The following is a 57108-nucleotide window of genomic DNA, read 5'->3' as shown; positions in this document are numbered from 1 at the left end:
GACGCGCCCGACCGTGACCTTGAGCCCGGTGAGCCCGCAGAACGAGGCGGGCAGGCGGACGGATCCGCCCGTGTCGGTGCCGATCCCCCAGGGTGCCATGCGGGCCGCGACGGAGACGCCGGTGCCGCTGCTCGATCCACCGGGGGTGCGGGCCACCGCGAGATCCCAGGGGTTCCGGGGCGTGCCGAGATGCGGGTTGGTGCCCCACCCGCCATAGGCGAACTCCACGGTGTGCGTCTTGCCCAGCACGATCATTCCCTGCCCGATCAGCCGTTGGGCGATGGTGGCCGTGGTGCGCGCCCGGCGGGCCCGGTGCGCGGCCGATCCCCCCATGGTGATCCGGCCGGCGAGGTCGATCAGGTCCTTGAGCACCACCGGTACCCCGTGCAGGGGACCGACGGCGTGACCGGAGCGGATCGCCCGGTCGGCGCCCTCGGCGGCGAGGCGCGCATCGTCGGCATAGACCTCCGTGAAGGCCTGCAGCGTCGTCTCATGGACGGCGATCCGGGCGAGGTGCGCCGCGACGGCGTCCACCGGCGACAGGCGACGGGCGGCGATCGCCTCGGCGAGGGAGAGGGCGTCGAGATGGGTCGGGTCGGACATGGAACGCCTACTGGACGCTGACGAGGGACAGGTCGAGGAACCACGATTGGGCCGGGATGAAACCCTTCACCCGTGGCGACATCGCGCGCGGATTGCGGTCGTGCACGACGTAGAGCCAGGGCGGGTCGTCCACGAGGCGCTCGTGCGCGGTGCGGGTCGCCGCGGCGATCACCGCCGGGTCGGTCGAGTCCGACAGGCGCTGGAGCGCGGCGTCGAAGGTCTCATCCTTCCAGTTGGGGAAGTTGAAGCCGCCCGGCGGAAAGCGATCGGAGGAGAAGTAGCGGGCCATGACGCCGGCATCGGAGGTGGGCGAACTCACGTTGAGCGCCATGGCACCCGAGAGGCTCGCGGCATCCGGCAGGGCGCGGGTGGCGTTCAGGAGCACCTGCCATTCCACCACCTCGAAGCGCACCTCGACGCCGCAGGACTGCTTCAGGTTCTCCTGCAGGAATTCGTTCATCGGCAGCGGCAGCATCTGGCCCGAGCCCGAGGTCGAGATCATCACCGGGAAGGCCAAGGGCTTCCGGGGTCCGTACCCGGCCTCGGCCAGGAGGGCCCGGCCCCGCTCCGGGTCGAAGCCGTAATGGTTCTGCGGCGCGCCGAAGCTCGGATCGTCGGCCTTCAGCCACCCGACCGCCGGCTCGGCCGTCCCGTTGAGGAAGCCGACGATCGCGTCGCGGTCCACGCAGTAGTTCAGCGCCTGCCGGATCCGCACATCGCGGAACGGGCTGTCCTTGGCGCCGATGTTGTAGAACCACGGCCAGACATGCGGGTAGGAGCCCGTGGTGACGGTGAAGCCCGCCGCCTTCAGCGAGGGAATCCCGTCGGCGGCCGGGACCTCGATCCAGTCGACCTGTCCCGAGCGCAGGGCGGCGATCCGGGCATTCGCCTCCGGGATCGGCATCAGCCGGATCCGGTCGACCTTCGCCCGGCGCGTGGCGTCCCAGTAGCCGTCGAACCGCGCCAGATCGACGGCCTCGCGCGGACTGACCCGCGTGATCCGGAACGGTCCCGTCCCGGCGGCCGGCAGCATCGCGGTCCCGGCCCAGGTGCGCCCGCCCTTCTCGAACGAGGACGGCGCAGTGAACAGCAGGTAGACCATCATGTAGGGGAAGTACGAGGCCGCGACGGTCGTCGTGACCGCGACCGTGCGCTCATCGACCTTGCGGTAGCCGGCGATGATCGGCACACGCGTCTTCGTGATGCCGGCGGCGGCCACCTCGTATTGCGGGCTGTCGGCCTTGAAGTAGCGGTCGAGATTCCACAGCACGGCATCGGCGGTGAAGGGCGTGCCGTCGTGGAACGCGACGCCGTCGCGCAGATGGAAGAGCCAGGTCCGCTTGTCCTCGGGCATTTGCTCCCAGCGCTCGGCCAATCCGGGCTTGAGGGTCGCGGGCCGGTCGCTGCGCGTGAGGTCCCACTGCACCAGCGGCTCGAAGACCGGATAGCCGAGGAAACGCAGGCCTTCGAAGCCGTTGTTCGGCATCCCCGTGGTGGTGGGGATGTCGGTCGCCGTCATGGCGATACGCAACGCGCTCTCGGCCTGCGCGACGGACGTGCAGGCCCCGATCCCCGCGGCGATGAGCGCCGCCCGCTTTCGACCCATCATCGTGTCGGACCTCGTGTTTCCGTGGCGGAGCGTGGGCAGACCATCAGGTGCGCGAGGACGGTGCGTAGAAAGGCTGGCGCGGGGCGTCAGGCAGGTAGCCGTCGTAGAAGGCCTTGACGTGGGGCGTGACGGCGAGCCCGAGCTCCCGCCGGGCGACCTCTTCCGGGGTCCGCGGCCGGCCGAGGGTTTCGGCGATCTCGGCGAGCACGGCATCGCGGTCGACCCGGGTGAAGCGGCCGTCGGCGTAGACGATCTGCCCGTCGACGAAGACCGCATCGACGGCTCCCGTCTTGGCGCGCTGCATCAGCGCGTCGAGGATCGGGATGTCGGTGTCCTGGTAGGGATAGGTCGCCTTGTCGTAGTCGATCAGCACCGCGTCGAAGAAGCGGCCCGGATCGAGCCGGCCGATGCTCTGGCCGAAGGCGGTGGTCTTGGCGCCGTGCTCGGTCGCCATCCGCAGGACCTGCGGGCACGTGGGCACGTCGTCGTCCATGCCGGGGGTGCGGTGCGCGCGCAGGACGAGGCGCAGTTCCTGGAGCATATCCCGGTCCTCGTTGATGCCCGCCTCGTCGAGGCCCATCCCGACGGTCATGCCCTTGGCCTCGTAGAGGTTGAGGGGCGCCACGCCGGAGCGCAGGCGGAAGTTCGACGAGCAGTTGTGGCAGATGCAGGTGCCGGTCTCGGCGGCGATGTCGGCATCCTCCGCCGTCAGCCAGACGCCGTGCCCGAGGGTCAGGTGCGGCCCGAGCACGCCGAGGTCGTGCAGGTGCCGCACGGCGGTCTTGCCGGTCCGGCGCCGGGCATATTCCTTCTGATAGGCGGTCTCGAGAAGGTGCATGTGCATGGGCACGCCGTGCTTGCGCGCGGTGGCATCGAGGGTCTGCAGCGCCTCGTCGCTGCACCAGTGCAGGTTGGCCGGAGCCAGCTGGATCCGGGTGAGGCGCTCGCCCTCGTTCTCCGCCGTCAGGGTCTCGAACAGGGTCATGAAATCCGCGAAGGGCATCGACTGCGCCTTGAGATGCGCCATCAGCTGCCCGGCGACGGGCTGGGGCAGGCGTTCGCAGAAGGCTTCGTCGGCCTCGTAGACGAGGCGGTTCTGCTCGCGCACGGCGTAGCAGTAGGAGGCGCGCATTCCGATCTTGCGATAGGCGCCGAGCACCTGCGAGGCCGCGCCGTGGACCTGCTCGTAGCCGCCCGCCATCCAGCCGTGGATGTGCTGCACGGTGGTGACGCCGGAGGCGAGCATCTCGAAGGCGGAATAAAGGGTGTCGAGTTCGTGGTCGACCCGCTTGGCGGCGATGCGCGTGGCGAACCAGAGTTCCAGGGCGTGGTCGGGCGAGCCGAGTTGCAGGGGGGTGAGCCCGACATGGTGATGGCTGTTGACGAAGCCCGGCAGCATCACGTGGCGCGGGTAACGATGCACGGTCGCGTCCGGTGCCGTGGCGCGCAAGGCCGCCGGATCGCCGACCGCGACGAGGACGCCGTCGCGCACCAATACGGCGGCGTTGTCGTGGATGATCGGGGTATGCCGGTCCTGCACGCCCGTGATGATGGTGCGGGCCTCGACGATGATCTCGGTCATGCTGATCCTTCAGGTGGTTGAGAACGATGGCGGCGGACGAGGACGGCGCTCAGCGCGCCTCCTGCTCCGCGAAGGCCCGGTCGACCTCGTCGGCGAGGAGTTCGCCGAAGCGGTCGCGCAGGTCGTGGAAGCGCGGGTCGCGGGGATTGCGCGGGCGGGGCAGATCCACCGGTACGATGGTCTTCACCCGGCCGGGACGGGCGGTGAACACCACAACCCGATCGGCCAGCGCGACCGCCTCGTCGATGGAATGCGTGACGAGGACGATCGAGGCACCGCTGTCGCGCCAGATCTGCAGCAGGAAATCCTGCATCTTGGCGCGGGTCTGGACGTCGAGGGCCGCGAAGGGCTCGTCCATCATGAGGACCTTCGGGCGCATGGCGAGGGCCCGGGCGCAGGCGGCGCGCTGGCGCATGCCCCCGGAGAGCTCGTCCGGCTTCTTGTCCATCATGTCGGCGAGGCCGACCCGCCGCAGCATCTCGGCGGCAATCTCCCGGCGCTTCAGCTTCTGGACCGCGCCGATGGAGAGGCCGAAGGCGACGTTGTCGAGGATCGTCAGCCAGGGGAACAGCGAGGCGTCCTGGAAGATCAGGCCGCGCTCGGCCGCCGGCCCCGTGATCGGCAGGCCGTCAGCTTCCATCGTGCCGGCGCTCGCCGGCTCCAGCCCGGCGATCATGTAGAGCAACGTCGACTTCCCGCAGCCGGAGGGGCCGAGGAAGACCACGAACTCGCCGGGGGCGATGTCGAGGTCGACGTCGCGCAGAGCCTGGACGGGGCCGCGTCCGGCCGGCGTCCAGGTCTTGCCGACACCCGACAGGTGCACGGCCGGGCGGCGGAGCGAGGGGGTCGGGACCGGAGCGTTCATCGACCGCCTCCCTGGGGTGCGATCCACCACAGCATCCGGGCCTGGATCTGGCGCAGGGCCCAGTCGAAGCTGAAGCCGAGCAGGCCGATGATCGCCATGGTGAAGAAACTGAGGCGGGCGTTGAAGGTCGAGCGGGCGAGCGAGACGATCTGCCCGAGGCCGCTGCCGACGCCCACCGCCTCCGCGATCAGCACCACCATCCAGGCGGCGAACAGGTTGAGGCGCAGGGTCATGAACAGCCCCGGCAGGATCGCCGGCAGCACCACGCGGAAGAAGGTCTGGCGGGTATCCGCCCCCATGATGCGGGCGACGTTGAGGTAGGTGACCGGCACCGCTGCGATCTGGGTGCTCGTCGTCAGCGCGATGGCGAAGAACAGGGTGATGAAGACGAGGAAGATCGCCGGCACGTCGCCGATTCCGAAGACGAAGATCGCCACCGGCAGCCAGGCCACCGGCGAGATCGGCGCCAGCAGGAGCACCGTGGGCAGGACGAGGTTGCGGAACAGCCGGACATAGTGGAGCAGCGCGCCCACCAGGACGCCGCCGACGAAGCCGAGGACGAGCCCGACCGTGACCCGCATGGTCGTCCACCCGATGGTGGCGAGGAGCGGCATCACGCCCCCGCCCTCGCTGCGGCTGCCGATCCGGTTGGACCGGTCGAAATACTTCAGGGTCGCGGGCAGGTCGGCGAGGAACAGGTGCGGGGGCGGCAGGAGCAGGGGGTTCAGGAACCCCAGGGCCCAGAGGGCCTCCCACAGGCCGGCGAACAGGCCGAGCGAGGCGAGGCTCCAGCCGAGGGTCGCCAGACCTGCGCGCAGGCGCGGGTATCGCGGGGGAGCGAAGGGCCGCCCCTGTCCCGGAGCCGCCTGCGCGGATTGTGCAGAAACCGGCGCCACTGCGCCGAGGGGAACGTCCGTCGCGGCCATGAGGCTGCCTTTCGGAAGATCGGGAATCGGGTCCGGGAGACGCGGGGTCCGTCAGGCCGATTTCAGCTTCAGCCCGTCATAGAGCGGCCGGTTCTCGGCGATGACCTGCTCCAACAGGCTCCAGTCGAAGGCATCGGGTCCGGGCGCCTTCTTGACGTAGCCCATCTCCTTCATCGACTGCCCGCGGGCGATGATGAAGTCGGTCTGGTTGCGCTGATCCGTGCAGACGGGTTGCTTGGCGGAGGCGTCGACCGCGGCTTCCATGGTGGTCTTGTAGTAGTTGCCGACGGTGTCCTTCAGCGCCGCGGCGCGATCGGATTCGATCTGCGACTGCGCGGTGAACAGGGCCTTGATCACCGCCCGTACGGTGGCGGGGCTCTTCTCGATCAGCGGCGTCCGGGCCGCGAGGACGCAATCGGAATAGCCGGCGCCGTAGACATCGGTTCCGTCCGAGAGGAGCGTGGCGCCCTTGCGCGACTGCAGGCACTGCGTGGCGTAGGGCTCGATATGGCAGATCGCATCGACCGCGCCGGCGATGAAGGCCTGGGCCAGCTCCGGTGAGGTATCGAGGTAGCGTACGTCGAGGTCCTGGAAGGTCAGTCCGGCCTTCTTGAGGTAGTCGAACGGCAGGACCTCGAGGGTGTCGGCCTGGAAGGTGCCGAGGGTCTTGCCCCTCAGGTCGGCCGCGGACCGGATGCCTTCGCGCGCCACGATCATGCAGCCCTGGACACCGCCGCCGGCGACGATCTTCACCGGGGCACCGGCGTCGTACAGGGTCATGAAGTTCGAGTAGGGGATCATCGACATGTCGACGAGCCCGGCACCGAACATGGTCGTGATCTCGGCGTTCGAGGGCGTCACCACGAAATCCAGGCTGACCCCGTCGCCCTCGGTCAGTTTGCGCTCATGGGCGAGGAACATGCCGAGGTTGCAGAAGCCGGACCCGTGGGTCGCCTTGACGGTGGTCATCGCGCCCGCCGCGGCGGCCGGTGCGACCAGGGCCGCGAGATGGGCCGGCAGCGCGATGGCCGCGCCGGCCGATCCCGCTGCGCGGAGCAGGCCACGCCGGGAGAAGCGTTGAAAGAACAGACCGTCACGTTCGCACATGATGCTCTCCGATCCCGCAGAGGGCGATGACACCGCGACCGTTCGGTCTGCCGGACGCAGGGCTGCATCGAGGAGGGCATGATGCAGTCGGACCGGGCAGCACCGTCCAGGACGGGCATCGTCGGATGGGCACGCCAACCCATGAGAGCCGGTGGCTCTGCGCTGCGCGCCACCTCATGCAAGGCACGCGCCAAGCCGCCTATGCAGGCCGTTCACCGTCCTATCCGTTCGCGCCATGGAAGATCAATCACGAGAAAAACCAATCCAGAAGGCGCTCAGAGGCGCGTATCAGGCAAGCATTCGCGTTTTGAATCTGATTCATATTGGACGACATCGCCCTCTTGTACGGTCGCTTACGGGTGCCGGCGATCGATTCAGCGATCGCAGCGGGGTCCGGCGACGGAGCGAGCCGGCGACGGCGCCGTCCCATCGGCAGGCCGGGCAGGGCATCCCGGCCGGCGCATTGCCTCGCCATCGATTTTTCCGCAAGCGAACGGCATTCTCCGCGAGGGCGGACCGGAGCGCATCCACCGATGGAAGACCGTTTTGAGATTGCCGTCGTCGGCCTCGGCGCCATGGGCAGCGCGGCCCTCTACCAGTTGGGCTTGCGCGGGGCGAAGGCGGTCGGCCTCGATCGCTTCGCCCCGCCGCATAGCTCGGGGTCGAGCCACGGCGAGAGCCGCATCACCCGGCAGGCCGTCGGCGAGGGCCGCGATTACGTCCCCTTCGTCCTGGCCTCGCACCGAATCTGGCGGAGCCTGGAAGCGGAGACCGGCGAAACGCTGCTGACGGCCTGCGGCGCGCTCGTGATGGGGCCGGGCAGCGGTGTTTCCTCGCATCACGGGAAGCCGGATTTCGTCGGGCGCTCGATCGATGCCGCGCGGGCTTTCGCGATCCCGCACGAGGTTCTCGACGGGCGCGAGGTGGCGCGCCGCTTCCCCCAGTTCCGCCATCTCGGCGGCGACGAGAAGGCCTATTACGAGCCCGGCGGCGGCTACGTCCGGCCCGAGCGCTGCATCGCCGCGCAGCTCCACCGAGCCGGCGCGCTCGGGGCCCAGATCCGCACCGGGACGACGGTGCGATCGATCCGCCAGGAGCCGGGCGGGGTCCGCATCGAGACCGATCGCGGCCTCGTCCAGGCCGATCAGGTGGTGGTCGCCGCCGGAGCCTGGACCGCGCCCCTGCTCGGCGCGCCCTTCACGGACCTGCTCACCGTCAACCGCCAGCTGCTGCACTGGTACGCCCTCGACGACGCCTCGGCCTACGGGCCCGATGCGCCGGTCTTCATCTGGATGCACGGTTCCGGCGACACAGACTACCTCTACGGCTTCCCGCCCCTGCCGGGAGAGACCGAGGTGAAGGTCGCCACCGAGCAGTACGCGACATCGACGCAGGCCGAGACCCTCGACCGCGTCGTGAGCCCCGCGGAATCCGCCGCGATGCACCGACACCACGTGGCGGGCCGGCTCGCCGGCGCATCGGCGCGGGTGACCCGGGCCGCCGCCTGCCTCTACACCGTGACGCCCGACCGGGGCTTCATCATCGATCGCCACCCGCGGATGGACCGGGTCCTCGTCGTGTCGGCCTGCTCCGGGCACGGCTTCAAGCACTCGGCCGGAATCGGCGAGGCCGTGGCCGAGGAGATGCTGCAGGGCGGCGGGCGCATCGCTCTCGCACCCTATGCGCTCGCGCGGTTCGGCTGATCCCCACAGCCATGGCCTGTCGATTGCTTGACCCGATCGGACCCGTAAGGGCAGTCTCCCCGAAGAGCGCACGTCGAGCCCCGGTCTCGTCTCCGGTCGAGCCGGATGTGCTCAGCAGAAGGTATCCTTCCATGCGCAAGCCGACTTCGACGTTTCTCGGCGCTGGTCTGCTCGCGGCGGCCACCGTGCTGTCCGCGTCCCTGGCGACGGCGGCGGATGGGATCGAGGCGATCAAGCAGCGCGGAACCCTCATCGTCGGCGTGAAGGCGGATTACCGGCCCTTCGGCTTCCGCGATCCGAGCGGGGCGATCATCGGGCTCGAGCCGGACCTGGCCGCCGACGTCGCCAAGCGCCTCGGCGTGAAGCTCGAGCTCGTGCCGGTGGTCTCCTCCAACCGCATCGAGTTCCTGCAGCAGGGCAAGGTCGACCTCCTCATCGCCACGCTCTCAGACAAGCCGGAGCGCCGCCGCGTGGTGCAGGCCATCGACCCGCAATACTATTCCGACTTCGTCAACGTGATGCTGCCCAAGAAAGCCGGCATCACGGACTGGGCGCAGCTGAAAGGCAAGCCCCTCTGCGCCACCTCGGGCGCCTGGTACAACAAGGACGTGGCCCGGACCTACGGTGCGGAGATCGTCGCCTTCGACGGCTCCGAGAAGCCGCTCTTCGCGCTCAAGCAGGGCAATTGTCTCGGCTACGTCTACGACCAGAGCATGCTTCAGGGGAAACTCCTCGACGCCGACTGGAAGGCGGATTACGGGCTGCCGCTGAAGGGCATCCTCGACGCCCCCTGGATGATGGCGGTGGCGCTCGGCAACGGCGCGCTGCAGGGCCTCCTGGAGACGACGACCAAGGAGTGGATGAAGTCCGGCTTCATCGTCGAGGAGGAGAAGAAGTGGGGCATCGAGCCGACGGAATACTCGAAGGCGATGCACGAAAAGTACAAGAACGCGACCAACTGAACCGCGCCGGGCCGAACGACCGGCCATCTCGAGGAGCACGATGGACGCCGTTCCGAACTGGTTCCGGGGCCTCTACGAGACCACGGGCTACAACTTCACGGTCTTCTACGACCCCTATGACTGGGACCGCTACGTCAACGGCTTGAAGACCACCCTGCTGCTCGCGGTGACGACGATCCTGGCGAGCCTCGTCATCGGCGCCGTGGGAGCGCTTCTGCAGGGCGGTCCCTCCCGGTTCCTGCGCGGCCTCGTCAACGGCTTCGTCGTCGTGTTCCGCAATACGCCGCCGCTGGTGCAGATCTTCTTCTTCTACTTCGGGCTCGGCACCCTGCTGCCGGCCACCCAGACCGCCGACGGCCTGCGGGTGCCGCTCCTCGACAACGTGCAATGGGCCATCGTCGCGCTGGCCCTGTTCGCCGGGGCCTTCAACGTCGAGATCTTCCGTTCGGGCATCGAGGCGGTACCGCGCACCACCGTCGAGGCGGCCGAGTCCCTCGGCTACACCCGGCTCAAGGCCTACCTCTACGTCGTGCTGCCGCTCGCCCTCCGGGTCTGCCTGCCGGCCCTCAACAACAACCTGATCAATCTCCTGAAGACCACCACCCTGGCCTACGCCATCGCGGTGCCGGAGACGCTCTACGCGGTGAAGCAGATCTGGTCGGAATCGCAGAACGTGCTGGAAATGATGATCGTCCTGCTGGCGACCTACGCCGTCCTCGTCGGCGTCCTGGTCTGGCTGATGCACCGCTGGGAGCGGGCCCTGCGAATCCCGGGTTACAGCCGGTGAGGCCACGGCCGTCGACCGCGGGCGACCTGCCGGTCCTGCTGCCGTTCCGGGTCTCGCGCACCCGGGCCCGGTTCACCCTCGGCCCGGTGCGGGCCTGGCTCCTCGGAGCGTGGCTCGCCGGCCTCGTCCTCGTGATGCCGGCCCTCGCCCAGGGGCCCGACGCAGTGCTGTCGCCGCTCCAGGTGATCCTGCGCTGGGCACCGCTGCTGCTCACGGGCTTTGCCTTCAACGTCGCGATCTCGCTGGTGGCGATGCTCCTCGGGACGGGGGCGGGCGTCGGGCTGGGCCTCGCCCTGGTCAGCGAGGGGCCGATCCTGCGCCGCGTCGCCTGGGGCCTGACGCAGTTCTTCCGCAACGTGCCCTGGCTGGTGCTGCTGTTCTTCGTGATGTTTCTCGTACCGTTCCAGGTCACGGTGTTCGGGTTGCGCGTGCCGCTGCCCGACTGGATCAAGGCGACGGTCGGATTCGCGCTGCCGGTGATGGCCAACGTCGCCGAGATCGTGCGCGGCGCCGTGCGCTCCGTTCCGGCCACCCAGTGGGAGGCGGCCGAATCCCTGGCCTTCACCCGGCGCCAGACGCTGTTCCGCATCATCCTGCCGCAATGCCTCAAGCGGATGTTGCCCCCCTGGATGAACGTCTACGCCTTGATCGCCATGGCCACCGTCCAGGCCTCCATCGTGGGCGTCACCGAGATGCTGACGCTGACGGCGCAGGTCCACGCGGCGGAAGGGGGCAGGCCCGAACTGTTCGCACCGCTCTACGGCTTCGCCCTGCTGTGCTTCTTCCTCTACTGCTACCCGATCGACCGGCTGACCGCGCGCCTGGAGCGGCGGTTCGAGACGGCGTGAGGCCTCCCTTGTCCGATGGTGCGTCCCCGATGTCGCGTGTCCCGCCCGCCGACCGCCCGATCGTGCAGGTGCTCGACGTGCACAAGGCCTTCGGCGAGGCCGAGGTCCTCAAGGGCATCAGCTTCGACGTGCGCCGGGGCGAGGTCGTCTGCATCATCGGGCCGTCGGGCTCGGGCAAGTCGACGCTGATCCGCTGCATCAACGCCCTCGTCCCGGTCACCTCCGGCACCATCCGGGTCGACGGCATCGAGGTGGTCGATCCGAAGCTCGACAAGCTGGCCCTGCGGCGCAAGGTCGGCATGGTGTTCCAGCAGTACAACCTGTTTCCGCACAAGACGGCGCTGGAGAACGTGATGATGGCGCCCATCCACGTGCTCGGCCAGGACAAGCGGGAGGTCGAGGTCCGGGCGCGCGCGCTCCTCGCCAAGGTGCGGCTCGCGGGCAAGGAGGCGGCCTATCCCGGCGAGATGTCGGGCGGGCAGCAGCAGCGGGTCGCCATCGCCCGATCGCTGGCGATGCGGCCGGAGGTGATGCTGTTCGACGAGGTCACCGCCGCGCTCGATCCCGAGACGGTCAAGGAGGTGCTGGTCACCATCCGCGAACTGGCCGAGGAGGGCATGACCTGCCTCCTCGTCACCCACGAGATGAACTTCGCCCGCGAGGTCGCCGACCACGTCTACTTCACCGATCGCGGCGTCATCGTCGAGCACGGTCCCCCCGAGACCCTGTTCTCGTCCGCCGTCGATGCGCGCACCCGACGTTTTCTGTCCCAGGTTCTTTGAGGCGCTCGCCCGGCGCCGTCGGACAAGCTCGGGGCATCGCCTCCGTGCCTGCCGGGAACGCGACCGACGGCTCGCGGCCCCACTCCGTCGGGGCACGCGACCCGCGCCGTGTCCGGAACCGGTGGCTCGACCCGCGACGGTTCCGGCAGCCGATCAAGGGAGGCGAAATCCGCGCTCGGCCTCGAACTGACGCTTCCAGTCCCGCCGCAGATCGCCGGGTCGTCGCTCGAAGCGCTCGTCCAGGAAGGCCGAAGCCTCGATGCGGTCGGTGCGGAAGTGGCGGAAGGCCTGCCGCCATTCACACCATGCCGCGAGCAGCCGGACGGTTTCGGCGTAGCCGACCATCACCGGCCAGACGACGCGCTCGCTCGCACGGCCAGCTTCGTCACGATAGCTGATGCGCAGCTTGCACCCGGTGCGGATCGCGGCGCGCAGCCGCGCCATGTCGAGGCCATCGGCGGATGCGGGCCGCGTGGGGCCGGCACTGACGCCCGGGTCAGCGATGAACGGGCGCAGGTGATCGGGGACGACCGCGGAAATCTTGGCGAGCAGGTTGCGTGCAGCGCTCGCCAGCCCTGGATCGCCCCGCTTGGCGACCCACTGCGCACCGATCACCGCCGCTTCCAGCTCGTCGGCGCTGAGCATCAGCGGCGGCATGTCGTACGCGCGGTCGAGGACGTAGCCGACCCCAGCCTCGCCACGGATCGGCACGCGCTGCGCGATCAGGTCCGCGACGTCGCGGTAGACCGTGCGGACGGTCACTTCGAGTTCGCCCGCCAGCACCGCGGCCGTGATCGGACGCGCCGAGCGGCGCAGGATCTGGATGATCTGGAACAGGCGGTCGGCGCGGCGCATCGGCTCATCTCTCCTGACAGGATGCTGTCAGCAGGGTTCGGCTACGTCCATCCTCGGCGGGGACAAAACCGCACTTGCTCCGGAGAACGACGTGCATCTTGCCTCGACCCGTATCATCACCGCCGACGTCGACCGTCTCGTCAGCTTCTACGAGGCCGTGACGGGGCTTACCGCCACGCACTACACGCCCGACTTCATCGAGATCCGCACGCCGGGCGCAACATTGGCCATCGGGAGCACGCGTACGCTGGGCTTCTTCGGCGGGGATGCTGTCGCCGAGCCTGCAGCCAATCGAAGCGTCATCATCGAGTTCCGGGTCGGCGACGTGGACGCGGAACACGCACGGATCACGTCCAGCATCGCCGTGGCGGTGGTGCAGCCGCCCACAACGATGCCGTGGGGTAACCGCTCGCTGCTCCTGCGTGACCCGGACGGCACGCTCGTCAATCTGTTCGCCCCCATGACGGCGGAGGCCAGGCAGCGCTTCGATCAAGGCTGATACGGAGACGGCGCGGGCCGTCGCATGCTGGGACCGCTCTCGGCCCTGATGGGCGACCCCTGCGTGACCGTGCCGGTCGCGAGGACCACGTCCGGCCGGCCATCGGGCAAGCCTGCGAGTGACCGCCTCGGCGACGACGCGCGAGCCCTCCTGGGGCGCGTCTCATCGCGACTCTGAGCGGCGCGTCGACATCGCCATGACGCGTCATCGTGCTAACGTCGCGCTGCGGGATGGGGTACGCCCGTCTTCACCGCCTCGCCCGTGGCGTGCCCTCCCGCGCGATGCGCTGGTCTTCAGTCCTGCATGTTCGACGAACGAGGAGCGCCACATGGGCGGCTGGCCTACGGATACCGGCTCTTACCACCTCGGTGATTTGCGGTTGCAATCGGGCGACATCCTCCCCGATGCACGTCTGACCTGGAAGACGCACGGTACGCTTTCCGCTGCGCGGGACAACGTCGTGCTCTACCCGACCAGCTATTCCGCCCAACACCCCGACCTGGAATGGTTGATCGGTCCTGACGGCGTGCTCGATCCCACGCGCTGGTTCGTCGTCATTCCCGACATGTTCGGCAACGGCCTCTCGACCAGCCCGTCGGGGACACCGGCCTGGCCCGGTCTCGTGACTACTTGGGACAACGTTCATGCGCAGCGACGCCTCCTGGCAGACCTCTGGGGGATCGAACGGCTGCATGCCGTCTACGGCTGGTCGATGGGTGCGCAGCAGGCCTATCACTGGGCCGCCCTGTTTCCCGAGGCCGTCGAACGCGCGGTCGTCGTCTGTGGAAGCGCCCGGACGGCCACGCACAACCGGGTCTTCCTGAAGGGGTTGCTGGCGGTTCTGGAAGCCGCGCCGGAATACCGCGGGCCCGGGCGTTTCCTCTCTGAACCGAAGGCTGCGTTGCGGGCGTTCGGGCGCATCTATGCCGGTTGGGCGCTGAGCCAGGACTTCTATCGCGCCAACCTGCACGAGGTCGCCCTCGGCGCCCCGGATCTGGAGACGTTCCTGCGATCCGATTGGGAGGAGCGCTTCGCGCGCCGTCGCGCAGCGGACCTCTACGCGCAGCTCCAGACCTGGGAAGCGAGCGACATCAGTGCCAACGATCGCTACGGCGGGGACCTGGACCGGGCGCTCGGAGCGATCACCGCCCGGGTCCTGCTCATGCCGGGGGAGACCGACCTGTACTTTCGCGTCGCCGACAACGCGGCCGAACGATCCCGGCTGCGCACCGCCGCGCTGACGCCGATCCCCAGCATCTGGGGACACCGGGCCGGCAATCCCGCCGGCATTCCGGCGGACGCCGCGTTCCTCAAGAACGCTGTCCGCGCCTGGCTCGAGACCTAGCGCGCGCGATCAGGCCCCGGCGCCCTCCGACGCCGGGGGCATGATCGACACGTGGGCGGCGATCACCTTCCACCCCTGCTCCGGGAAACGGAACCACGTCTGGCTCTGGCGGCCGATCCCGGGCTTTCCCCGTGGCTTGAACTCGAGGTTCACCGTGGCGAGATCCGTGCCCACGGTCAGGATCTCGAGGCGAATGCGGGCCTCCTTGATGCCCCCGGGCACCGGGACGGCGGCGACGCGGGCGGCATGGATTGCCGCGAAGCCATAACCGTTCTCGTGGACCGCATAGCGGATCGTGTGGGGGCTATCCCAGAACGTGTCGTCCAGGACACCCACATCCTTGTCGATCAGCGCCTGCTCGTAGCGTTCGAACAGGGCGGACACTTCGGCGACCACGTGCGGCTGGTTCAGGCTGGCATCCATCGCTTATCTCTCCATAGCAACCGCGACCCGGATCAGGTCGAAATCCGTTCCGACACCCCCGATGATCGACAGGCCGATCGGGGCGTCCTGGTCCGTAGCGCCCGGAAGGTTCACCTGCGGCACACCCGTCAGGCCGCCATGGCTGGTGAGGCAGCTGATGCGCTCACGCAGCGGGTTGAGCAGGTGGAGGGGCAGTCCTTTGAGCGGCGCCGCGAACGGTGTCGTCGGCAGACACAGGATCGTGCCCGGCGGTAGGAGGAGGGCCATCCGCGCCCGCGCCTCGATCCGCATGAGGGACGCGGCATTCCGCTCGGCCTCCGACATCATCGAGCCCTGAATGAGGGCCCGGGCGACACCGAAGGCCAGGCGGGGATTGCAGGTATCGATCCAAGGCGCGAACGTCGCCCAGGCCTCGCTTCCCTGCAGCACCCGCTGCGCCCGTTGCCAGACCGACAAGCCCTGCGGCGCCAGGGTCGCGTCCTGCCGATGTCCGATCAGGCTCGCGAGCCGGTCGACCATAGGTGCCAGTGCGGCCTGCACCGAAGCGTCCGCGAAGCCGAAGGCATCGGTGGCGACGAGCAGGCGAGTGGGCAGGCGAGAGGGCAGGGTGGTCGGAAGCGGGTCGCCGAGCAGGATCTCGGCGACCCGGGACAACGTGCCAGCGTCGCGGGCGAACCATCCGCACGTATCGGAGGTCGGTGCCTGCGGGGCAATGCCGGTGAAGTCGACGCGACCATGGGTCGGGCGAATCCCGTAGAGTCCGCAGAAACTCGCCGGGACGCGCACCGAGCCGCCCGTGTCTGTTCCCAGGGCGAAATCGCACGCCCCGGCAGCCACGGCGGAGGCCGACCCGCTGGATGAGCCTCCGGGGACACGATCGGGCGCGACCGGGTTCAGGGGGGTGCCGTCATGCGCGTTCTCGCCCAGGATGCCGAGCGAGACCTCGTCCGTGACGGTCTTCCCGACGACGGAGGCTCCGGCGTCCAGCAGGGACTGCACGACGGCCGCATGCCGGGTCGGCGTCGGATGGACACGCGGCCAGTCCGGATTGCCGCCGCCGGTCGGAATGTCGGCGACGTCGATCAGATCCTTGACCGCGAAAGTGAGACCGACAAGCGGACCGGACGGGGCCCCCGCGACCTTGGCCCGGGGTCCGGGCAGGAAGGCATCGGTGGCGTTTCCAGGGGGTGGGGTCATGCGTGTGTCCGCTCGTGAATGGGCCGGCTCGCCCGTTCCTGCCAGTCGGCGCCGGGTACGGCGGCGAACAGGGCGGCCGTGTAGGGATGCTTCGGCGACGCGTAGATCTCTGCCGTGGGGCCGACTTCGACCACGGCCCCCTGCCGCATCACGGCGATCCGGTCGCAGACCTGGAGGGCGACGCGCAGATCGTGGGTGACGAACAGCATGCTGAGCTGAAGCCGAGCCTTGATGTCGGCAAGAAGCGCGAGGATCTGGGCCTGCACCGAAACGTCGAGCGCGGAGACCGGTTCGTCGGCGACCAGGATATCCGGCCGGAGAGCGAGCGCGCGGGCGATACCGATCCGTTGGCGCTGGCCTCCGCTGAACTCGTGGGGAAAGCGTCGCGCGGCCGACGGATCGAGGCCGACCAGTCCGAGCAGCACGCGCGCTTCCTCCTGTGCCACCGCGGGCGTGGTGCCGTGGATGATCGGTCCCTCCGCGATGATGTCGATCACGCGCTGGCGCGGATCGAGGGAGGCGTAGGGATCCTGGAACACCATCTGCACGCGCTTGCGATGCGGGCGCATCTGGGCGCGGCTCAGGTCGGCGACGTTGTGGCCCGAGAGCAGGATTTCGCCGCCATCCACCGGCATGAGCCGGGTCACGGCGCGCGCCAGGGTGCTCTTGCCGGAGCCGCTCTCCCCGACCACTCCGAGGGTCTCCCCGCGCCGGAGTTCGACATCGACCTGGGCCAGCGCCCGGATCGCCCGGCCGCCGAACAGCCCGCGCGCGCCGTAGGCCTTCTCGATCTTACGTCCCTCCACGACCAGGGGGGCCGTACTCGCTGGCCGGACCGGAGGCGGCGCCAGCTTCGGCACGGCGGCGATGAGCGAGCGGGTGTACGGATGCTGGGGGCGGCCGAGGACGTCCGCGACCCCGCCTTGCTCCACCAGCCGTCCCTTTTGCAGGACCGCCACGCTGTCGGCGATATCGGCGACGACGCCGAAATCATGCGTGATGAACAGGACCGAGGTGCCGTGCTCGCGTTGAAGGTCACGGATCAGGTGAAGGATCTGCGCCTGGGTGGTGACGTCGAGAGCCGTGGTCGGCTCGTCCGCGATCAGCAGGCGCGGTTTGAGCGCGAGCGCCATGGCGATCATCGCGCGCTGTCGCTGCCCGCCCGACAATTGGTGCGGGAACGCCCGGGCGAGGCGTGCCGGGTCCGGCAGGTGGACGCTGTCGAGAAGCGCGAGGATCCTGTCGCGACGCGCGGCGCGGCCGGTCGTCGTGTGAATGCGCAGGATCTCGTCGAGCTGGCGCCCGATCGTATGGAGGGGGTTCAGGGCCGTCATCGGCTCCTGGAAAATCATCGCGATCCTGGCGCCCCGGATCGCCCGCATCCCGCGCTCATCGATCGCCGCGAGGTCCTGCCCCTCGAACAGGAGGCGGCCGCCGGCAATGCGGACATGCGGCTTCGGCAGCAATCCCAGGATCGCGCGCGCCACCATCGACTTCCCCGATCCACTCTCGCCGATCAGGCAGGTCACCGCCCCGGCCCGGAGGGCGAGGTCGACATCCGTCACGGCCTGGGCGCGGTCCGCTCCGGGCGGCAGGCCGATCGAGAGCTTCTCGATGTCGAGAACGGTGGTGGTCATCGCTCGCGCAGCCTCGGATTCAGGGCTTCGTTCAATCCATCGCCCACGAGATTGATGGCCAGCACCGTGAGCAGGATGGCGATGCCCGGGAAGGTGCAGATCCACCACGCCGAACGCAGAACCGCGCGGCCGGCGCTGATGATCAGGCCCCAACTCATCACGTTGGGGTCGCCGAGGCCGAGGAAGGCGAGCCCGGCCTCGATCAGGATCGCCGTGCCGATCAGCAGAGAGCCGACCGCGATGATCGGCGCGGTGCAGTTCGGCAGCATGTGCCGGAAGATGATCCGCGCGTCGCTGGCCCCGAGCCCCGTGCAGGCGAGGATGAACTCCCGGCCACCGAGGGCCGCGAACTCGCCCCGGACCAGGCGCGCGATGCCCGGCCAGGACACGGCCGCGATGGCGATGATCTCGCTCGTCACGGAGGGCGAGAGGATCGCCACGATCAGGATCGCGAGGACGAAGGCCGGAATGGTCTGGAAGAACTCGGTGACCCGCATGAGGACGATCTCGACGGCGCCGCGGTAGTACCCGGCCAATCCGCCGACGATCACGCCGAAGAGGATGGCGCCGAGCGTTGCGCCCACGCCGATCAGCAGGGAGGTGCGGGCGCCGTAGGCGATCTGCGCGGCGACGTCCCGCCCGAGGGTATCGGTGCCGAGCAGGAAGCGCCCGCCCGGTGGCTGGAGGGCAGGCCCGGCGAGGCGGAATGGATCGCCTGGAAAGAGGGCTGGCGTCGCCAGGACCAGAAGCAGAAGCCCGAGCAGGATGGCCGCGCCGAACAGGGCCATGCGGTTGCGGGCGAAGCGCGCGAGACCGGCGCCCATGCTCAGAGCTCCATTCGCGGATCGAGGGCGGTGTAGAGGAGATCGACCGCGAGGTTCACCAGAACGACGAGGCAGGCCGACACGAAGAAGATCCCCAGCAGCAGGTTCAGGTCACGGGATTGCAGGGCGTTGAACGCCAGCGTGCCGATCCCCGGCCAGCCGAAGACCGTCTCGACGACGATGGACCCGCCGATCAGGTTGCCGGCCTGAACGCCCGCCATGGTCACGACGGGGAGAAGCGCGTTGCGCAGAACGTGCCCCGTCATGATCCGGATTTCGGTCTGGCCCTTGGCGCGCGCCGTGGTGACGTAGTCCATGCCGACCTGCTCCAGCACGGAGGCCCGCATCACCCGGGCGTAGACGGCGAGATAGAACAGCGACAGCGCGATGGCCGGCATCACGAGGTGGCGGGCGACGTCCCAAACCTGATCCCAGCCCTCGGTGTCGGCGCCGACCGTGTCGAAGCCGCTGGTCGGGAGCCAGCCGAGATGGATCGCGAAGACCACGATCATCATCAGGCCGAGCCAGAAGCCCGGCGTCGCGTAGGCGACGAGGCTCACGAGCGAGATGACGCTATCGCGCCACGAGTTCCGCCGTGTGGCGGCGATCAACCCCAGCAGGGTCCCGGCCACGAGGGCGGCCCCGAAGGCCGTCAGCATCAGCAGGCCCGTCGGCCAGAGCCGGTCGAGGATGAGGTCGGTGACCGGACTGTCGTTGCGGAACGAGTATCCGAGGTTCAGGTGCAGCATGTTCGTCAGGTAGACGAGGAACTGCGTGCCGAGCGGCTGGTCCAGCCCGAACTTCTGCCGCAACTGCTCCAGGTATTCGGGGCTCGCCGCACCGCTCTCGCCCGCCAGGACCGAGGCCGCGTCGCCGGGCGCGAGGTGAATGAGGAAGAAGTTGAGCACGACGATGCCGAGCACCACCGGAATCGCCAGCAGGATCCGGTGGCCGAGATAGCGCGCGAGCCGCACGACGCTACTTGTCCATCCAGGCCCGCTCGAACGCCTGCTGCGTCCCCAGCGGACCTGTGGTGTGGTCGTGCAGCTTCGTATTGAACACGCTGACGTATTGCACGTCGATCAGCCAGACCATCGGGCAGTCCTCGGCAAGGATCTGCTGGACCTTCTTGTAGATGTCGCCGCGCTTGATCGGATCTGGCTCGCGCATGCCCGCGTCGAGCATCCGGTCGACCTCCGGGTTGCTGTAGAACATGTCGTTGACGAAGGTGACGCCCTTGCGGATCTGCGACGTCAGGAACTGCTTGTTCAGGCCATAGACCGGATCGACGCCCTGGCTCAGGAACGGCTCGTTCAGGTCGTAGTCGTAGTTCGTGTAGACCCGCCGGAGCCACGTCGCCGTGTCCTCGGACCGCAGCGTCACGTCGATGCCGACCGGTGCCAGGGCCTGCTTCAGGTATTCGGCCTGCCGCAGCCATTGTTCGCCGAATGAATTGACCTCCAGATGCAGGCCGAAGCGCATGGAGTCGGCGCCGCGCGGCGCGCCGGCCTCGTCGAGCAGACGGTTGGCGATCTCGAGGCGATCCGGAACGTCGAACCGTCGCAGGTCGTCCGTGTAGAGCCCGGCCGTCTTGAATTTGCGGCTGAGCGGACCGGTCGCGGGCTGGCCGTAGCCGTACATGACGTCCCGCAGGATGACGTTGCGATCGATCGCATAGGCGATCGCCTGGCGCACGCCCTTCTTCTGGAGTTGCGGGTGCCGGCCGTTGAGTTCGAGCACGCTCTGGGCCGGCGTCATCTCGTAGCCCTTGGTCGTCAGCCCCAGGATGGGATTGGATGTCATGCGTGCTAGGTCGGCGTAGTTCACCGCGCTGTAGGCGGCGAAATGGGCCTCGCCGGCCTCCATCGCCGCCGACCGGGTTCCCGCATCCGGGATGAAACGGGCGATGATGCGGTTGAGGTAGGGCAGGCCGGGCTTCCAGTAATGCTCGTTCCGATCGAGCCGCACGGACTGCCCACGCTCCCAGCTCACGAACTTGAACGGCCCGGTGCCGATGGGTTTGTTGGCGCTGGGGTTCTGGAGGACATCGGTCCCCTCGAAGACGGACTTGCACAGGATCGGAAGGTCACGCCCGGACAGGGCCTTCATCAGGTACGGCGCCGGGTTGGCGAGGTGCAGAACCGCCGTCAGGGGATCAGGGGTGTCGACCGACGTCAGTTCCGTCAGCATCACCGGAGCGATCGGGTTGTACTTCTTCAAGACTTCCATGAACGAGTACTGCACGTCGGCGCTGGTGAACGGCTTGCCGTTGTGGAAGGTCACGCCCTCCTGCAGCTTGAAGGTGATGGTTTTGCCGTCGGGCGCGATCTCCCACGATCGGGCCAGGTTCGGTTGGGGGTTCAGGTCCCAGTCATAGGTGCACAGCCCCTCGTAGACCTGCGTCGCGATGGGCGGGATGTTGCCGGCGGTGACGGCGTAGTGCGCCAGCGTCGAAGGTTCGGGATGCACGATCATCACCATCGTGCCGCCCCGCCGGGGTTCGGCGGCGGCCCCGTGTCCCGAGGCCGCCGCAAGGCCGACCGGGAGAGCGAGCACCGCGCGGCGGGAGAGCTTCGTCAGGTGTGGTGACTGAGACAAACCAGAGTACTCCAGGCGACAGGCGAAGGCTCAGCAAAACGGATGCCAGAACGTCCGAGGATGTCTCCCCGAAACACGGCGGTCGTGCTCGCCGTCAGTATTTGAGAAACGACAGCAAAATTCGCCGCCCAATCGAAACAATACGATGAGCGGTGTCGTCTGCCGGTGCCCAACAAGGAGATTGTTGCTCCCGCGACGGATCCGACGGCTGCCCGCATCCCGCCAGCGTCGCGGGCGGCGGGTCGAACGGCTCCTGCCTCATCCCGGCTCCTCACGGTGTTCGATCCACCGCGCGAGAGCAGGCGCCAGACCTGCGGTCGCCTTGGCCCCGGGCCGCGCGAAGCGACCGGCGCGCGCCGGCGCGGGTGCCAGGCGGACCAGGGCCTGCGCCTGGCCCAGGGCCGCGGCGAGCGGGTCCACGAGGGGAACGGAGATCTCTGCGCGAAGGCGCTTCGCGAGACCCGTCAGGGGAGCGCCGGCGAGCACCACCACGTCGGCGCCGTCCTCCCGGATCGTTCGCTGGATCAGCTCGGCGATCTCGGCTTCCAGCTCATGCTGGACCTCGGTGACCGAGCGGAACCCCACCCGGACGGCCCGCAGCGCCGAACAGCGCGCGCCGAGGCCGGCGAGCGCGACGGCATCCTCGTACCAGGGCAGCAGGGTGGGTGAGAACGTGACGATGGCGAACCGCTGGCCGAGCATGCAGGCGGTGTGCATTGCGGCTTCCGCCATGCCGATCACGGGCAGGTCGAAGAGTTCCCGCGCCGCGATCAGGCCGGGATCGCCGAAGGCCGCGATGATGGCCGCGTCGTACCCCCGGCGATGCTCGGCCAGCATTTCGAGGACAGTGCTGCCGGCCAGTTGCGCCTCGGCCCGGCTCGCGATGTAGGGCAGGCCCCGGATCGCCGTGATGGCGGTCAGGTCGGTGTCGGGCGCCAGGGCTCCGGCGGCCTCCGTCGAAATCCGCTCCGTCATCGCCGTGGAAGTGTTCGGATTGAGAAGCAGGATCTTCATGCCCGGGCGCGCTCCCACAAGGCCGTGATGGCGCGCTCGGCGTCGCGCCGGATCGTGTCGGCATCGGCGCGGGTGGGGCGGCCGTCCTCCACCACGACGGCGCCGTCGACCAGAACCATCGCGACGTCCCGTCCCTGCGCGGTGTGGACGAGGTTTCCGAGGGGATTGCGGTTCGGCGTCAGGTGCGGGCGGCGGAAATCGAAGACGACGAGGTCCGCCCGCTTGCCGGGCTCCAGGCTCCCGATCTCGTCCGCGAGTCCCATGGCGCGGGCGCCCGCCATCGTCGCCATGTCGAGCACGGCCTCGGGTTGCCACTCCGCGGTGACCGCGCCGGACTGGATGCGGCCCATGGCGAGCGCCCAGCGCATCACCTCCACCATATCCGCGTGCATGTTGTCGGTGCCGAGGGTCAGCCGTGCCCCCGCCGCGCGGAGGCGTGCGGTGGGGGCGATCGTTCCCCCCGTGGCATTGCCCTTCGCGATATGCGCGATGCCGATACCCGCACGCCCGATGCGGGCGATGTCGGCCTCGCTGACGTGGATGCAGTGGGCGGCGAGCAACCGATCGTCGAGAAGCCCGACCGCGTCGAGAAGTTCGGGCGGGCTCATCCCGTCCCGCTCGCGGATGCGGGCGACTTCGACCTTGCTCTGAGACAGGTGCGTCGTGACCCGCAGGCCGGTAGAGCGGGCCGCCTCCGCGATCCGCCGAAGGAACGGCGTCGAGCAGGTATCGGGCGCGTGCGCCGCGAGCTGGACGCCGATCCGAAGGTCACTGCGGCCCTCGTAGCGCGCGGCGAGGTCGAGCGCCGCCCTGAGGGTTTGGTCGCCGATCGCGTCCCGATGCACCCAGCGCCCCGTCGAAACGCCGCTGAAATCGACGTCGTGGATGCGGCCGCAGGACCAGACCCGGAGACCGAGCTCCGCCATCGCGGGGGTGATCACATCGGCATGCACGAAGGTATCGTTGATCAGCGTCGAGCCGAACAGCAGCGCCTCGAGGGCCCCGAGCCGAGCGATGGCGCAGGCCTCGTCCGGGGTCACCATGTGCCCCTGCGGGATGCCCGGCGTGTAGGCCGGGGCGAAGCCCAGATCCTCGGCGACGCCGCGCACCATGGCGAGGGTCGTATGCGTGTGGATGTTGACGAAGCCGGGCGTGATGATGCGTCCCGGCAGATGCAGAACACGGCGCGCAACGGGCAGGGGCTCGCCGGCCGGCGCACGACCGATCCGCGTGATGCGGTTGGCCGTGATCCCGATGACGGCATCGGAGATCACCGGGTCGCGGGGGTTCGCCGTCAGCGCCGTGGCGCCCGTCAGCAGGAGGTCGAGCGGACGCATCGGGCTCATCGATTCCGCACGTGGGCGAGGAAGCGGCGCGTCGTCTCGTGCTGCGGCGCGGTGAAGAGGGCGTCGGGCGCGCCCTGCTCGACGATCGCCCCGTCCGCCATGAAGACCACGCGGTGGGCGACCTGCCGCGCGAAGCTCATCTCGTGCGTGACGACGATCATCGTCATGCCGTCGCGGGCCAGAGCGCGCATGACGTCGAGGACTTCGTGGACGAGTTCGGGATCGAGCGCGGAGGTCGGCTCGTCGAAGAGGATCAACTCCGGCTCCATGGCGAGCGCACGCGCGATGGCCACACGCTGTTGCTGGCCGCCGGAGAGTTGCCCGGGCCGCTTGTCCCGGTGGTCTGCGAGCCGAACCCGCTCCAGGTGCGCCGCCGCGCGCGCCTCGGCCGTGGCCTTCGGTAGTCCCAGGGTCAGGCGCGGTCCCAGAGCGACGTTCTGCAAGGCGCTGAGGTGGGGGAAAAGGTTGAAGCGTTGAAACACGAAGCCGAAGCGTCGGCGCTGGCCGGCGATGTCTGCCTCACCGAAAGGCTTCCACCGTGTCCCATCCGGAGCCAGGCTGCCGCCGATGACGTCGCCCGCCAGGGTGATCGTGCCCGATGTCGGGGTCTCGAGCTGGTTCAGGCAGCGCAGCACCGTGGTCTTGCCCGAGCCCGATGGCCCGATCAGCACCACGGCCTCGCCCGCACCGATCTCGAAGGAGACATCCTTGAGGACCATGCGGTCCCCGAACCGCTTGCACAGGTTCCGGATGGACAGCAGCGGCGCCGGCGCGGGGAGGGATGATCGTTCGGGCCCTACCATGCGGGAAGCTTCCGTTCGATCAATCTGGAGATGTAAGCCAGCACTGAAATGATGAGGTAGTAGTACAGCGCCAGCAGCGCGAAGATCTCCAGCGGAGCAAAGTGTGACGCGATGATCGCCTGGCCGGAGCGGGTCAGCTCGTAGACGGAGATCACCGACAGCAGGGAGGTGTTCTTCACGAGGGTGATCAGGTCGTTGGTCAGCGCGGGCGTCATCGGGCGGATGGCCTGCGGCAGCAGGACGTGGAGCAGGATCTTGCCGCGGGTGAGCCCGATGGACTGCGCCGCCTCTGTCTGGCCCCGTTCGATCGAACCGACCGCGCCACGCACGATCTCGGCGATATAGCCGGCACTGTTCAGCGAGAGCGCGATGACCCCCGACAGGTATTCGCCGGGCCGCCATCCGAGCATCGGAAGGCCGAAGAAGACGATGAAGATCTGGATGAGGAGCGGCGTTCCACGGATGAAGTCCACGTAGGCCCGAACGGCGAGGCGCGCCGGCGTAAAGCCGCCGAGGGCGATCAGGCCGAGCGCGACGCCCCCTGCCAACCCGAGGAGACCTGCGAGGGCGGCGATCCTCAGGCTCGTGAGGGCGCCCTGCGCCAGGAGTGGTATGGCCATCGCGACGACGGCCCAATCGATGCTCACGGCATCGCCTCAGGACAAGGTCGGGATGTGGTCGGCGAGATCCATGCGGATGCCGAACCATTTCTCCTGCAGGGCGTAGATATCGCCGCTCGCCTTCAGGGCGGTGATCCGTGCGTCGAGGAACGCGATCAGCGCCGCATCCTCCTTCCGCACCCCGATACCGGCCCAGTTGCGGGGCCCGATATCGCGGACAACGGCATACCGTCCGGGCGCATCCTTGGTGACCTGCGTCAGGGTCGCAAGCGTGTTGATCACCCCGTCGACGGAACCCTGAGCCAGTGCGAGATAGGCCGCGGGGTGATCGTCGTAGGTCTTGACCTCCGAGAAACCGGTGCCGGCGGCGGCCTTCAGCTTCGCGTCGAGCCCGGCCTTCATGGTGTCGCCGGCCGAGCCCAGCTTCACGCCGAGGATCTTGCCGGCCATCCCATCCAGGGAGCGGATTGCCTGGGCATCGGATGCGCGGACGAGGAGTTCCTGGGTCGCCTCCGCGTAGGGGATCGTATAGCCGACGCGCTGAACGCGCTCCTTGGTGTAGGTGAGCGAGGTCATGATCAGGTCGAAGTTGCCGGCGTAGAGGGCCGGGATCACGCCGGCCCAAGCCGTGTCCACCATCTCAACCCTGACGCCGAGGGGTGCGAAGAGCAGCGCGGCGAGATCGACATCGTAGCCGACCACATTGCCGCCCTCGCGAAAGGTGAAGGGCCGGTACGCGGCCTCGCAGCCGACGCGCACGAGCCCGGCCCGGCGGATCGCTTCGAGCGTCGTCTCTGCTGCCGCCCAGGCCGATCGGCGCAAGGACACCGAGGCCAAGCCCGCGAGCCCCCCGACGCGCAGGAGCCCGCGGCGGTTCGGGTGCCTGAGGTGGATCTTCGCGACCATGGCAGTCTCGCAATCGGTTCGCCGGACAGGTGAGCACCCCATCCAAATTGCATGCCATCGGTAAAAAGCGAATAGAATCAGTGCCGACGCGAGACTGGCAGGCACGCACGCCAGGTGGAAGGCCGCAGACCGAAGGGTGCGATGCCGACGGACATCCGGGGGACTGCGTCTTCGCGACCGGGCGCGTGAGTTCGGGTCGGACGGTCAGTCCGAACTGGGTCGGTGGGTCTCGGAGCCGGTAAGGCACGTCTCGGCGGAATGCTGTTCGCTCGCCCCGTCCGCGGAAACCGCTGGCTGGCCCAGCGCGGTACGGACGGTTTCACCCGTCCTCCGAAGATGCTGCCGCCACACGGCACCGGCCGCGGGCGCATCGCAGGACCGGAATGCCGCCATCAGCGCCGCGTGCTCAGCAACGGATTCGCGCCAGCGCAGAGGGTCGACGATCGCCATGTAGCGTCCCCGCCGGGCCCGCAACAGGATCGACGCATGGGTCGCGATCAGGAGCGGGTTCCCGGACAGGCGAACCACGGCGTCGTGGATGGCATTGTTGAGTGCAAAGTAAGCATCTTTCTCCTGGTCAGCGTAATGCCTAAGCATTTGTGCATGCTGAAGATCCAGAGCGATGATGTCGTCAGGGCATGCGCGAGCAACGGCCAACTCCGCTGCAAAACCTTCCAGGCCTGCGATCAGCTCGAACAGGTGCCCGGCCTCCGCGATCGTCATGGACATGACCCGCGCACCGCGATTTTGGCTGAGTTCGATCAGACCATCGGCCTCCAAAAGCTTCAAAGCCTCGCGCAGGGGTGTGCGCGAGACGCTCAAGCGTTCGCACAGCGTGCGCTCGACGATCCGGCTCCCCGCAGCCAGATCGCCACGAACGATCAGATCCCGCAGGGTGTCGGCGATCTGCCGGGCGAAAGGAACGCGGCGGGACAGCGGGATTGCGTCGGCAGGCGGGGCGGGCCGGGCCGGCTCGGCAGGGCGATCCATCTCAACGCATTCCCGGTCAGGCCTCAATCGGCGTTCGCGCAGGGAATACCCAGGGACGTCCTCATGGCAATCCGCATCGACCGGTGCGGTCGATGCCCCGTGGGTCAACCGCCACCGCCATTGCCTGCTGTTCAGGCTGACGTCCGGTCGAGCCTATCGGGCGACGAGCCCTTCGACGACTTCCTGGACCTCCAGGGCCTCGACGAAGGTGGCGAGCGCGTGCGGCTCGCCACGGGTCATCCGGACGACACCGTCGAGCTGACGCCGGAGGGCGACCAACCGTGCCTGGTCGTTGGGCAACGCATCCGGTGCCGTCTCGAAGTGTCCGTTCGGCCGTAGCCGCTCGGCGATCGACCAATCCCGCAGGCGAACCGCCCCGCTCTCGCCCAGGAGGGTCCAGGTGTTGTGGTCGTCCTGCCGGGTTCCACCGACTTGGCCGGTGACGAAGACCGGTACGTCGCCCGCTCGGAGCGTCGCCTGGATCGCCCGTTCGGAGCGGTGGGGTTCGGGAAAGTTGGCATTGCCCCGCAGCTCGCGCAGCGGGCCCACGAGACGTCGGGTCAGGAACAGGAAATGCGAGACGACTTCGCGCGTGAAGCCGCCCTCCCTGCGCGCGTCGAGCCAGGCCGCGGCGTCGGTCTGCCAGGGCCGCGGCCAATGCGCGAAGGCCACATCGATCACCAGACGACGCGGGGCGCCGATTGCGCCCTCGGCGATCCAGCGTGCGATGGTGGCCACCGCAGGAGAGGACGCGAACGGGAAGTTCACTGCGCCCACAGCGTCGCCCTCCGCCACGAACCGGCGTGCCTCTTCCAGGTCGACAGCGAGGGGCTTCTCCAGGAAAACGCTGCGCCCCGCGGCCGAGGCCCTCCGGGCGTAGCCGATATGCGAGCCGGGCGGCGAAGCCACGTAGACACACGTACTTGCCGCGATCAGCGCGTCGGCGTCCGCCATCCTTGTCACCGCCGGAAACGTGCCGGCGATCCGGTCCAGCGAGGCGGGGGAGGGATCCCAGATCCCGGCAACGCGGATGGGAATGTCCGTCTGAGCGGACACGACGCCGAGCATGCGTTCCCCCATGATGCCGGCGCCGATGATGCCGAGGGACAGAGCGTCTCGTGTCATGTGCAAACGGCCTTCTCGCGGGAATGTCCAGGCTGTATCTGCGTGAACGGTCTTGGTTCAGGAATCTACGTCCAGCCGGCGGCTCCAGCCGGGCGTGACGATGGTTGCCGGCGTTCATTTCAGAGGCCTGGAGCAACTCAGCTGCCTAAAGCAAGTCAGCGGCTTGGAGAAAGACGCATGGCGGTCGGACTGCCCTGACGAGTTGCCCGGGATTTCTGATCATCCGGCCTTTGGGTTCGGTCCATCGATCATCCTCGTGACGGGCAGAGCTCGGGGGCTGACCTCATCCGAACTCCGATCGGTCCAGGTGGCAGGCGACGTGGCGTTCACCCGCAAGGCTGCGTAGCACCGGTCGCTCGACCCGGCAGCGCGCGATGGCATGGGCACAGCGCGGATGGAAGGCGCAGCCGGGCGGCGGAGCCAGGGGCGAGGGAGGCTCGCCGACGAGCCCCTGGAAGCGGCGCTTGCCCGGCACGAGCCGCGGCGTCTGCGCGAGGAGGCTGATCGTGTAGGGATGGGCCGGGGCGGCGAACAGTGCCTCCGCCGGCGCCTCCTCGACGATGCGGCCGAGATACATGACCAGGACCCGTGTCGCCACGTGCTCGATCACCCCGAGATCGTGGCTGACGAACAGGTAGGTCAGCCCGAGATCGCGGCGCAGGTCGAGAAAGAGGTTGAGCACCTGGGCCTGGATCGAGACGTCGAGGGCCGCAACGGACTCGTCGAGGACGAGCATCTTCGGCCGCACCGCCAGCGCCCGGGCGATGCCGATCCGGGCTCGCTGCCCCCCGGAGAACTGGTGGGGGAAGCGGGCCATCGCATCCGCCCCGAGGCTCACGCGCGCGAGGAGGTCGGCGACGTAGTCCCGCTTGGCCCCGGCGCTCACGAGGCCATGGGCAACGGGCGCCTCGCCGACGATGTCGAGAACGCGCATGCGTGGATTGAGTGAGGCCGTGGCGTCTTGAAACACCATCTGGACGCTGAGCTGAGCGGCCCGGCGCTCGGTGGGGGTCATCTCGGTGAGATCCACGCCCGCGCGTCGGACGCGCCCGTCGCTCGGCATGTGGAGGCCGGCCACGAGGCGGGCGAGCGTGGACTTGCCGCAACCGGACTCACCGACGAGCCCGACGACTTCGCCGGCCTCCACGCGCATGTCGATGTCCGAAACCGCCTGGACGCTGGTGGGTCGGCGGCGCTCGCCGAGCAGGCGGGCGATGCGGGCGGCGAGGGAGGGTGTTGTGCCGAAACGCTTCGACACGGATTCCAGGGTCACGAGGGGCTTCACGCGACGACGGTCTCGCTGAGAGGATACCGGCAGAGGGCCTCCCGGCCCGACCGGCGGACCAGGGGCGGAGGCTCGGAACAGTCGGGCCGGACGTTGAAGCAGCGGGGCGCGAAGGCGCAGCCCGGTGGACGTCGGCCCAGCGGCGGGGCGAGGCCAGGGATCTGCGCCAAGCGGGCGCCGCGCTTGTTGCGGCTCGGGGCCGAGCCGATCAGTCCGGCGCTGTAGGGGTGGAGCGGCGCCTCCACAACCTCGGCCACCGGACCAGCCTCGACGACCCGACCCGCATACATCACGAGGAGCCGGTCGGCGAGACCGGAGACCACCGCGAGGTCGTGGGTGATCCAGATCAACGCGGTGCCCATCTCGGCACACAGATCCTGCGCCTCCGCCAGTATCTGGGCCTGGATCGTCACGTCGAGCGCGGTGGTGGGTTCGTCAGCGATGAGGAGGGCGGGGCGATGCAGCAGCGCGATGGCGATGGCGATCCGCTGGCGCATGCCGCCCGAGAGCTGGTGCGGGTAGGCCCCGAGGCGCTCGTCGGGCGCGGGGATGCCAACGCGCACCAGCGCCTCGCGGGCGCGGGCGCGGGCCGCCTTCGCCGTAACCCGCTCGTGGGCGGTGATCGCCTCGACGATCTGGGTTTCCACCCGGAGTACCGGGTTCAGGGTGGTCATCGGGTCCTGGAAGATCATCGCCATGCGGGCGCCGCGCAGGCGCCGAAGCTCGGCCTCGGACAGGCCCATGAGATCGCGGCCCTCGAAGACGATCCTTCCTCCGGCGACACGGCCCGGAGCGTCGATCAGGCCCATGAGGGCAAGCCCGGTGACGGATTTGCCGGAGCCGGATTCGCCGACGAGCCCCACCACCTCGCCGCGGGATACGGACAGGTCCAGCCCCTGGACCGCCAGGTGTTCCCGGCCGCCGGCCCGAAAGGCGACCTGAAGGTTCTCGACGGCGAGGACGGGCGCATTGGCCGGAGGTGTCCGGTCCGGCGCGCTCACGCGGAGAGCCTGGGGTTGAGCACGTCGCGCAAACGGTCTCCCACGAGGTTGATGGCCACGATGACGGCGACGAGGGCAAGGCCCGGAAAGGTCGAGATCCAGTACTTGCCCGAGAGCAGGTAGTCGTAGCCGTTCTTGATCAGAAGCCCGAGGGAGGGTTCGGTCACCGGCACGCCGACGCCCAGGAAGGACAGCGTGGCTTCGAGGGCGATGGCGTGGGCCACCTGCATGGTCGCGACCACGATTACCGGAGCCAGACAGTTCGGCAGGAGGTGCCGGAAGATCAGGCTGGTGCGCGGGAGCGCGAGCGCCCGGGCCGCCTCCATGTACTCCCGGCGCCGTTCCACCAAGGCCTGGGCCCGGATCGCCCGAGCGTAGTAGGCCCACTGAACGGCCACCAGGGCGATCACCACCTTGTCGATGCCCCGCCCGAAAGCGGCGAGCAACACCAGGGCGATCAGGATCGCGGGGAACGAGAGCTGCAGGTCGACGAGGCGCATCAGCACGGCGTCCAGCCGCCCGCCCGCATTGGCTGCGAGCACGCCGATGCAGGAGCCGACGGACGCGGCGATGAGTGTCGCCGAGAGGCTGACGACGAGCGAGACGCGCAGCCCGTAGACGATGGCCGACAGCATGTCGCGCCCCTGGGCATCGGTTCCGAGCCAGTAGGTGAGCCCGGCGAAGCTCCGGCTTCCAGGCGGCTGCGTGCCATCCATGACATCGAGGCTCGCGAGGTCGTAGGGATCCTGCGGCGTGATCCAGGGCGCCAGCGCTGCCACCAGGGCCACGGCCACCAGGATGACGAGGCCGAGGCCGGCCGCGGGGGAGCGGAAGAACGCGCGAGCGTGGGCGCGCCAGACCGGATCCGCCCGGTACGGGACCGGCTCTTCCGGGAGAGTGGCCGCGGGCGTCATGCGTCCGTTTCCGCAAGGCGCACCCGGGGGTCGAGGGCGGCATAGATCAGATCGATGACGAAGTTGATCAGCACGAACAGACACACCGTCAGCATGAGGTAGGCGACGATCACCGGCCGGTCGAGGCGGTTGATCGAATCAATCAGCAGCTTGCCGATGCCGGGCCAGGCGAACACCGTCTCGGTGACCACCGCGAACGCGATCATCGAGCCGAATTCCAGGCCGATCACCGTGACCACGGGCAGCAGGATGTTCTTGAGGACATGAACGCCGACGATGCGGGCCGGCCGCAATCCCTTGGCGCGGGCAAACCGGACGTAGTCCTGCAGCATGGCCTCACGGGTTCCGGCCCGGGCGAGGCGGATCACCACCGCGAGCTTGAACAGGGCGAGGTTCACGGCCGGCAGGATGAGGTGGCGAAGGCCGTCGAGGGTGAGGAAGCCGAGATCGAGCCCGAGGACGCGCACGGTCTCGCCACGCCCCCCGGCCGGCAGCCAGCCCAGCGTCACCGAAAAGATCAGGACCATCATCAGTCCCTGCCAGAAGTTCGGCAGGGAGAAGGCCAGGATGGACCCGCCCATGATCGCCTTGTCGGTGGCTTTTTCCGCGCGCAGGCCCGCCCAGAGGCCAAGGGGCAGGCCGAGGGCGATCGCGATGAAGAGCGCTGTGAAGGCGAGTTCCAGGGTCGCGGGGAGCCGCTGCAGGATCACCGTGAAGGCCGGCTCGTTGTAGACGAACGAGCGGCCGAGGTCGCCGTGCAGCGCGCGCCAGACGAAGGTGGCGAACTGCATCCAGAGGGGCTGATCGAGGCCGAGGCGTCGGCTGATCTGCGCGCGTTCGTCCGGCGTCGCGTCCGGTGCGGCGAGCACGTCGATCGGGTCGGCGATGGCATAGACGCCGAGAAAGACCAAGGTCGCCATGGCAGCGACCGTGAGCACCGCCTGGCCGAAACGCTGGATGAGGTAGGTCAGCACGGGCAGGGCTGCTCCCGAGGATCGACCGTCACGGGGTCAGTTCCACGTTCATCACCAGCGTGTACTGATCGATGCGCGGCACGTAGCGCAGGCCCTTGGCCGTGGCCCAGGGCGTCACCTCGAAGTGAAGCGGGATCAGCGGGTAGTCCTTCATGGCAAGCGCCGAGGCCTGCCGAAGCAGATCCTCGCGCTTCGCCTCCTCGAAGGTCGCCATTGCCTCGACCGTCAGTCGGTCGACCTCGCGGTTGCAGTAGCGCCCGCGATTTGTGAAGCCGAGTCCCTTCACCGGGTCGAAGCACAGCAGCAGCGAGTTCAGGGAGTTCGACATGTCGCCCGAGTCCGCTCCCCAGCCGGAGAGATAGGCCGAGAACTCGAACTTGTTGCGCCGGGTGAAGAACGTCGAAGCCGTGGAGGCGTCGATGCCGGTCTTCACGCCGATGCGGGTCCACATCTGCGCGATGACCTGCGCCACCTTCTCGTCGTTGATGTAGCGGTCGTTCGGCGTGCCGAGCGTGATCTCGAACCCGTTCGGATAACCGGCTTGCGTGAGCAGATCCTTGGCCCCCTTGGGGTCGTAGGGCACGATCGGGAAGTCCTTGGTCGTGCCGGAGAGCGGGTAAGGCAGGATCTCGCCCGCCGCCTGCGCCACTCCGCCCATCACCCGCTCGACGATGGCCTTCCGGTCGACCGCCTTGGAGAGGGCTTCCCGCACGCGAACGTCACGCAGGGGGTTCCGGTCGGTGCCCTTGATGGTCGGGGTCTTCCAGTCCGGCCCATCGAACTGGTCGAGATGGACGTAGATGATGCGGTTCGACAGCCCCTTGGTCACGGTGAACCCAGCCCCCTCGATCCGGGGCAGGTCCTGGATCGCCGGGCTCTCGATGAGATCGACGTCGCCGGCGAGCAGCGCCGCGACCCGGGGTCCCGTCGAGGGGATCGGCTTCATCGTCACCTTGTCGAAGGCGGACTTGGGTCCCCAGTAGGACGGGTTCGGCGCCAGCACGATCTGCGTGCCGCGGACGTATTCCCGCAGGACGTAGGGGCCGGTGCCGATCGAGACCTTCGGATCGGCGAAGTCGGTAGTCCGCAGCGGCGTTCCCATGCCGGTGCAGCCGCCCTTGGCGAAGGTCACCGCGCCCGCGGCCCCCGACGCCTTGGCGCTCAGCATTCCGAGCGCCGTCAGGTTCGTCGGCAGAAGCGGCAGCGGGCCGTCGGTGGTCACCACCACGGTGAGCGGATCAGGCGCCTCGACCCGCGTGAAGGGTTTGACGAAGGTGGCGAAGGACGAGGGCGAATTCTCGACCAGCGGGATCCGGCAGAAGGTGTAGATCACGTCCTGCGCCGTGAACGGCGTGCCGTCCGAGAAGGTCACGCCGGGCCGCAGCTTGAACTCCCAGGTGGTCGTATCGCGCGGCGTCCACGACAGGGCGAGCGAAGGCTTGAGCCTCATCTGGGCATCCGTATCGACGAGCGACTCGAAGATGTGCCGGCGCAAGGCGTTGTTGGGCCCGAGGTTGTGGAAGTGCGGATCCATCGAGGTCGGCTCGGCGCTCAGGCCGACCCGAAGGTCCCGCGCCTGCGCCGCATCGCCCGCGAGGGCAACGACACCCGAGATGGCGAGGCCGGCCACGGCCCGAATCCAGCATAAGCCGGGGGTCCGCCCGGCAGTCTCAGGCGTCTGCGTCATCAAGGATGTCCGTCGTGGATCGTGAAACGGCGTGAGGCACGGGCAGGGCCGAGCCCAGCGGCAGCAAGGTCTGCCTCTCTGGGCCGGAAGCGTCAATCATGCCAAACCGTGACGCGACGGTCCAAACGTCTTTGCAGACGAACGTCGACTGATCCGTTACCAAGGCGGTTGCTTACCGCTCCGGTGACCGCTGCCCGGACTCGGGTTTCGGATCGGGCCCGGGGTTTCCGCCGGGCTTCGCAGCCGTGGGACCGGCGATCCGCGTTTCGGCTCCGGCCCGGATCCGACAGGTCGCCACACACTGCTCCGGCACACGATCGAAAGCCATGACGCCAAAGCCATGACGCGACAGACCCGGATAACGTCAGATGCCCCCTCGCGAGCGGAGGTGTCCGATAGCGTCGCGATTCTCGCCACCCTCGTCGCTTTCGACACAGTCAGCACGCGCTCGAACCTACCGCTGATCGACTGGGTGGAAGCCTTCGCCCGTGGTCATGGGGCCGCGGTGGAGCGGGTCCCGGACGCCACCGGCAACAAGGCGGCTCTCTGGATCAGCGTCGGGCCCGGGGACAAACCGGGTTACGTGCTCTCGGGCCACAGCGACGTGGTCCCGGTCGAGGGGCAGCCTTGGTCGTCCGATCCCTTCGTCCTGCGCGAGGAGGCAGGGCGCCTCTACGGTCGCGGCACCTCCGACATGAAGGGCTTCCTCGCCGTCTGCCTCGCTGCATTGCCTGCGATGATGACGGCGGGGCTCTCGACACCGATCCATCTCGCGATTTCCTACGACGAGGAAATCGGCTGCCTCGGCGTCCGCCCCCTCATCGCGCGGATGCTGGAACGGGGCCTGCACCCGCGCGGCTGTTTCGTCGGCGAACCGACAGGAATGGAGGTGGTCGTCGGCCACAAGGGGAAGTCTGCTGCGCGCGTCACCTTCCGGGGCCTCGCCTGCCATTCGGCATTGGCCCCGCAGGGCGTCAATGCGGTGGAGTACGCGGCCCGCTTCATCGAGCATGTGCGGCTCTCGGCCGAGGCGCTCGTTCGGGACGGGCGGCGGGACGCGCTCTACGACGTGCCCCACACCACGGGCCTGTCCAGCGTCGTCCGTGGCGGATCGGCGCTCAATATCGTGCCGGAAACCTGCTCGGTGGAGTTCGAGTACCGCGCGATCGGTGGCGACGATGCGGCGGCCCTCGCGGCGGCGGCGATCGCCTATGCCACGGACATCTTGGCGCCGATGATGCAGGCCGTCGATCCTGCCTGCGGCGTCGCGATAGAGCCGCTGATCGACTATCCGGGCCTTGAGACCCGCCCGGAGGCCGAGATCGTCACCCTGGCCAAGACGCTCGCTGGCCGAAATGGCCACGCCAAAGTTTCCTACGGAACCGAGGCCGGCCTGTTCGAGGCGCTGGGCAACACGCCGAGCGTGGTGATCGGCCCGCGCTCCATCGCGCGCGCGCACAAGGCGGACGAGTATGTGACCCGCGACGAACTCGAAGCCTGTGCAGCCTTTATCCATCAGCTCATCGCGCATAGCTGCCTCTGAGAGGGAACAAGCCCGTTTTCGTCGATGCCGGCAGGCTTCATGACGGCATTAACTTTAGCTCAAACCTGTTAAAACCACGATCAAACCACGCTTGGCATCAGTCCTGGCGAACATGGGCCCTGGCGAAGCAGGAACTTTCCATTTCGCGAAGATCGCCTAGCGTCTCAACATCAGCCATGACAGGCGGGCGACGGGCCGTGGCCTCGTGGGTTCGCGAGCGGGGGACGAGACGGCGCTGTGGTCAGGCGATCTCTCCGCGCTCGGCTGGGAGCCCGAGGGTGGATGGGCGGCGCGAAGCGGCCGAATTCACCTCTGCACGAGGCTTGCAGGGTTCGGGCGCTCAGAGGCCGGACCCTGCCATGACCAAGATCGATACGGACGCTTTCCTCGCCGACCTGTACGCCTTGCGCCAGATCGGGCCGTTCCGGACCGGTGTTCACCGGCCCACCTTTTCACCTCAAGATATGGAATCGCGCCGCTGGCTGATGGCGCGACTCGAGGGATGCGGACTTGAGGCATCGATCGATGGAATCGGCAACGTCCTCGGGCGTCATCGCGGCCCAGGCCCCCACCTCCTCGTAGGCAGCCACATCGAGACCCAGAACGAGGCTGGCTGGCTCGACGGGGCGCTCGGCGTCGTCGCCGGCTTGGCGCTGGCCCGGGCCGGCCTTCCCGTCGACGTCGTCGCCTTCGCGGACGAAGAGGGGCACTTCTCCGGCGGCTTCCTCGGGAGCCGCTCAGCGATCGGTGACCTGACCGAGGCCGAGATCGACGCCGCCCGCAACCGGACCGACGGCACGCCCCTGCGCGCGGCCCTCGAATCGGCTGGTCTCGCGGGGCAACCGCGGACGCGATTGGATCCCGCCCGCTACCGCGGCTTTCTGGAACTGCACATCGAACAGGGCACGCAGCTGGAGTCCGCCGGCCTGCATCTCGGCGTGGTCAGCGGCATCGTGGCGATCTGGCAGTTCCGGATCGTTTTCGAAGGCCATCAGGACCATGCCGGCGGCACCACCATGGCCGAGCGCCGGGATGCCGGGCTCTCGGCGGTACGCCTGCTCGCGGCCATCGACCGGGAATTTCCGAAGGTCTGCGGCCCGCGCAGCACCTGGACGACGGGCCGGATCACCCTGGATCCCGGCGGCTACAGCATCATCCCAGGGCGCGCCGAGGTGGCCTTCCAGTTTCGCGACGTATCGATTCCGGTGCTGGAGCGGATGGAGGCTTGCCTCGACGCGCTGGTGCGCGAGTCGAACCGGCGGGAGCGCTGCACCGCCACGCTCCTCGCGCTGTCGAAGGCGATCCCCGCCCCTTGCGACCCCGACCTGATGCGAGCCCTCTCGGAGGCTGCCGAGGAGGTCTGCCCCGGCCTCTGGCAGGTGATGCCCTCGGGGGCCGGCCACGACGCCCAGAACGTCGCCCGCATCCTCCCGGCCGCGATGCTGTTCGTCCCATCGATCGGCGGCATCAGCCACCATTGGGCGGAGAATACCACCGACGCGGATTTGGCCTTCGGCGTGCGCGCGCTCGGAGCGGCGGCGGAGCGGGTGCTCAGCGGTTGATTTCGCCCGGCGTTTCCGGAGTTCCCGTCGACCTTCCAGCCGCTTGGCCTGCTCCCGTCCGCGACGGGCGCGGACCGCGGCTGGGCCAACCGCACCGTGGGTTTCCTCTCGACACAGCGCGTGCAAGGCGCGGATGTCCGGAGCAACCGGGAACATGGCGCTGGTCCGGATCAGGGCCCGGACCCGGCTCGGCGAACCGATCTATGCCTCACCGCGCCTCGAGGCACCATCCATGAGGGAGACGGCGATATGGCTCTGATTCGAGCGGTGCGCACGCGTACCGTGCGGGTGCGCTGCGGGCACGATGCGACACGGTCGTCGGTGACCCACGCGCCTTCGGGTCGTTGCCCGTGCCTGTGGTTGAGGACGCCAACCCGAGGCAGCAGCATGGGGCCGTCGCGCCAATGCCAGGGCTTGGTGTGGTCGGCACCCGCGTCGACGATGGGGCAGTGCTCGTCGCCGTCCGCACGGAGCGACGCAGCCGAAATCGTCTGCCCAAGGCGGTCGCTGGACCGGCGCACGGCACGACCCTGGCGACGAAGGACCACTTCAACCGGTGTGTCGATCCGTCAGTGAATGGCCCTGACGGCTCGGCCTGCTCGGGCCGCCCTACGAGACGGGACGCTGTCATCCTGCGTCCCACCGGTCCTGGTCAAAGATCGAAGACGACGGGCTTGCCCGCCGACGAAGAGCGGATCGGCGCACGTGACCGACAAAGGTCGGAGAAGACGCGTCCATCCGCTCTACGTCCGGGGCGGGTGGATCTGCGACATCGCGCTTCCCATCGGGAACGGCGCCGACGCGGCCGGTCACGCGCCGCGTCCGTCGTCTCAGGACGGGGGGCGGGAATAGTCCATCCGCTCAAGGTCGGCCAGCAATCCCGGCCCGGTCGGATGCCAGCCGAGCCGCGCCTGCGTCCGGGCCTTGGACGCCGACATGTCGAGGCCGGCGAACATGCCGAGCCACCCGAAATGTCCGGCCGCCTCTTCCGGCGACAGGGCCGTCGCGGGCACCTTCAGGCCGCGGCCGATGACCTCCGCGATGTCGCGGGCACGGACACCCTCCTCGGCGACGGCGTGGTAGCGAGCCCCCGCATCCGCCTTTTCCACGGCGAGGCGATAGAGGCGCGCCACGTCGAGGACGGGACCTGCCGCCCAGCGGTTCGCCCCGTCCCCGACATAGGCCGATACGCCTTTGGCGCGCGCGAGATCGATCAGGTAGGTGACGAGCCCCTGCTTGACCGTGTCGTGGACCTGCGGGAGGCGCACCACCGAGACGTTCACACCCTCGTCCAGGAGCTCCGCCCCCGCGAGTTCCGAGGCCACGCGGGGGTTCGCATACGCGGCGTTGAAAACGTCCTCGGTCGCCGGCTGCCCTGGCGCTGGGCAACCGATGCCGACCCCGGAGGTGATCAGGAGGGGGCGGTCGGACCCCTTGAGCGCCGAGCCCAGGGCCGCGATGGCGCGCCGGTCCTTCTGACAGTTGGCGACGAAGTCGGAGAAGTCGTGGTCGAAGGCGGTGTGGATGACCCCGTCCGCCCTGGCAGCGCCGCGACGGAGGCTGTCGACGTCCTCCAGGGTGCCGAGGAACGGTTCGGCCCCCGCTTCGGCAAGGGCCCGTGCTCCGGCCTCCGACCGCGTCATCCCGAGGACCCGATGGCCCGCGGAGAGGAGTTCGGGGACGATGGCCGAGCCGATGAAGCCGGTGGCGCCGGTGAGGAAGATGAGCATGGGATGCGGTCCGTTGGGTTCGGACGCCAACTATCCGCTCGGCGCCGATCCCGTTAAAGTAGTGACCGTATCCCGGTATACCGGCTAACAGGATCGCCATGCTTGCCAGCTCGGAAACCTCGCTCGGAGCATACCTGCGGGATCGGCGGACCAGGCTCGATCCTGCCGCGCTGGGGTTCTCGGGCCGCCGGCGCACGCCCGGCCTGCGCCGGGAGGAGGTCGCCCAACGCTCGAACATCAGCGCCACCTGGTACACGTGGCTGGAGCAGGGACGTGGCGGAGCGCCCTCGGCTGACGTCCTGAACCGCATCGCGGTCGGGTTGATGCTGACCGAACCGGAGCGCGAGCACGTGTTCATGCTCGCCCTCGGGCGTCCTCCCGAGGTCCGCTACACGCCGAAGGAGGGGATCACCCCGCGCCTCCAGCGGTTGCTCGACACGCTTGAGGTCAGCCCGGCGCTGATCAAGACCGCGACCTGGGACGTGGTCGCCTGGAACCGGGCCGCCGCCGTGGTGCTGACCGACTGGGACACGGTCCCTCCCGGCGAGCGCAACATCCTGCGCCGCATGTTCGGCGACCCGCGCGTGCGAGCCACGCAGCATGATTGGCAGAGCGTGGCGCGCTACGTCGTCGGGGCGTTCCGGGCGGATGCGGTGCGGGCGGGCGCCGCATCCGAGGTGAACGCATTAGCGGAGGAACTCAGTCGCACCAGCCCGGAGTTCGCAGCCCTGTGGCGGGAGAACGACGTCCGGGCGCACACGGACGGGGTCAAGCGGCTCCGGCACCCGATCCTGGGCTCCATCGAGCTGGAGTTCTCGGCCTTCTCCGTGGACGGCCGTCCGGATCTCGGCATGATCGTCTACAACCCTGTCACGCCACGCGTTCGAGAGGGAATCGGCGCGCTCCTTCGGGGGTCCCGCGATCGGGCCGAGGCCGAGAGGCCCCGCACGGACCCGGCTTGAAGGCGCAGGGACGTCCCGGAAGGCGTGACGTCGATCCTCCGCATCTCGACGGAATCGACCGGACCGCTTTAGCTCCGCATGCGGCAAACGTCTTGGCAGGCGAGATCATCGGACCGGACCCCATCGGTCTCACCGCCGCCGGGGATCGGCAGATTTTCAGGGGTCGATTTTTGGACGGCCGAGGCATGAGGCGGCCGTCGTTTTCGGACCCGCGCACGATCCGAGGAACCTGGGAACGTCCGCTCCGCGACTCCGAGAAAGCAGCGATGGACGACCGGGTCGGGTGGTTTTCTCCCGTCCGCTTCCGCGCGAGAGGATGAGAGAAGCAGCCGTTCAACCTGGCTGCGGAGGTCTGCGGCCCTGCGCCAGCTCGGATTGGGATTCGATACCCGCACGCGTCTGCCCGTTACCCCTCCGCAATCTGGGTGACGGGTGCAACGGTTCGGACGGTACCGACGTTTTCGCTCCCGACCCGAAGCACTTAGGGGTCGTGGGAGCAGGACATGCTGATACGTTTCGGGTTGACCTTCATTCTGGCCGCTACGGCGGCCGGCGCCGCCCTGGCCGCACCGATGTCCGACGAGGACAAGGCCGCCCTGCAGCAGCAGTGCGCCGGCGATTTCACGATCTTCTGTGCGGGACTGCCGCCCGAGGACGGCCCCGAGACTCAGGCATGCTTCCAGAAGAACATGTCGAAGCTTTCCCCCGGCTGCCAGAACGCCATCCAAGCCTATAAGAAAAAGGGCTGAGGGACACCGCAGGCGTCGGACTGACGTCCGTGGCAGTCGCCGTGAACGTCAGTCCGATGGCTTTGACAGGAAGACGCCCGGCGACATCTGCGCCGAACACACCTCACCGCGGACCCGTGGCCATGCTCGGCCGATAGCCGTGACGCGAGAAGACGTGACCGCCGTGCCGCGGGAGACGGGCGCCGCCCGAGCGGAGATCCGTGATGTCGCCCAGGCCGATGTGAGGGACGGGCAACAGCAGACGACCCGTGGCACCGTATCGTCGCCGGCATGGCAGTGAGCGACTGGCGACCAAGCATCGCCCCGGGGCAAGACGCATCGGTATCCGACCCGCACGTCCTATGAGCCGGTCTCGACCGAAGGTCGGCTTTCGGGCCTCGAACGCGTGTCCGCCTGCCACCGCGAGCCGACGTTGATGGACCGCTCGCGACCGGCCGCCCCCGAAGAAACCGATGGCTTTGCGCGCAACGTGCAAGGAGGCACGCGCCGTCCTCGTGAAGCGTGCAAGACAGTCCGGTCGGTCTCTTCGGGGCGCGTTGCGATGCTGAACACATTCACCCGCTCGCTCGTCGCCGTGAGCCTGCTCGGCACGCCGGCCATCGCTCAGACCGGATCGGCGAGGCAAACCCTTGTCGCGGGAGAGCGGGTGGTGGATCTGCCGCTCGGCGACGGTCGAAACCAGCGCGTCCTCTACGAGGCACCGCCTCACCCCCGGGCAACGCTGGTGATGTTGCCGGGGGGCTCCGGCGACATCGGCGTCGGGCGCGAGGGCGACCTGCGACACCAGGAGAATTTCCTTGTCCGCACGAGGGCCGACTGGGTGGCGAGGGGCTACGCCGTCCTGATCCCGGACACGATCGATCGGGCGAACCTGCGAGGCAGGCGAAGCGCTCCAGCCTACGGCCGTCTGGTGGCCGGTCTGGCCGCCTTCGCCCGGGAGCAAGCGCCTTCGCCCGTCTTCCTCGTCGGCACCAGCCAGGGGACGATCGCGGCGGTGAGCGGCGCCGCCCAAGCCGGGCCGGGTCTCCTTGCGGGCTTGGTGTTGACCGAGGCCGTGTCGTTACCGGGACGACGGAGCACCGAAACGGTCTTCGACGCGGATCCGCAGAGCGTGCGCGTTCCGGTGCTCGTCGTGGCCAACCGCAAGGACGCCTGCGATGTGACCCCACCTGAGATGGCTCCACGCATCGCCGCCGCCCTGCCGCACGCGCCGAGTATCCGCATCCTTACGGTCAGCGGCGAGATGCGGAGCTCGGCCCGGGACTGCGATTCGCTCTCGCCTCATGGTTACGACGGCATCGAGCCGGCGGTGGTGGGCGGGATCGTCGGGTGGCTCCAAATGCACGGCGGTTGACCGCAGCGAACCAACGCGCGGTCGCCGAGCGGGTGCGTGCGTCCGGACCGTTGCCGCGTGGACGGGTCCCGCGGACGGTGAGAGCGGCCCGAACGCGCCGGGAGAGACCCGAGCGCGTGGCCAGCACGTCGCGCCTCGCCTCCGGGCCAGCCGCAACGACCACGTCAGGGCCGAGCATGGGCGGTACGCGCACCGCCTGCGCGCGGCGCCGCGGCGGGAGGCGGATCAGGCGTTGCGGCGCAGGGCCGCCAAGATGACCGAGCGCACCCACGCCGTCCGGCGCCAGCGGCGGCATGGGCGGGGTGAAGCAGGCTTGCCCGCCCGCTTGCCCGCCCGTGTCGGGGCTCCGGGAGGACGCGCTACTGCGCGACCACGCGATTTTCAGCGACCGTGCGCTGGGGCGGCGCGCTCCGCGCTTCCGACCCCAGGTGTCGCCGCAGCGTGAGTGCGAGCGCGCTCGAACGCCAGGGTCGGTGCGCGACATCGACGATCGGAATCGCCGAGAGAACCTCCGGTCGTACCGTGTCCGAGGCCGACAGGGAGAGGACGATCGGACGATCGACGATACGGGCGGCGCGGCGGGCGAAGGCGAGACCGAGCGAACGCGACGGCTGGTTCTCGACGATCAAGATGTCGAAGCGCTTCGGCTCCATCCGCAGAGCGGTCAGCGCCGCGTCCGGGTCTGTGTAGCCGATCGGCTCGTAACCCAGGGCCGCGAGGGTCTCCTCATCCTCCTGCACCGTGGCGCGCGCGGCTCCGACGATCATCACAGTGCCGCCGGCGGCCGGGACGCCGCGCTCCGACGCCGGGCGTGCGGCCAGCCACACCTCGAACGCGCTGCCGACGCCCGGGGCGCTCCGGACGTCGAAGGCGCCCGCCTGTTCCTGGACAAATTCGAACGCCGTGGCGAGACCGAGCCCCGTTCCGGCCGGACGCGTGGTGAAGAACGGCTCGAAGATCCGTGCGCACGTGGCCTCGTCCATCCCGCAGCCCGCGTCGGACACGCGGATGCGGGCGTAGGTGCCGGATGGCAGCTCTCCGTGCGAGAAGGCCCGCGGCCCTGGTAATCGGACCCGTTCGAGCTGCACGTCGACCGCGGCACCCGGCTCGGACGCCTGGATGGCGTTGCGGATCAAATTGTGGATCACCTGCTGCAGCTGCGCCGGCTCGCCGTCGACGATCGCGCCGTCGGTGGTCCCGGTCAGGAGGATCGCGGTCGGGTCGGCGGTCGATGTCCGGATCACGTCCACCGTCTCGGCCACGATCGCGTCGACCGCACTCGTGTTCTGCGAAGAGCAGCCCCGCCGCCCGTAATCCAGGATCTGTCCCGCGATCTCATGGGCCCGACCACCCGCTTGGACCAGCAGCCCGATATGCTCGGTTGCCCGTCCCGGATCGACCGGCAGGGCATCCGCGGCGATCTCGGCATGACCGAGCATGACGTTGAGGACATTGTTGATGTTGTGCGCCACACCGCTGGCGAAGATCCCGATCGCTTCGAGTCGCTGCGCGCGCCGCAGGGCCGCCTCGATCTCGCGACGTTCGGCCCAGACGTGCTGGCGCTCCAGCGCCGCGCCGAAGCTTTCGGCCACGACGCGCAGGAGCCCGCGCGAGTGCCGCATCCAGGGAGGCAGGACGCTGACGGTGCGCTCGAAGCACAGCACACCGACGATGTGTCCGCCCCGTCGCAGGCGTGCGCAGGTGAACGTTGCGACCCCGCGCTGCGCCAGGGGGCGAACCAGCGCCGGGGGCCCGATTGCGTCGGCGGTCTCGACGAAAATGTAGTCTTCGGACGCAGCGATGATGTCAGGCACGAGAGCGCGTTGCGCGAGCGGCCAGCCGCGGGGCGCCTGCAGCCCCGCTCGGTTCCACAAGTGGACCGTGTCGGAACCATCGAGCATCAGGATGTAGCAATGGTCCGTGCAGGCTCCCGTGCTGACCATCGCCATGACATCGACGATGCGCGATGCAATCTCGTCGGGCTGGCTCGCCGAGAAATGGTTGGCGGCCTGCGCGACGACCGATTGAAAGGCGATCGTTCGGCGCAGGACGAGGGTCCCCGCTCGCATCAGCAGGCCTACGCGCACCACCAAGGCCACCAAGCACAAGGCGGCCGCATAGAGGGCGAGACGGAATCCGTCCGCGCGGGCCTGCCGCTGGTCCCGAAGGGTACGGCGAGCCTCCAGGAGCGCTTGGCGCGCCGCCTCGCTCGAGGAGTTCGGCAGGGAACGGGCGACGGTGTCAACCTGCGGCAGCAGATCCAAGAGCTGGCGCCCGTGCAGGACGATGGCGGAGATGTCCGCATCGCGGTCCGAAGGTGCGCTCGCCGCCAGGACATCGAGCCGCGTGCGGATGTCGTCGAGGCGCTTGGGGCTCGCTTCGCGGGCAAGTTCCGAGACCCGGATCTGCAGGGCGGCGACCGCGCGGGCGAGTTTGGGATCGATGTCCGGCTCCGAAAGCCGATCGCTGAGGGAGTCGAAGTAGGCGATCGAGTTCTGCACCAGGGCATTGCCGGTCTTGAAGCGCTCGACCATCTGCGCCTCCCGGGCGATCGCCTCGGCGAGCGAGCGCATCTCGCCATCGTCCGGTCCGCTCGCCGCCTGCAACCCGGACAGCGCCGCTTGCATTTCGTGAAGGTGGGCCACGATCGGATCGTAGTTGCGCAGGAGCCCGGTCCGCGCCCGGAGCACGTCGTGCTGCATCCGGGATTCGGCGAGAGCGATGGCATCGACCGTGCGCCGGGTCTGCGCAAAGGCGGCGTCCATCTCGCCCTTGCCGTTGATCATCAGCCACGTAAGCAGGGCGGCCAGCAGCACCCCGAGGACGGCGGCCTGCAGGGTCAGCCTCATGGCTGCGGCCGGGCATCTGGCTGCGGCCGGGCATCTGGCTGCGGCCGGGCATCTGGCTGCGGCAGCGTGTCGGGCGCCCGCGAAGCCGTGAGGGGACGCCCCTCATAGAAACCCGTGAGCGTGCCGAGGAACGCCACGATCGCGCTGGTTTGCGCTTCGGTCAGCTCACGGCCGAGTTGCACCCGGGCCATCAGCCGCACCGCTTCGGGGAGCGTGGCGACGCCGCCGTCGTCGAAGTAGGGCGCCGTGACCGCGACGTTGCGCAGGCTCGGCACGCGGAGCACCTCGGCGGCCTTGTCGGGGATCGTGACGAAGATCCCGACTTTCTCGAACAGGTTGCCGCCGACGTTGACGCCCTGGTGGCAGGCCGCGCAGCCGATGCCCTTGAACAGGGCGTAGCCTGCCCGCTCCGACTCGGTGATCGCATGGACGTCGCCGTGCAGCCACCGGTCGAAGCGGCTGTCGGGGGTGAGCAGGCTGCGCTCGAAGCTGTTGATCGCGTCGATCACCGCCGCTCGATCGACGTCCCGGCCATAGGTCGCCCGGAACGGACCATCGAGGGCCGGGTCGGCTTGGATCACCGCGAGGATGTGGGGCCACGATCCGCCCAGGAACTCCGGCCGGGTCAGGGCGATCTCGGCCTGGTCCCGCAGCGTCGGGATGTCGCCCGCCCACCCTAAGCGGAAGCTCAGCGCCGCGTTGAAGGCCGTCGGCGTATTGCGCGGCATCGGCGTGCCGTCAGTGGTCACATTCCTGGCGGCCGCGCTCGCGCCGTTGCTGCGGAGATCGTGACAGGTGATGCAGGCCCGGTCGCCCCCACGCGACAGCCGGGTGTCGGCGAACAGCATCCGGCCGAGGGCGACCCGCTCCGGATCCGCCCCGAGACTGCTCGGGACGGGGGTGATGACGTCCCGGGCCTCCACGGCCTCAGCCGGCTGCGGGGCTCCGGGCGGCCCTTCCCCGGCGGCCAGCGGCAGGATGGCCAGGGCGCCGCCGATGAGGACGGCGCCGAACGCCGCCACGGGGGAACGGGCCCGGCGCGACGGCGCCACGATCACAGCCTCTCGACCGGTACGGCGAAGACGTAGCCGATGCCGCGCTCGGTCACGATCAGACGCGGCGCGCTCGGATCCGCCTCCAGCTTGCGGCGCAACCGCAGGATCTGCACGTCGATGCTGCGGTCGAACACATCCTCGTGGACGCGCGTGGCTTGCAGGAGCTGCTCGCGGCTCAGGGGACGCTGGGGGGCATCGAGGAAGGCCGCCAGCAGCGCGTACTCGCCCTTGCTCAGGGCGACGTCCGCACCGTCGGGGTTGGTCAGGCGCCGGCGCCGGCGGTCGAGCACCCAGCCGTCGAAGCGGCTGCGATGGGAGTCCTGAACCCGCGTCGGGGCGGGCGCGACCTCGGCCCGGCGCAGGATGACCCGCACCCGCGCCAGCAGCTCGCGCAGGCCGTAGGGTTTGACGATGTAGTCGTCCGCGCCGAGTTCGAGGCCGATCACCCGGTCGATTTCGTCCCGGCGGTGGCCGGTGGTGATGATCACCGGCAGGTCGCTCCGGGCGCGCAGGTCGCGCAGCAGGTCGAGGCCGTTCTCCGAACCCAGGCGCAGGTCGAGCACCACGAGGTCGAACGCGCCCTCCGCGAGCCGCCGCTCCGCCTGCTTCCGGTCCGTCGCCGGGGTGACGTCGACATCGTGGTCGGCGAAGTGATCGGAGACGATGCGCTGAATGCCCGCATCGTCCTCGATGAGCAGGATGCGTGTCGTACCGGCCCGCGCACCTCGAGCCGGACCCCGGCTCAGACTAGGTTCGATCATTACCAACTCCTTCTCGCGGCAGCCTGCCGCGCCGGCACGATCTCGACAGGCCGGTTCGGAAGCCGGGAGACCCGTCGCGCTAGAGCCGTATCCGGCTCGATTGCATCGGGCCGGCGTCTCCAGGTCGTTGTGTTTGCGCGCATCCTCCGACGAACCCGCGGCCGCTTCGTCTGACTGCGCTCCAGGCGATCAATCCCGGCAGCCCCCTGTCCGTCGCCAGCCCGCCCCGACTACCCATCAAGTCGTGTCCGGGCGTCGGGCCTCGAACCGCCGATTTGGTATCACGCCCCCTAAAGGATTGCGCCCTTCATAATACGCGGTCGTTTCCGAGCAAGCATTCGCGTCAGGCATGGCTTCCGTACGGAATTCAGAGAGATGTATTACCGTTGTAATACAAAATTTCTCAGGCCGAAACCGCGCCGTAACTGAGGACATCGACAGTCATTATACCAAGTGCGGCAGGTTAATATGGCTGTCTCCACGATTGCCGGGCGACGAACGCTCCGCCTCAGACGCTTTCACCTTTCCAGCTCTGGGCGTCGCGGGTCGTTCGCCGACCCTGTCGGATTGCCCGCCGCGAGGCGGCCGGTGCCTGCCGGTTCGGTCCCCTTGCCAGGTCCGGGACGCCGACCGGGACGCAACGGTCTCGTATACGCAAGGCGCGAGAGGTCGGTGACCAGCGTCGCCTTCGGCGGCTGCATCCCCATCATCCGCCCGGGTTAGATCGACCGTCTGCCCGTCGGCAAATCCCCCAAGCACGACCTGAAGACCGCACTCCCGTGCGCCCAGACTGGGAAACCCACCATGTCGCTCGACGTCCTGTGCATCTCGTGGGGAACCACGGGCAATCTCAGCCCCGTGCTCACGGCAGCCCGGCAACTGCACCGGGCAGGTCACCGTCCGCGCATCATGGCCGATCCAGCCATGCAGGCCGAGATCGCGGCGGCCGGCTTCCCGTTCGTCGGGTGGCGCCGGGCTCCGACCGGACAGGAGGCCGATCCGGTCGATTTCTCAGATCTGGCCGATTGGCTGCGCCAAGCCATGTTCGCCCCGGCAGGCGCCTACGCCGCGGACACGCTCGACGAGATCCGTCGCCTCCCGACCGACGCGGTCCTCAGCATCGACCTGCTGGTCGGCTGCGCCCTGGCCGCCGAGGTGGCCGGCATCCCGCACGCCGTCCTGTCGCCGCATATCAGCATTCGCCCACTGCCCGGCATGCCCCCCGCCGCCAGCGGCCTGGCGCCACCGCGGACGGAAGCGGAGCGGGCCGCGGTCGACGCAGCAACCGACACGATCGTTTTGGCAATGGAGCGCAGCCGACCGGCGCTCAACGACGCACGCCGCGCATTCGGGCTGGCGCCGGTGACGACCGCCTTCGCCCACTACGAACGGGCCGAGCGGGTCCTCCTGGCGGTCAGCCAAGCCTTCGACTTTGACGGGGCGGTGCTCCCCGCCAATTACCGCTACATCGGCCCGCTGCTCGACGAACCGATCTGGTCGCGGGGCGCCGGGACCCTGTGGTCCGGGGCGGACCGGCCGCGCATCCTCGTGGCCGGAAGCACCGGTGCCCAGAACCAGACCGACCTCCTCCGGCGGATCGTGCGCGCCGTCGGGACGGTCGAGGCCGAGACCATCGTGACCACCGGCCCGAACGTCGAAGCCGCGGACCTGGACGCCCCCGACACCATGCGCGTCGTGGCGACCGCCTCCCATGACACCCTCATGACCGAGGCCGACCTGGTGGTCTGCCAGGGCGGTCACGGGACCGTCAGCCGCGCATTGCTGCACGGCGTGCCGCTGCTGGTGATCCCGCTCGCCCGCGACCAAACCGACAACGCCGCCCGGATCGCGTTGCGCGGCGCCGGCCTGCGCCTGCCCGCGACGGCGAGCGCGAACGAGATCGCGGCGGCGGTCCACCGGCTCCTGGCGGAACCGGGCTTCCGCACGGCCGCCGGGGGCCTCGGAGCCGCCGTCCGGGCCGATCTCGCCGCGGGCGGGCTCGTCCGGGAGATCACCGCGATGGTCGCCGCGCAGCGGGGCGGCGCAGCCCGGGACGGAGGCCGGCTCTGGGGTTGAGGGGAACCGCCACCGTGCCGGTACGCCCCCGAATTCGCCCCGATTCGCGAGCCTTCTCGGCGCTGCTCGGGCTCCTCGCGGCACTCCCGACCTTCGGGATCGACATGATCTTGCCGAGCCTGTCCGAGACGGCGGCCGCGCTGCACGTCCCGGCCGCCGCGATGGGGGCCGCCATGGCCGTCTACCTGCTCGGGCTTGGGGCCGCGCTCCCGGTTTACGGGCCGGTCTCGGACCGTGTCGGCCGCCGGCCAGCGATTGTCTGCGGCTGCCTTCTCCTGATCGGAGGCAGCATCGGCTGCGCCACAGCGCGGACGTTGCCGCACTTCCTGCTGTTCCGGGCCATCCAGGGGATCGGCGCGGCCGGCCCCGGTATGGCGGTCTTCGCGATGGTGCGAGACCTGTTCGCCGACGAGGTCGCGCGCGCCCGGATGTCCTTCGTCGTCCTGACCGTCAACGTGGTGCCCATGGTGGCCCCGACGCTGGGGGCCGGCCTGATGGACCTCGGCGGCTGGCGCCTGATCCACGCCGCACCGCTCGTGGCGGCCCTGACGGTCCTGGCGGCGATCCCACATTTCGCCGAAACCCTGCCTCGCGCCGCCGGCCCGGTGCCGGTCGGAATTCTGCGTCCCTATCGCACGATCCTGGGGTGCCGCGCCTTCCTCGGCCACGCCCTCTGCAACGCCGCGGCGGCGGGCGCAGTCTTCGCCTACATCACGGGCTCCCCGCTGGTTTTCCTCGACGCCCTCGGGTTCAGCCCGTCGGCCTACGGGCTCATCTTCGGGGCGAGCTCCCTCTCGGTGATGGCCGGCGCCGCCGTGAACGGCCGCCTCGCCGCCCGGGGCATCTGTCCCCACAGGGTGATCGGCGTCGGTCTTGCCGGAGCGACCCTCCTAGCGGCGATGCTCCTCCTCCATGCGCTGGCCTGCCCGCCCGCGGCGTCGCCGGTGATCGCTGCCATGGCGGGCACGAGCTTCGCATTCGGCCTCGTCTCGCCCAACGCCCTGCACGGTGCGACGGAGGCGAGCCCCGGGGCCGCCGGCACCGCCGGCGCCGTGGCGGTCTGCCTGCAGATGGTCGGAGCGGCCATCGCCAGCGATCTCGTCGCCCGGTTCTTCGACGGGCGCTCCGCCCTGTCGATGGCCACCGTGATGCTCGGCGGCTGCCTGGCGGCGACCGCCGCCTTGGCCGGCCTTGCGCGTCCGGCCGTCCTCGTCCCGCTCCCCCCTCGCAGCCACACCGAGAACCCGCATGATCTGTGACCCGCCCCCGTGGCAGCCCGTTCACCTCACCCGCGACGGCACCCGGCTCGCCCATATCGAGGCCGGACCCCTCACGCCGCAGGCTCCCCCCTTGCTCCTGATCAACGGCTGGACCGGCGATCACGGCGTCTTCACGCAACAGATCGCGCATTTCTCGGGCACACGCCGCGTCGTGGCGGTCAACCTGCGCGGCCACGGTGCCAGCGATGCACCCGAGGGAGACTACGCGATGGAGGGCTTTGCCGACGACATTGCGTGGCAGTGCCGAACCCTGGGCTTGTCGAAGCCTGTCGTCATCGGTCACAGCCTCGGCGGCGCGGTGGCCCTGGAGCTGTGCGGCCGCCATCCCGAACTCGCCGCCGGTCTCGTGATGATCGACACGATCGTCTTGCCATCGCCCGACACGGCGGGCAGCTCCGAGATCGAGGGCCTGCTGGCGGGCGTGGGCGGCTCGAACTACCGGACCGTCGTGCGCGACATGGCCTGGGCGATCGGATGCGACTACGATCATCCGGCGCGGCGGCAGGCGCTCTTCGACACGTTCATTCGCGGCCCGGCTGAGCGGACGCCGCAGCACGTGGCTTACGCCGCGCTGCGCAGCATGGTGCTGCACCACGACCCCGTCCCGGCCGCACGCGCCTGCCGGATCCCCATGGTCTACATCTCGGCAGACGTCCCCCTGGTGGAACAGGCGCGGGACCTCGACAGGCTGCGTGAACTCTGCCCGCAACTGGTGACGGCGAAGACGCTGCTCGCGGGGCATTTCAATACCATCGAGGTCGCCGATCAGGTCAATGCGATGATCGAGCGGTTCCTGACTGTGGGCCTCCAAGCCCGCAGCTGAGAGGGTCCGTACGCCATTCCGACCGCATCACGCCAGACAATGCCTGTGTCCAGGGCGGCATCCGGGACGGATGCCGCCCTGGACCGCGAGTCCGTCTCAGGTCTCGCGGCGCCTTGCCGCCTGGTTGCCCAGGAGGCGCTGCGCCGACGCCATGACCTGGAGGGTCTGGGGGCTCAGCTGCTCTTTGCGCGCCTGCCACGCGTCGTGCTCCAGGAGCGCGGCGAGGACCGTCACCCCGGGGATTGCGTGATCCAGGCCCTCGATCACGGATTGGGTGATCGTACGCCTCAGCAACGCTTCGAAGATGTCTTGGTCCGCTTGCTCTGCCCGCATGAGAAGTCCTCCCGTGATGCGGAGTCGTTCTCAGAGCACTCGATGACGGCACGATTTCAGAAATCGCGGCCCCTGCAAAGCCGTACACTGGACGTGTTCTTTCGCACGAATGGCACGCACGGCCTTCCGCTCCGCCGCATGTTATGACCGTAACCGTCGGCTCTACATCGGACATGATCGTGTAACTTCGGCGTTCGAGACTCCTCTCGCAAAGCAACAGCGAGGATGTGTCGATGGATGGAAACGAAGATCGGGTTCGACAGGCCGGCCCGCTGGCGCCATCCCAGGGCATCCCAATCCTGACGGTTGCCGAACTGGAGGCCGATCCGCACGGGACGTTCCGCACCTGGCGGCCCCGGCTGCCCGTCGTCGGCCACGAGGTCGCGGGCTTCGTCGTCCTCCGGGCCAGGGACGTCGATCGGCTCATGCGCGATCCGCGGGCCCAAGCAACGGAGACGCTCTACCCCGAGACGCGCAGGATCCCGGAGGGCCGGCTTTTCGACATCTTCGCGCACGGGATGCTCACCGCCAATGGGGCGGTCCATCGCCGGCGCCGTTCGCCCTTCACCCGGACATTCGCGGCCCGAATGATCGAAGGCCTGCGCCCCCGGATCCGCGCGGCCGCGGAGAGCCTCGTCCGAGACTGGCTGCCGGACGGCGAGGTCGACCTCGTCGAGCGCTACACCGCGCTCATCCCGGCGCAGACCCTGGCCGACATCCTGGGTCTGCCGCACGAGGACATCCCCCGCTTCACGCACCTCGCCTACGAGGTTTCCCGGGTGCTGAGCTTCACCTTCGGACCGGAGGACATCGCGGACCTCGAAGGGGCGGCGGCCGCGCTGCAGACTTACGTGCGGACGATCCTCGAGGCCCGTCGGTCGGCGCCCCAGGAGGATTTCCTATCGTGCTTCCTCGCGGAGGCCGAGGCGGCGGGCGATCTCACGCCCGAGGAAGTGGTCGTCCAGCTCGTACAGATGATCATCGGCGGGACCGATACGACCCGGGTCGCCGGCGCCATGCAGGCGGCGCTGCTGCTGCAGCATCAGGAGCAGTGGGCGGCGGTGCGCCACGATCCAGGCCTGATCCCGGCCGCTGTGGCGGAATCCCTCCGCTACGAGCCGAGCGTCGGCTCCGCGGGGCGGGTCGCCCGCGAGGCGATCGACCTCGACGGGGCCGTCGTGCCGGCCGGAAGCATGATCATGCTCTCGACCCTGTCGGCCCTGCGGGACGAGGCGGTCTATACGCAGCCCGACACGTTCGACATCCGTCGCGTCGACCTTCCGCGCCTGCATCCGATCTTCGGCGGCGGCGCACACCGGTGCATCGGCGAGGCCCTCGCCCGGATCGAGCTGGAGGAGGGTCTGGGCGCGCTGATGCGCCTCGCTCCGGGCCTGCGCCTGACAGGCGCGATGCCGGTCCTCCAGGGCCATAGCGGCATCCGTCGGATCGGGCCGCTGCAGGTCGCCGCCTGATCGCGCATCGGATCTCGGGAGCGGCCGTCAATCCCTGGCACGCCCAACGGCACCCGACCGAACGGAACGGGTGCCGACCGAGCTTCTGCGGATCATTCTCGAGAATTGCCAGCATCTCGACCAATACGGCAAGTACAAGTTCATTAATTTACATTGCAGATGTCACGGATCGCCAGTTTCTGCGACATCACAGTGAAATTTCACAAGCATAATCCTGGAGCTCCACACATCGGAGCATACGATCATGGTTCTCATGCGAACAAGACCGATCGCAGGCACGGCGGCGCGAGCCCTTCTCCTGTTCCTCGCGCTTCCGAGCGCCGCGCTGTCGCAGCCGGCCCCGCGCTTCGCGCAAGTCGATCTGCCGAGCCCCGCCGCGCGGTTGCGCCCCCTCCTGCACGCGACGAGCCGGGAAGTCCGCTCGCCCACGCTCGAGCGCGAGCATCTCCGGGCGCAACGCATCATCAATCGCATCTGCTCGGGCTGCTGATGTCGGCGATGGTCCTTCCGGAGACCACCGGCGCGGCGACGGATCCGGCTCCCTGGTTCGGCTCGCCGCGGCGCGGGATCGGGGCGGCTCCGGCACTCTGCCGGTACCGCACGGCCGCGGCCTGGGGTGGCGCGCTTCTGACCGCGGTTCCGGCACCCCTGCTTGTCGGGCTCACATCCGCGACCGGGTCCGCCCCTGTTACGCTCGGCCTCGCCGGGCTTGCCCTGACAACGCTGGCGCTGCAGGTGCAGCGCCTGCGCTCCGCCGCGCGGGTCGCGACACGACACAGGGACAACCTCGCGCGGTTGGCGTCGCCAGCGGTGGCTCGGTTGGTGGCTGAGACGGATCCCGTCACCCTGCGCGCTGGCTGGGAGCAGGAGGCGACGGTGCTGTTCGCCGACATCCGCGACTTCACCCACCTTTGCGAAACGGTGTCACCGGGCGATGTCGCGGCCTTCCTCACCGAATTTCGGCGCCGCGCCGCGGCGGCGATCGAGGCGGCGGGTGGCCTCGTCGACAAGTTCGTCGGTGACGAGGTCATGGCCGTATTCGGCGTACCGCAGGCCGCGTACGACGACACGGACCGCGCCCTCGCGGCGGCCCGCTCCCTCGCCGCCGCGATGCTGGTCTGGACTCGCGAGCGGGGGCGGACCGGTCTGCCGCCGGTCCGCATCGGGATCGGCCTCCATCGCGGTCCGGTGTTCGTCGGGGCCATCGGGGCGGACCGCGTTGAGTTCACCGCGGTGGGCGATACCGTCAACGTCGCCCGCCGCCTGGAGCAGATGACCCGCACAACCGACTGCGACTGCATCGTCTCCGAAGCCGTGGTGCGGGATGCGACGTCCTGCGAGGCGCGGATCGTCGCCGTTCAGCCCGTACGAGGCGCGCGTGCCGTCCTGCGCCTGTTTGCGATCGCGCTGGCCACGTAGCGGGCCGGCCACCATCTCCAACGCACCGGGATACGATCTACATGGTGGCTGAACAGGTTCGACGAGGCCGGGTCAGGAAGCGCCGTCTGGCGCCCTTCCTCGGACTGACCGCACTCCTGGCAGGATGCGCCGGCGCGGCCAGTGTCGGGGCGCATCTTCTCCGACCGAACGCCTATGCATCCGTCAGGTCGATCGAGAAGCGGTCGGACTTCCATGATCCTGCGCTGCTGGCGCAGGCCTGGGCGCTGCCGGTCGCCGCCGCGTACCGCAGGCGGCCCTACGAATACCAGAGCAACCCGAGTTTCTGCGGTCCCGCCACCGTGGCGAACCTGCTCCGCTCTCTCGGCGTCGACTTCTCGCAAGCCGACGTCCTTCGCGGAACGACGTTCCAGCCCTGGTTCGGCGTGCTCGTGAACGGTCTGACGCTGGAGGAGCTGGCCGACCTACTACGACGACGGCTCGACCGTCAGGTCCATGTCGTGCGCGATCTCTCGTTGGCCGCGTTCCGCGAGGCGATGAAGAGCAGCAACAATCCTGAGAAACGGCTGATCGTCAACTTCCATCGAGGCCCCTTATTCGGCCGGGGAGCCGGGCATTTTTCGCCGATCCTTGGATATCTAGCGGACGCGGATCTGGTCTTTGTCGGGGATGTCAACGGAGACTACCGACCCTTTCTGGTCAGCAGCGAGCGCCTGTGGCGTGCCGTCGCGACGATCGACGGGACGTCGGGCAAGCCCCGCGGTTTGCTGATCATCGATACCGCTTTGTCTGACAGGCCAGGAGAGGCGGATTGAGTCTCGGCCATGACGGTTCGAGCGACAGGACGTGCCTGTCGCTGCCGAAACGCCGGTCAAGCTGTTCGGGCTTTCAGGACGAGGCGATCAAGCACCCCGAATATTGCAGCCGGCGTGTCGATCGCAGCCATGTCCGCCGCTATCGTCCTTGCACGGTCGCGATAGGACGGATCGGTCAGAACGCGATCGACCGCTTCACGCAGTTCCCGAGGTTCCGCCCGCTGCGAGGGGATCTCGAGACCCACACCCGACCATGCGACCCGAGCACCGACCTCGGCTTTGTACTCGGTCCGCCCCGCTGATACGATCGGCACGCCGGCCTGAAGGGCCAGTTGCACCGTTCCGTAACCGCCATTGGTCACCAGCACGTCGATCTTCGGCAGGAGCGCCGCGAAATCGAGGAACTCCGCGAGCCGCGCATTGCCCGGGATCGGTCCGCGGACGTTTCCGATCGGCCGACGTCCGGTGGTGACGAGCACCAACAGATCTTCGCGGTCGCCGAGGGCGGCGAGGGTCGGCTCGACAAGCTCACCGAAATCCGCGTTCGCGACCGTGCCCTGCGTGACGAGCACGACCTTTCTGGATCCGTCGAGTTGATCCCACCAATCCGGCAGGGCGACATCCCGCGACGGCGGGGGGGGGGGGCAAGGCGCCAACGAACTGGACGTGAGCGGGCATGCGTCCGAAATCGTACTCGAAGGCCAGGACGGTCGTCTGCAGGAAAGCGTCGGCCATGAGGTGCCGCGAGTGCAGCACTCCACATGGCAGCGGCGGCAGGCCCAACTCGGCGAGCTTGGCATCCGCGTAGGCTCGGACCGGCGCCCCGAAGACGGTCTCAGCCTGAACCGCCATGGCTGCGTAGGACGCCCGCGTGGCCTCGTCGAGGGCAGGCGGCAGCCCGATCATGGTCGGGGCACCGTCCGGTCTATTCGCCACCATGATCGTGATGCTGCAGGCGACGATCGGCGGGCGGGGCGTCTCGCGATCCAGAAACAAGGCCGTCGCGCCGAAGAACAGATCGTCGACGACGACGAGATCGGGGCGATCCGTCGCGATGATCCGGCGCAGCGTTTCTGCCTGTGGCAGCATCGGATCGAGGAAGATCCGCTCGAAATTGTAGCGGAGCTGCTCCGGGCCGGGAGGTAGGCTGGCGCGCTCGGGCAGAACCTCCTCGACCCGGGTCAAATCGATGTCGGCACCGGGGGCGAGCGGTCGGAATCGAGCACCCGAGGCTTCGACCGCCGTCCGGAGGTAAGTGGCTGTGGCCACAAGGGCTTCGTCGCCGCGGGCGAGGGCCATGCGGGCGATGGCGAGCAACGGATTGAGATGGCCGGCGGAAGGCGTGGCGGCAAAAAGGATCTTCATGCGGTCCCCGGTGCGACGAAGGAGAAGGGATGGACGGCCGCATGCGCCGCGCTTGCGCTCGGGGGTGAACGACCGATGCCATCCCGGTGCGATCGTCTGCGCCCTGCAGATGACTGCAGCGTTTCAGCGGCCCGCGGGAGCGTTACGTCCGTAACGTCGGACCGCCGGCCATCCCTCCCAGCCAGGCCCCCGCACGGACGACCGCCCCCGGTTGCCCGCGGGATGCCTGCGTCGGGACCTCGGTGCCGATCTTAAACCGCTTGCCTCGACTGGCTGGAGTCGCGAGTGCCCGAGCGCGGGCTCGTCCGCGCTCGGGGAAACCGGAGCTAGTTCGGGATCAGCTCACGGGCGGGTCCGCCGGTCTCCTGACCGCGGGCCTGGGCATAGCCGGGGAGGGCGGGGTTGCGGGCATTGCCGCTGTCAGTGTCCGGGCCGCCGAGCCAGGATGCGGACCGCGCCTGCGGCAGGATCGAGCCGGTGACCGCCGGGCTCTCCATCGGACGAGTGACGCTCCGGGCCTCGGAGGCGCCGGTCAGGGCAGCGAAGGTGCAGGCGGACGCGAGAGCGACGGCCGAGATAGTCTTGCGCATCGTCATGTCAGATCTCCAGTGTTTCCTGCTCGATCCAACAGTGTCGAGCAGGGATACCGGACAGACGACGTCTTCAGCTGCTTATTCCAAGCATTGTCAGAAAAATCGACTCGCTGTCTTCAGAGCCCAACGGCGCGCGACACGAGGCGATACTGGATCGATAAATGTCGATGCGTGCGTGGAATAATCTCGAAATGGCGGCGTCTATGCCTCCGTAGCCCGCCTCGGAGCGCGTTCGAAACGCCCGGTGTGCCAACAGAGGAGTCCCGCCCATGCCAGGAGACCGGACATGACGGACATGATGCGCCTCATCGAGCCGCTGATCCCGGCCCTGCGCCGCTATGCGCGTGCACTCCTGCGCAATCCCACCGATGCCGACGACCTCGTGCAGGACTGCCTCGAGCGCGCAGTCGGCCGCTGGCATCAGCGCCAGGCGGATGGCGATGCACGGACTTGGCTCTTCGCGATCCTCCACAACCTTGCCGTGACGCAGATGCGCCAGCGGGTCCGCCGCGGTGCCCACATGCCGATCGAGGACACGGCGGAAGCCAACCTCGCGGTGGCGCCGACCCAG

General features: G+C 68.9%; 53 protein-coding genes (2 of these 53 cut by a window edge). 20 read left to right on the top strand and 33 right to left on the bottom strand.

Annotation, left to right across the window (positions count from 1 at the left end; all coding sequences use genetic code 11):
- The 6 genes in view from ASF58_RS23890 to ASF58_RS23865 are tightly spaced (at most 51 nt apart) and all read right to left on the bottom strand, a layout consistent with a single transcriptional unit that may run on beyond the window.
- Positions 1-603, bottom strand: the 5' portion of a protein-coding gene (locus tag ASF58_RS23890) for an amidase (RefSeq protein WP_055958702.1). The gene continues 825 nt to the left of window position 1, outside the view; the window shows 603 of its 1428 coding nt (coding positions 1-603); it begins with the start codon at positions 601-603; its stop codon lies off the left edge, out of view.
- A 7-nt stretch (positions 604-610) separates the two neighbouring features.
- The gene (locus ASF58_RS23885) at positions 611-2212 is read right to left on the bottom strand and encodes an ABC transporter substrate-binding protein (protein ID WP_055958699.1); all 1602 of its coding nucleotides are present in this window, start codon (positions 2210-2212) and stop codon (positions 611-613) included.
- A gap of 43 nt (positions 2213-2255) precedes the next feature.
- Positions 2256-3794 (bottom strand): amidohydrolase family protein, encoded by a 1539-nt coding sequence (locus ASF58_RS23880; protein WP_055958697.1) that lies wholly within the window; start codon positions 3792-3794, stop codon positions 2256-2258.
- Positions 3795-3843: 49 nt separating this feature from the next.
- Positions 3844-4659, bottom strand: a complete 816-nt coding sequence (locus ASF58_RS23875) for an ABC transporter ATP-binding protein (RefSeq protein ID WP_055958694.1) — start codon at positions 4657-4659, stop codon at positions 3844-3846.
- On the bottom strand, positions 4656-5585 hold the full coding sequence (locus ASF58_RS23870) for an ABC transporter permease subunit (protein WP_055958690.1): 930 nt from the start codon (positions 5583-5585) through the stop codon (positions 4656-4658). The genes ASF58_RS23875 and ASF58_RS23870 overlap by 4 nt, the downstream gene beginning before the upstream one ends.
- A 51-nt stretch (positions 5586-5636) precedes the next feature.
- A complete protein-coding gene (locus ASF58_RS23865) occupies positions 5637-6692 on the bottom strand; it encodes an ABC transporter substrate-binding protein (RefSeq protein WP_055958688.1) in 1056 nt (351 codons plus the stop codon).
- Between the two features lie 533 nt (positions 6693-7225).
- Between ASF58_RS23865 and solA the strand changes: the two genes are divergently transcribed.
- The 5 genes from solA to ASF58_RS23840 all read left to right on the top strand — a co-directional run bounded on the left by solA (position 7226) and on the right by ASF58_RS23840 (position 11774).
- Positions 7226-8395, top strand: coding sequence for an N-methyl-L-tryptophan oxidase (solA, locus tag ASF58_RS23860; protein ID WP_055958684.1), 1170 nt, complete (start codon positions 7226-7228; stop codon positions 8393-8395).
- Positions 8396-8526: 131 nt separating this feature from the next.
- Positions 8527-9357 (top strand): transporter substrate-binding domain-containing protein, encoded by an 831-nt coding sequence (locus ASF58_RS23855; RefSeq protein WP_055958681.1) that lies wholly within the window; start codon positions 8527-8529, stop codon positions 9355-9357.
- A gap of 40 nt (positions 9358-9397) precedes the next feature.
- Positions 9398-10144 carry an amino acid ABC transporter permease gene (locus ASF58_RS23850; RefSeq protein ID WP_055958678.1) on the top strand — a complete coding sequence of 249 codons (747 nt, stop codon included), beginning with the start codon at positions 9398-9400 and terminating at the stop codon, positions 10142-10144.
- Positions 10141-10992 (top strand): amino acid ABC transporter permease, encoded by an 852-nt coding sequence (locus tag ASF58_RS23845; RefSeq protein WP_055958675.1) that lies wholly within the window; start codon positions 10141-10143, stop codon positions 10990-10992. The genes ASF58_RS23850 and ASF58_RS23845 overlap by 4 nt, the downstream gene beginning before the upstream one ends.
- 29 nt (positions 10993-11021) lie before the next feature.
- Positions 11022-11774 carry an amino acid ABC transporter ATP-binding protein gene (locus ASF58_RS23840; protein WP_055958671.1) on the top strand — a complete coding sequence of 251 codons (753 nt, stop codon included), beginning with the start codon at positions 11022-11024 and terminating at the stop codon, positions 11772-11774.
- Positions 11775-11927: 153 nt separating this feature from the next.
- Here ASF58_RS23840 and ASF58_RS23835 read toward each other — a convergent pair whose 3' ends face one another.
- Complete coding sequence (locus ASF58_RS23835) at positions 11928-12629, bottom strand: YafY family protein (RefSeq protein WP_055958667.1); 702 nt, start codon at positions 12627-12629, stop codon at positions 11928-11930.
- A 91-nt stretch (positions 12630-12720) separates the two neighbouring features.
- Here ASF58_RS23835 and ASF58_RS23830 point away from each other — a divergent pair, with 91 nt between their 5' ends.
- Both ASF58_RS23830 and ASF58_RS23825 read left to right on the top strand, forming a co-directional pair.
- Positions 12721-13128, top strand: a complete 408-nt coding sequence (locus ASF58_RS23830; RefSeq protein WP_055958664.1) for a VOC family protein — start codon at positions 12721-12723, stop codon at positions 13126-13128.
- A gap of 328 nt (positions 13129-13456) precedes the next feature.
- On the top strand, positions 13457-14473 hold the full coding sequence (locus ASF58_RS23825; protein ID WP_055958662.1) for an alpha/beta fold hydrolase: 1017 nt from the start codon (positions 13457-13459) through the stop codon (positions 14471-14473).
- A 9-nt stretch (positions 14474-14482) separates the two neighbouring features.
- On the opposite strand, the gene ASF58_RS23820 is transcribed toward ASF58_RS23825, so the two are convergent.
- The 18 genes from ASF58_RS23820 to ASF58_RS23735 form a co-directional block, all read right to left on the bottom strand.
- The gene (locus tag ASF58_RS23820) at positions 14483-14896 is read right to left on the bottom strand and encodes an AtzH-like domain-containing protein (RefSeq protein WP_055958659.1); all 414 of its coding nucleotides are present in this window, start codon (positions 14894-14896) and stop codon (positions 14483-14485) included.
- A gap of 3 nt (positions 14897-14899) precedes the next feature.
- On the bottom strand, positions 14900-16093 hold the full coding sequence (locus ASF58_RS23815; RefSeq protein ID WP_055958656.1) for an amidase: 1194 nt from the start codon (positions 16091-16093) through the stop codon (positions 14900-14902).
- Positions 16090-17730: a dipeptide ABC transporter ATP-binding protein gene (locus tag ASF58_RS23810; RefSeq protein ID WP_055958654.1), complete on the bottom strand. Its 1641-nt coding sequence runs from the start codon at positions 17728-17730 to the stop codon at positions 16090-16092. The genes ASF58_RS23815 and ASF58_RS23810 overlap by 4 nt, the downstream gene beginning before the upstream one ends.
- Complete coding sequence (locus ASF58_RS23805; protein ID WP_055958651.1) at positions 17727-18554, bottom strand: ABC transporter permease; 828 nt, start codon at positions 18552-18554, stop codon at positions 17727-17729. The genes ASF58_RS23810 and ASF58_RS23805 overlap by 4 nt, the downstream gene beginning before the upstream one ends.
- A 2-nt stretch (positions 18555-18556) precedes the next feature.
- Positions 18557-19528 carry an ABC transporter permease gene (locus ASF58_RS23800; protein WP_055958648.1) on the bottom strand — a complete coding sequence of 324 codons (972 nt, stop codon included), beginning with the start codon at positions 19526-19528 and terminating at the stop codon, positions 18557-18559.
- 4 nt (positions 19529-19532) lie between these two features.
- Positions 19533-21152 (bottom strand): ABC transporter substrate-binding protein, encoded by a 1620-nt coding sequence (locus ASF58_RS23795; protein WP_156375867.1) that lies wholly within the window; start codon positions 21150-21152, stop codon positions 19533-19535.
- Positions 21153-21410: 258 nt separating this feature from the next.
- Positions 21411-22166, bottom strand: coding sequence for an aspartate/glutamate racemase family protein (locus ASF58_RS23790; protein ID WP_055958810.1), 756 nt, complete (start codon positions 22164-22166; stop codon positions 21411-21413).
- Positions 22163-23503, bottom strand: a complete 1341-nt coding sequence (locus tag ASF58_RS23785; protein ID WP_055958642.1) for an amidohydrolase family protein — start codon at positions 23501-23503, stop codon at positions 22163-22165. Before ASF58_RS23785 ends, ASF58_RS23790 begins: the two co-directional genes overlap by 4 nt.
- Positions 23504-23508: 5 nt before the next feature.
- Positions 23509-24231 carry an amino acid ABC transporter ATP-binding protein gene (locus tag ASF58_RS23780; protein WP_280137576.1) on the bottom strand — a complete coding sequence of 241 codons (723 nt, stop codon included), beginning with the start codon at positions 24229-24231 and terminating at the stop codon, positions 23509-23511.
- Between the two features lie 77 nt (positions 24232-24308).
- Positions 24309-24962, bottom strand: a complete 654-nt coding sequence (locus ASF58_RS23775) for an amino acid ABC transporter permease (RefSeq protein ID WP_244477472.1) — start codon at positions 24960-24962, stop codon at positions 24309-24311.
- Positions 24963-24971: 9 nt separating this feature from the next.
- Positions 24972-25841, bottom strand: coding sequence for a transporter substrate-binding domain-containing protein (locus ASF58_RS23770; RefSeq protein WP_055958636.1), 870 nt, complete (start codon positions 25839-25841; stop codon positions 24972-24974).
- Between the two features lie 204 nt (positions 25842-26045).
- Positions 26046-26831, bottom strand: coding sequence for a GntR family transcriptional regulator (locus tag ASF58_RS23765; protein ID WP_055958633.1), 786 nt, complete (start codon positions 26829-26831; stop codon positions 26046-26048).
- Between the two features lie 153 nt (positions 26832-26984).
- Positions 26985-27956: a Gfo/Idh/MocA family oxidoreductase gene (locus ASF58_RS23760; protein WP_055958628.1), complete on the bottom strand. Its 972-nt coding sequence runs from the start codon at positions 27954-27956 to the stop codon at positions 26985-26987.
- A 283-nt stretch (positions 27957-28239) separates the two neighbouring features.
- Positions 28240-29241 (bottom strand): oligopeptide/dipeptide ABC transporter ATP-binding protein, encoded by a 1002-nt coding sequence (locus ASF58_RS23755; protein ID WP_055958625.1) that lies wholly within the window; start codon positions 29239-29241, stop codon positions 28240-28242.
- Entirely contained in the window at positions 29238-30242 is a 1005-nt protein-coding gene (locus ASF58_RS23750) for an ABC transporter ATP-binding protein (RefSeq protein ID WP_055958622.1), read from the bottom strand. The genes ASF58_RS23755 and ASF58_RS23750 overlap by 4 nt, the downstream gene beginning before the upstream one ends.
- Entirely contained in the window at positions 30239-31156 is a 918-nt protein-coding gene (locus tag ASF58_RS23745; protein ID WP_055958619.1) for an ABC transporter permease, read from the bottom strand. The genes ASF58_RS23750 and ASF58_RS23745 overlap by 4 nt, the downstream gene beginning before the upstream one ends.
- Positions 31153-32130 carry an ABC transporter permease gene (locus ASF58_RS23740; RefSeq protein WP_055958616.1) on the bottom strand — a complete coding sequence of 326 codons (978 nt, stop codon included), beginning with the start codon at positions 32128-32130 and terminating at the stop codon, positions 31153-31155. The genes ASF58_RS23745 and ASF58_RS23740 overlap by 4 nt, the downstream gene beginning before the upstream one ends.
- Positions 32131-32158: 28 nt before the next feature.
- Positions 32159-33760 (bottom strand): ABC transporter substrate-binding protein, encoded by a 1602-nt coding sequence (locus ASF58_RS23735; RefSeq protein ID WP_244477471.1) that lies wholly within the window; start codon positions 33758-33760, stop codon positions 32159-32161.
- 445 nt (positions 33761-34205) lie between these two features.
- Here ASF58_RS23735 and argE point away from each other — a divergent pair, with 445 nt between their 5' ends.
- Positions 34206-35360: an acetylornithine deacetylase gene (gene argE / locus ASF58_RS23730; protein WP_055958612.1), complete on the top strand. Its 1155-nt coding sequence runs from the start codon at positions 34206-34208 to the stop codon at positions 35358-35360.
- Between the two features lie 359 nt (positions 35361-35719).
- Positions 35720-36922 carry a Zn-dependent hydrolase gene (locus ASF58_RS23725; protein WP_055958609.1) on the top strand — a complete coding sequence of 401 codons (1203 nt, stop codon included), beginning with the start codon at positions 35720-35722 and terminating at the stop codon, positions 36920-36922.
- Positions 36923-37752: 830 nt separating this feature from the next.
- Here ASF58_RS23725 and ASF58_RS23720 read toward each other — a convergent pair.
- Positions 37753-38652, bottom strand: coding sequence for an SDR family oxidoreductase (locus ASF58_RS23720; protein ID WP_055958607.1), 900 nt, complete (start codon positions 38650-38652; stop codon positions 37753-37755).
- Positions 38653-38750: 98 nt separating this feature from the next.
- Between ASF58_RS23720 and ASF58_RS23715 the strand changes: the two genes are divergently transcribed.
- From ASF58_RS23715 to ASF58_RS23705, 3 genes are all read left to right on the top strand, one after another.
- Positions 38751-39614, top strand: a complete 864-nt coding sequence (locus ASF58_RS23715; protein ID WP_055958604.1) for a helix-turn-helix transcriptional regulator — start codon at positions 38751-38753, stop codon at positions 39612-39614.
- Between the two features lie 503 nt (positions 39615-40117).
- Complete coding sequence (locus tag ASF58_RS23710; protein ID WP_055958602.1) at positions 40118-40363, top strand: hypothetical protein; 246 nt, start codon at positions 40118-40120, stop codon at positions 40361-40363.
- A 415-nt stretch (positions 40364-40778) separates the two neighbouring features.
- Entirely contained in the window at positions 40779-41717 is a 939-nt protein-coding gene (locus tag ASF58_RS23705) for an alpha/beta hydrolase (RefSeq protein WP_244477479.1), read from the top strand.
- Positions 41718-42076: 359 nt separating this feature from the next.
- Here the strand turns inward: ASF58_RS23705 and ASF58_RS23700 are convergent, their stop codons facing one another.
- The 3 genes from ASF58_RS23700 to ASF58_RS23690 are packed head-to-tail and all read right to left on the bottom strand — an operon-like array spanning position 42077 to position 46382.
- Complete coding sequence (locus ASF58_RS23700; RefSeq protein ID WP_055958596.1) at positions 42077-44566, bottom strand: two-component system VirA-like sensor kinase; 2490 nt, start codon at positions 44564-44566, stop codon at positions 42077-42079.
- A complete protein-coding gene (locus tag ASF58_RS23695) occupies positions 44563-45618 on the bottom strand; it encodes a cytochrome c peroxidase (protein WP_055958801.1) in 1056 nt (351 codons plus the stop codon). The genes ASF58_RS23700 and ASF58_RS23695 overlap by 4 nt, the downstream gene beginning before the upstream one ends.
- A gap of 2 nt (positions 45619-45620) precedes the next feature.
- Positions 45621-46382 (bottom strand): response regulator, encoded by a 762-nt coding sequence (locus ASF58_RS23690; RefSeq protein ID WP_055958593.1) that lies wholly within the window; start codon positions 46380-46382, stop codon positions 45621-45623.
- 804 nt (positions 46383-47186) lie between these two features.
- Between ASF58_RS23690 and ASF58_RS23685 the strand changes: the two genes are divergently transcribed.
- From ASF58_RS23685 to ASF58_RS23675, 3 genes are all read left to right on the top strand, one after another.
- Entirely contained in the window at positions 47187-48458 is a 1272-nt protein-coding gene (locus ASF58_RS23685) for a glycosyltransferase (RefSeq protein WP_055958592.1), read from the top strand.
- A gap of 14 nt (positions 48459-48472) precedes the next feature.
- Positions 48473-49717 (top strand): Bcr/CflA family efflux MFS transporter, encoded by a 1245-nt coding sequence (locus ASF58_RS23680; protein ID WP_244477470.1) that lies wholly within the window; start codon positions 48473-48475, stop codon positions 49715-49717.
- A gap of 91 nt (positions 49718-49808) precedes the next feature.
- Positions 49809-50561 (top strand): alpha/beta hydrolase, encoded by a 753-nt coding sequence (locus ASF58_RS23675; protein ID WP_244477469.1) that lies wholly within the window; start codon positions 49809-49811, stop codon positions 50559-50561.
- A gap of 96 nt (positions 50562-50657) precedes the next feature.
- On the opposite strand, the gene ASF58_RS23670 is transcribed toward ASF58_RS23675, so the two are convergent.
- Positions 50658-50894 (bottom strand): hypothetical protein, encoded by a 237-nt coding sequence (locus tag ASF58_RS23670; protein ID WP_055958585.1) that lies wholly within the window; start codon positions 50892-50894, stop codon positions 50658-50660.
- 233 nt (positions 50895-51127) lie between these two features.
- Between ASF58_RS23670 and ASF58_RS23665 the strand changes: the two genes are divergently transcribed.
- The 4 genes from ASF58_RS23665 (at position 51128) to ASF58_RS23650 (ending at position 54579) form a co-directional block, all read left to right on the top strand.
- Positions 51128-52366, top strand: coding sequence for a cytochrome P450 (locus tag ASF58_RS23665; RefSeq protein WP_055958582.1), 1239 nt, complete (start codon positions 51128-51130; stop codon positions 52364-52366).
- 253 nt (positions 52367-52619) lie between these two features.
- The gene (locus tag ASF58_RS23660; RefSeq protein WP_244477468.1) at positions 52620-52856 is read left to right on the top strand and encodes a hypothetical protein; all 237 of its coding nucleotides are present in this window, start codon (positions 52620-52622) and stop codon (positions 52854-52856) included.
- Positions 52857-52864: 8 nt separating this feature from the next.
- Positions 52865-53785: an adenylate/guanylate cyclase domain-containing protein gene (locus ASF58_RS23655; RefSeq protein WP_082513286.1), complete on the top strand. Its 921-nt coding sequence runs from the start codon at positions 52865-52867 to the stop codon at positions 53783-53785.
- A 41-nt stretch (positions 53786-53826) separates the two neighbouring features.
- Positions 53827-54579: a phytochelatin synthase family protein gene (locus tag ASF58_RS23650; protein WP_055958577.1), complete on the top strand. Its 753-nt coding sequence runs from the start codon at positions 53827-53829 to the stop codon at positions 54577-54579.
- 56 nt (positions 54580-54635) lie between these two features.
- On the opposite strand, the gene ASF58_RS27380 is transcribed toward ASF58_RS23650, so the two are convergent.
- From ASF58_RS27380 to ASF58_RS23640, 3 genes are all read right to left on the bottom strand, one after another.
- Positions 54636-55151: a nucleotide disphospho-sugar-binding domain-containing protein gene (locus ASF58_RS27380; RefSeq protein WP_244477467.1), complete on the bottom strand. Its 516-nt coding sequence runs from the start codon at positions 55149-55151 to the stop codon at positions 54636-54638.
- The gene (locus ASF58_RS27375) at positions 55108-55878 is read right to left on the bottom strand and encodes a hypothetical protein (protein ID WP_244477466.1); all 771 of its coding nucleotides are present in this window, start codon (positions 55876-55878) and stop codon (positions 55108-55110) included. The genes ASF58_RS27380 and ASF58_RS27375 overlap by 44 nt, the downstream gene beginning before the upstream one ends.
- 392 nt (positions 55879-56270) lie before the next feature.
- Positions 56271-56534 (bottom strand): hypothetical protein, encoded by a 264-nt coding sequence (locus tag ASF58_RS23640; protein ID WP_082513291.1) that lies wholly within the window; start codon positions 56532-56534, stop codon positions 56271-56273.
- A gap of 289 nt (positions 56535-56823) precedes the next feature.
- Here ASF58_RS23640 and ASF58_RS23635 point away from each other — a divergent pair, with 289 nt between their 5' ends.
- Positions 56824-57108, top strand: the 5' portion of a protein-coding gene (locus tag ASF58_RS23635; RefSeq protein WP_055958572.1) for a sigma-70 family RNA polymerase sigma factor. The gene runs 246 nt beyond the window's last position; 285 of the gene's 531 nt are visible here — the first part of the coding sequence; its start codon is at positions 56824-56826; the stop codon falls past the right edge of the window.

It is taken from the genome of Methylobacterium sp. Leaf125, from assembly GCF_001423085.1.
Lineage (GTDB): Bacteria > Pseudomonadota > Alphaproteobacteria > Rhizobiales > Beijerinckiaceae > Methylobacterium.
Note: the sequence above shows the minus strand (reverse complement) of the source record. Positions and strands in the feature narration are given on the sequence as shown.

Excerpts from the sequence above, each read along its gene's own strand:
- ASF58_RS23885 (WP_055958699.1), bottom strand. The coding sequence starts at position 2,212 with ATGATGGGTCGAAAGCGGGCGGCGCTCATCGCCGCGGGGATCGGGGCC.
- ASF58_RS23880 (WP_055958697.1), bottom strand. The coding sequence starts at position 3,794 with ATGACCGAGATCATCGTCGAGGCCCGCACCATCATCACGGGCGTGCAG.
- ASF58_RS23875 (WP_055958694.1), bottom strand. The coding sequence starts at position 4,659 with ATGAACGCTCCGGTCCCGACCCCCTCGCTCCGCCGCCCGGCCGTGCAC.
- ASF58_RS23870 (WP_055958690.1), bottom strand. The coding sequence starts at position 5,585 with ATGGCCGCGACGGACGTTCCCCTCGGCGCAGTGGCGCCGGTTTCTGCA.
- ASF58_RS23865 (WP_055958688.1), bottom strand. The coding sequence starts at position 6,692 with ATGTGCGAACGTGACGGTCTGTTCTTTCAACGCTTCTCCCGGCGTGGC.
- solA (WP_055958684.1), top strand. The coding sequence starts at position 7,226 with ATGGAAGACCGTTTTGAGATTGCCGTCGTCGGCCTCGGCGCCATGGGC.
- ASF58_RS23855 (WP_055958681.1), top strand. The coding sequence starts at position 8,527 with ATGCGCAAGCCGACTTCGACGTTTCTCGGCGCTGGTCTGCTCGCGGCG.
- ASF58_RS23850 (WP_055958678.1), top strand. The coding sequence starts at position 9,398 with ATGGACGCCGTTCCGAACTGGTTCCGGGGCCTCTACGAGACCACGGGC.
- ASF58_RS23840 (WP_055958671.1), top strand. The coding sequence starts at position 11,022 with ATGTCGCGTGTCCCGCCCGCCGACCGCCCGATCGTGCAGGTGCTCGAC.
- ASF58_RS23835 (WP_055958667.1), bottom strand. The coding sequence starts at position 12,629 with ATGCGCCGCGCCGACCGCCTGTTCCAGATCATCCAGATCCTGCGCCGC.
- ASF58_RS23825 (WP_055958662.1), top strand. The coding sequence starts at position 13,457 with ATGGGCGGCTGGCCTACGGATACCGGCTCTTACCACCTCGGTGATTTG.
- ASF58_RS23820 (WP_055958659.1), bottom strand. The coding sequence starts at position 14,896 with ATGGATGCCAGCCTGAACCAGCCGCACGTGGTCGCCGAAGTGTCCGCC.
- ASF58_RS23815 (WP_055958656.1), bottom strand. The coding sequence starts at position 16,093 with ATGACCCCACCCCCTGGAAACGCCACCGATGCCTTCCTGCCCGGACCC.
- ASF58_RS23810 (WP_055958654.1), bottom strand. The coding sequence starts at position 17,730 with ATGACCACCACCGTTCTCGACATCGAGAAGCTCTCGATCGGCCTGCCG.
- ASF58_RS23805 (WP_055958651.1), bottom strand. The coding sequence starts at position 18,554 with ATGGGCGCCGGTCTCGCGCGCTTCGCCCGCAACCGCATGGCCCTGTTC.
- ASF58_RS23790 (WP_055958810.1), bottom strand. The coding sequence starts at position 22,166 with ATGAAGATCCTGCTTCTCAATCCGAACACTTCCACGGCGATGACGGAG.
- ASF58_RS23785 (WP_055958642.1), bottom strand. The coding sequence starts at position 23,503 with ATGCGTCCGCTCGACCTCCTGCTGACGGGCGCCACGGCGCTGACGGCG.
- ASF58_RS23780 (WP_280137576.1), bottom strand. The coding sequence starts at position 24,231 with ATGGTCCTCAAGGATGTCTCCTTCGAGATCGGTGCGGGCGAGGCCGTG.
- ASF58_RS23770 (WP_055958636.1), bottom strand. The coding sequence starts at position 25,841 with ATGGTCGCGAAGATCCACCTCAGGCACCCGAACCGCCGCGGGCTCCTG.
- ASF58_RS23765 (WP_055958633.1), bottom strand. The coding sequence starts at position 26,831 with ATGGATCGCCCTGCCGAGCCGGCCCGGCCCGCCCCGCCTGCCGACGCA.
- ASF58_RS23760 (WP_055958628.1), bottom strand. The coding sequence starts at position 27,956 with ATGACACGAGACGCTCTGTCCCTCGGCATCATCGGCGCCGGCATCATG.
- ASF58_RS23745 (WP_055958619.1), bottom strand. The coding sequence starts at position 31,156 with ATGACGCCCGCGGCCACTCTCCCGGAAGAGCCGGTCCCGTACCGGGCG.
- ASF58_RS23725 (WP_055958609.1), top strand. The coding sequence starts at position 35,720 with ATGACCAAGATCGATACGGACGCTTTCCTCGCCGACCTGTACGCCTTG.
- ASF58_RS23720 (WP_055958607.1), bottom strand. The coding sequence starts at position 38,652 with ATGCTCATCTTCCTCACCGGCGCCACCGGCTTCATCGGCTCGGCCATC.
- ASF58_RS23715 (WP_055958604.1), top strand. The coding sequence starts at position 38,751 with ATGCTTGCCAGCTCGGAAACCTCGCTCGGAGCATACCTGCGGGATCGG.
- ASF58_RS23710 (WP_055958602.1), top strand. The coding sequence starts at position 40,118 with ATGCTGATACGTTTCGGGTTGACCTTCATTCTGGCCGCTACGGCGGCC.
- ASF58_RS23705 (WP_244477479.1), top strand. The coding sequence starts at position 40,779 with ATGGACCGCTCGCGACCGGCCGCCCCCGAAGAAACCGATGGCTTTGCG.
- ASF58_RS23700 (WP_055958596.1), bottom strand. The coding sequence starts at position 44,566 with ATGAGGCTGACCCTGCAGGCCGCCGTCCTCGGGGTGCTGCTGGCCGCC.
- ASF58_RS23690 (WP_055958593.1), bottom strand. The coding sequence starts at position 46,382 with ATGATCGAACCTAGTCTGAGCCGGGGTCCGGCTCGAGGTGCGCGGGCC.
- ASF58_RS23685 (WP_055958592.1), top strand. The coding sequence starts at position 47,187 with ATGTCGCTCGACGTCCTGTGCATCTCGTGGGGAACCACGGGCAATCTC.
- ASF58_RS23670 (WP_055958585.1), bottom strand. The coding sequence starts at position 50,894 with ATGCGGGCAGAGCAAGCGGACCAAGACATCTTCGAAGCGTTGCTGAGG.
- ASF58_RS23665 (WP_055958582.1), top strand. The coding sequence starts at position 51,128 with ATGGATGGAAACGAAGATCGGGTTCGACAGGCCGGCCCGCTGGCGCCA.
- ASF58_RS23660 (WP_244477468.1), top strand. The coding sequence starts at position 52,620 with ATGCGAACAAGACCGATCGCAGGCACGGCGGCGCGAGCCCTTCTCCTG.
- ASF58_RS23655 (WP_082513286.1), top strand. The coding sequence starts at position 52,865 with ATGGTCCTTCCGGAGACCACCGGCGCGGCGACGGATCCGGCTCCCTGG.
- ASF58_RS23650 (WP_055958577.1), top strand. The coding sequence starts at position 53,827 with ATGGTGGCTGAACAGGTTCGACGAGGCCGGGTCAGGAAGCGCCGTCTG.
- ASF58_RS27375 (WP_244477466.1), bottom strand. The coding sequence starts at position 55,878 with ATGGCCCTCGCCCGCGGCGACGAAGCCCTTGTGGCCACAGCCACTTAC.
- ASF58_RS23640 (WP_082513291.1), bottom strand. The coding sequence starts at position 56,534 with ATGCGCAAGACTATCTCGGCCGTCGCTCTCGCGTCCGCCTGCACCTTC.